Below are 57,228 nucleotides of genomic sequence, written 5' to 3'. Positions count from 1 at the left end.
TTCCTCGCCGAGCTCGAGGCGCAGGACATCGCGGCCGACACCCTGTCCAAGCGGCAGGCCCGCCCCGACGCCGTACGCCTGATGACGGCGCACCGCTCCAAGGGCCTCGAATGGAGCCTCGTCGTCGTCGCCGGCGTGCAGGAGGGGCTCTGGCCCGACCTGCGGCGGCGCGGCTCCCTCCTGGAGGCCGACCGGATCGGCCGCGACGGCCTCGCCGAACCGCTCACCCCCGGCGCCCTCCTCGCGGAGGAGCGCCGCCTCTTCTACGTCGCCGCCACCCGCGCGCGCGACCGGCTCGTCGTCACCGCCGTCAAGGCGCCCGCCGAGGACGGCGACCAGCCCTCCCGCTTCCTCGCCGAGCTCGGCGTCGAACCGAGGGACGTCACCGCCCGCCCGCGCCGCCCCCTCGCCGTGGCCGCGCTCGTCGCGGAGCTGCGGGCCACCACCGTCGACCCGGACGCCTCACCCGCCCTGCGCGACGCGGCCGCCCGCCGGCTGGCCCGGCTCGCCGCGCTCACCGACGACGAGGGCCAGCCCCTCGTCCCCGCCGCCCACCCCTACCGCTGGTGGGGCCTGTACGACCCCACGCAGGCGCCCGCCCCGCTCCGCGACCGCGACCGGCCCGTCGCGCTCTCCGGCAGCGCCCTGGACCAGCTGGTCAACACGTGCGCCCTCCAGTGGTTCCTGGGCCGCGAGGTGAAGGCGGACGCCCCCGCGACCGTCGCCCAGGGCTTCGGCAACGTCGTCCACGTCCTCGCCGACGAGGTCGCCTCCGGCCGCACCCCCGCCGACCTGGCGGTCCTCATGGAACGCCTCGACTCGGTGTGGGACGCGCTGGCATTCGACGCGCCGTGGAAGTCGGTCCAGGAGAAGGAGAACGCGCGCGCGGCGCTGGAGCGCTTCCTGCGCTGGCACGTGATGGACCGCGGCGGCCGGACCACCGCCGCCACCGAGCACGGCTTCGACGTGACGCTGGAGGCGGGGGAGTACCAGGTGCGGATCCGGGGATCCATGGACCGGGTCGAACGGGACGAGCAGGGCCGCGCCTACGTCGTCGACTTCAAGACCGGCAAGCAGGCCCCCACGAAGGACGAGGTCGCCCGCCACGCCCAGCTCGCCGTCTACCAGATCGCCGTCCGCGAGGGCGCCGTCGACGAGGTCTTCGACGGCCGGCGCCCCGAGCCCGGCGGCGCCGAGCTGGTCCACCTCCGCCAGCCGGCGCCCGTGAAGGAGGGCGGCGACGCCCTGCCGCGCGTCCAGTCCCAGGAGCCGCCCTCGCCGGAGTGGACCGCCGGGCTGCTCGCCACCGCCGCCGGCCGCGTCCTCGACGAGCGCTTCACGCCCACCACCGGGCAGCACTGCGCCACCTGCTCCTTCCGCGCCTCCTGCAGCGCCCGCCCCGAGGGCCGCCACATCGTGGAGTGAGCGGGGACCGCCGGGGAGGGCGCCCCCCACCGGCCGACCGGACCGCCGCCGCCCCCGGCTAGCCTTCTCCGGTGACTCCGCGCATCACCGACCCCGAGCAGCTCAAGGAGCTGCTCGGCATCCCGTTCACCCCGGAGCAGACGGCCTGCATCACCGCGCCGCCCGCCCCGCAGGTCATCGTGGCCGGAGCCGGCTCCGGGAAGACGACGGTGATGGCCGCCCGCGTGGTGTGGCTGGTCGGCACGGGGCAGGTCGCCCCCGAACAGGTCCTCGGCCTGACCTTCACCAACAAGGCCGCCGGCGAGCTGGCCGAGCGGGTCCGCACCGCCCTGGTCCGCGCCGGCGTCACCGACCCCGACGTGATCGACCCCGACGACCCGCCGGGCGAGCCCCGCATCTCCACGTACCACGCGTTCGCCGGGCAGCTCCTCACCGACCACGGCCTGCGCATCGGCCTGGAGCCCACCGCCCGCCTCCTCGCGGACGCCACGCGCTACCAGCTCGCCGCCCGCGTCCTGCGCGAGGCCCCCGGCCCGTATCCGGCGCTCACGCGGTCGTTCCCCACGCTGGTCAGCGACCTCCTCGCCCTCGACGCCGAGCTGGCCGAGCACCTCGTCCGCCCCGAGGACCTCCACGCGTACGACTCCGCGCTGCTCACCGCCCTCGCCCCGGTCCGCCTCGGCAACGCCGACCTCCGCAAGGTCCCCGAAGCCGCCGCCGCCCGCCGCGAGCTGCTCGACCTGGTCGTCCGCTACCGCGCCGCCAAGCGCGAGCGGGACCTGCTCGACTTCGGCGACCAGATCGCCCTCTCCGCCGAGCTGTCCCTCACCCGCCCCGAGGTCGGCGCGCAGCTGCGCGACGAGTTCCGGGTCGTCCTCCTCGACGAGTACCAGGACACGTCCGTCGCGCAGCGGCGGCTCCTGGCCGGCCTCTTCGGCGGAGGCACGGGCCACCCCGTCACCGCGGTGGGGGACCCCTGCCAGGCCATCTACGGCTGGCGCGGCGCGTCCGTCGCCAACCTCGACGACTTCCCCGAGCACTTCCCGTACGCGGACGGCCGCCCCGCCTCCCGGTACGCGCTCAGCGAGAACCGCCGCAGCGGCGGCCGGCTCCTCCAACTCGCCAACGGCCTCGCGGAGCCGCTGCGCGCCATGCACGCGGGCGTGGAGGCGCTGCGCCCCGCCCCCGGCGCCGAGCGCGACGGCGTCGTACGGGTCGCGCTGCTGCCCACGCAGGCCGAGGAGATCGCCTGGCTCGCGGACTCCGTCGCCCACCTGGTCCGCACGGGCAAGGAGCCCGGCCGGATCGCCGTCCTGTGCCGCACGGCGACCGACTTCCCGGAGATCCAGGCCGCCCTCGTCGCGCGCGACGTGCCCGTCGAGGTCGTCGGCCTGTCGGGGCTGCTGCACCTGCCGGAGGTCGCGGACCTGGTCGCCGTGTGCGAGGTCCTCCAGGACCCCGGCGCCAACGCGTCGCTGGTACGGCTCCTCACCGGGCCGCGCTGGCGGATCGGCGCCCGCGACCTCGCCCTGCTGGGCCGCCGCGCCCGCCTGCTGGTGCACCGCGCGGGCGACGGGGCCGCCGACGCGGACGAGCGCCTGGCGGCCGCGGTGGAGGGGGTGGACCCCGCCGAGGTGATCTCCCTCGCGGACGCGCTGGACACCTTCCTGGAGACGGGCGGGCACGACGACGGGCTGCCCTTCTCGGCGGAGGCCCGCGTCCGGTTCGCGCGCCTCGCCGCCGAGCTGCGCGACCTGCGGCGCTCGCTGGCCGACCCCCTGATGGACGTCCTGCACCGGATCCTCGCCACCACCGGCCTGGAGGTCGAGCTCTCCGCGTCCCCGCACGCCCTGGCCGCCCGCCGCCGCGAGACCCTGTCGAACTTCCTGGACGTCGCCGCCCGGTTCGCGTCCCTCGACGGGGAGGCGACGCTCCTGGCGTTCCTCGGCTTCCTGCGCATGGCCGCCCAGTACGAGAAGGGCCTCGACAACGCGCTCCCCGGCGGCGAGAACACCGTGAAGGTCCTCACGGCGCACAAGTCGAAGGGCCTGGAGTGGGACGTGGTCGCCGTCCCCGGGCTCGTGACCGGCCAGTTCCCCAGCACCAGGTCCCGCGAGGCGTGGACGGCCCAGCCGCAGGTGCTGCCGCACGCCCTGCGCGGCGACGCCGAGACCCTGCCCGGCATCGACACGTGGGACGCGAAGTCGCTGAAGGCGTTCAAGGAGGCCGTGCGGGAGCACCAGCACACCGAGGAGCTGCGCCTGGGGTACGTGACGTTCACCCGCCCCCGCTCGGTGCTGCTCGGCTCCGGCCACTGGTGGGGCCCCTCCCAGAAGCGCCGCCGCGGCCCCTCCGACTTCCTGCACGCCCTGTACGACCACTGCGCGGCCGGGTACGGGGAGATCGAGGCGTGGGCGGACGAGCCGGAGGAGGACGCCGAGAACCCGGCGCTCCGGGCGGCCGCCGGGGAGCAGGCGTGGCCGCTGCCCCTGGACGCCGACTCCCTGGCCCGCCGCCGCGCCGCCGCCGACACGGTCCTGGCGTACCTGGAGCACCCCCCCGCCGAGCCCCCGGCCGCCCCGGAGGCCCCCGGGTCCCCGGAGGCACCCGACGCCCCGGACGACCTCCTGTGGCCGGACGACCTGGACGCCCCCTGGCCGGACGACGCCCCGCCCGAGGACGCCTTCGACGACCCCGACGCCCCCCTGCCCGACGAGGCCCCCGGCCCCGTCCCGTACGAGCCCCACGACTCGCACGAGCCCCATGACTCGCACGAGCCGCACGAGCCCCACGACCCCGCCCCCACCCCCGGCGACGGCGTGGGCGACGGCGACGGCGCGGTCCCCGCGACCCCGGTGGCCCCGGCCGTCCCGCCCCCGCACGCCATCCCCCACCAGCGCGCCGCCGCGGACGACGACACGGACCCCGCCGGCCCGCTCGCACCCGAGGAGGCCCGCACCGTCGCCTCCTGGGACCGCGACCTCGACGCGCTCACCGGCGAGCTGCTGCGCGCCCGCAGCACCACGCGCGAGGTGCCCCTGCCGGCCTCCCTCTCCGCGTCGCAGCTGCTGCGCCTCGCCGCCGACCCCGACGGCTTCGCGGCGGAGCTGGCCCGCCCCATGCCGCGGCCCCCGCAGCCCGCCGCCCGGCGCGGCACCCGGTTCCACGCCTGGGTGGAGTCCCGGTTCGAGGAGCTGCCGCTGCCCATGCTCGGCCCCGACGAGCTGCCGGGCGGCGAGGTGTACGCCGACGAGCCGGAGATCGCCGACGAGCGGGACCTGGCCGCCCTGAAGGAGGCGTTCGAGGGCACCCCGTACGCCCACCGCACCCCGCACCGCGTGGAGGCCCCGTTCCAGCTCGTGCTCGCCGGCCGGGTCGTACGCGGCCGGATCGACGCCGTCTACCACGACCCCGCCTCCGGCACGTACGAGATCGTCGACTGGAAGACCAGCCGCCGCCGCACCGGCGACCCGCTCCAGCTGGCGGTCTACCGGCTCGCCTGGGCCGAGCTGCACGGCCTGCCCCTCGACGCGGTCACCGCCGCGTTCGTCTACGTGCGCACCGGCGAGGTCGTCCGCCCGGACGACCTGCCCGGCCGGGAGGGGATCGAACGGGTCCTCCTCGGTGAGACGGCCGACGGGACACCCTTCCGCGCCGGATAGGCTCAGGAGCATGAGCGACACCCCGGACAGCGCCGTCCAGACCGTACGGAAGTACATAGGGCAGCACCGCGCGGCCTTCCTCGACGACCTCACCGAGTGGCTGCGCATCCCCTCGGTCTCGGCCCGGCCCGAGAACGCCCCGGACGTACGGCGCAGCGCCGAGTGGCTCGCCGCGCAGCTCGCCCGGACCGGCTTCCCGATCGCGGAGGTCTGGGAGACGGACGGCGCCCCCGCCGTGTACGCGGAGTGGCCCTCCGCCGACCCCGACGCCCCCACGGTCCTCGTCTACGGCCACCACGACGTGCAGCCCGCCGCCCGCGAGGACGGCTGGCACACCGACCCGTTCGAGCCGGTCGTCCGCGACGGCCGGCTCTACGCGCGCGGGGCGGCCGACGACAAGGGCCAGGTGTTCTTCCACACCCTCGGCGTCCGCGCCCACCTGGACCTCACCGGCCGCACCACCCCGGCCGTCCACCTGAAGCTGCTCGTGGAGGGCGAGGAGGAGTCCGGCTCCACCCACTTCCGCGCCCTGGTCGAGGAGCGCGCGGACCGCCTGGCCGCCGACGCCGTGATCGTCTCCGACACCGGCATGTGGTCCGAGACGACCCCCACGGTCTGCACCGGCATGCGCGGCCTCGCGGACTGCGAGATCGAGCTGTACGGCCCCGACCAGGACATCCACTCCGGCTCCTTCGGCGGCGCCGTCCCCAACCCGGCCACGGTCGCCGCCCGCCTGGTCGCCGCGCTCCACGACGAGGACGAGCGGGTCACCGTCCCCGGCTTCTACGACGGCGTCGCGGAGCTCACCGACACGGAGCGGGCGCTCATCGCGGAGCTGCCGTTCGACGAGGCCGCGTGGCTCGCCACGGCCCGGTCGCACGGCACGCTCGGCGAGGCCGGCCACTCGACCCTGGAGCGCGTCTGGGCCCGGCCGACCGCCGAGGTCAACGGCATCGGCGGCGGCTACCAGGGCCCCGGCGGCAAGACGATCATCCCGTCGTCCGCGCGGCTGAAGCTCTCCTTCCGGCTCGTCGCGGGCCAGGACCCCGACCGGATCGAGCGGTCCGTACGCGACTGGGTCGCCGCCCGCGTCCCCGACGGCGTCCGCCACGAGATCACGTTCGGGGCGGCCACCCGGCCCTGCCTGACGCCGCTCGACCACCCGGCGCTGCGGGCCGTCGCCCGATCCATGAGCCGCGCCTTCGACGGCGCGAAGATCCGCTACACCCGCGAGGGCGGCTCCGGACCCGCCGCCGACCTCCAGGACGTGCTGGCCGCCCCGGTGCTGTTCCTCGGCATCTCCGTACCGTCCGACGGCTGGCACGCGCCGAACGAGAAGGTCGAGCTGGACCTGCTGCTGAAAGGCGTGGAGGCGACCGCCCACCTGTGGGGCGAGCTGGCCGCCGCGCTCCGCTGAACACGACGCTGAACAGACACCCAGACACCCGGGGGAGTTGGAAGCACCAGTGAGCACCATCAGCAACGAGGCCGGTCCCCGCCCGATCGGCTTCACCGCGCCGAGCGGCATCGACCGCGCCGCCCACCACCGTCTCGACGAGGCGTGGCTCGCGGCGGCGTGGAGCCACCCCACCACGCGCGTGTTCGTCGTGTCCGGGGGCCAGGCGCTGGTCGACGACACCCCCGACGGGCGCACCGAACTGGTCATGACGCCGTCCTTCGAAGCGCCCCTGACCGAGACGCACCGCTACTTCCTCGGCACGGACGCGGGCGGCGTCAGCTACTTCGCCCTCCAGAAGGACTCGCTGCCCGGCCGGATGGACCAGTCGGCGCGCCCCGCCGGGCTGCGGGAGGCCGGCCTGCTGCTGGACGCCCGCGACGCCGCCCTGATGGCCCACGCGGTCGCCCTGGAGAACTGGCAGCGCCTCCACCGCTTCTGCTCCCGCTGCGGGGAGCGCACGGTCATCGCGGCGGCGGGCCACGTCCGCCGCTGCCCGGCCTGCGGCGCGGAGCACTACCCGCGCACCGACCCGGCGGTGATCATGCTGGTGACGGACGAGCACGACCGGGCGCTGCTCGGCCGGCAGGTGCACTGGCCGGAGGGCCGCTTCTCGACCCTCGCCGGGTTCGTCGAGCCGGGCGAGTCCATCGAGCAGTCCGTGGTCCGCGAGGTGTACGAGGAGGCCGGCGTCACGGTCGGCGAGGTGCGCTACGTCGCCAGCCAGCCGTGGCCGTTCCCCTCCAGCCTGATGCTGGGCTTCACGGCCCGCGCCACGTCGTCGGAGATCGAGGTCGACGGGGACGAGATCGAGGAGGCCCGCTGGTTCTCCCGCGAGGAGCTGAGGGCCGCCTTCGAGTCCGGCGAGGTGCTCCCGCCGTACGGCATCTCGATCGCGACGCACCTGATCGAGACGTGGTACGGCAGGCCGCTGCCCAGACCGGGCGCCGCCGGCTGACACCGCCTCCGCACGCGAACGCCCCCGCCGGTCACCGGCGGGGGCGTTCGCGCGGGGGTCCGCCGTGGCGGACGGGGGTCAGCTGGCGAGGGCCTGCTGGACCTGCTTCAGGCTCGGGTTGGTCATCACGACGTCCTCGCCGCCGCCGTTCGGCGTGACGAGCACGGTCGGAACGGTCTGGTTGCCGTTGTTGACCTTCTCCACGAAGGCGGCGGACTCCGGGTCCTGCTCGATGTTGATCTCGGTGTACGCGATGCCCTCGCGGTCCATCTGGCTCTTGAGCCGACGGCAGTACCCGCACCAGGTCGTGCTGTACATCGTCACAGTTCCCTGCATCGTCTCTTCCGCTCCTCGGGTGACTGGAATGCGGCGTGGAACGCCTGATCGCACCGGGAGAACGTACGCGCACCTTCCCCGCATTCCCACCCGGGGTACGACCGGCGTCCCCTCCCTGTGGACGACCGGCGCGGCCCGCTCCGGCGACCTGGCAGCATGGCAGGGTGACACCAGCGACGCACTCCACCCTCTTCCCGCAGGTCCCCGAATCGGCGGACGCGGTGCTCGACGGGCTCGACCCGGAACAGCGCGAGGTGGCGACGGCCCTGCACGGCCCGGTGTGCGTCCTGGCGGGCGCGGGCACGGGCAAGACCCGGGCGATCACCCACCGCATCGCCTACGGGGTGCGCGCCGGGATCCTCCAGCCCGCGAGCGTGCTGGCCGTCACGTTCACCCAGCGCGCCGCCGGCGAGATGCGCGGCCGCCTGCGGCAGCTCGGCGCGGGCGGCGTCCAGGCCCGCACGTTCCACTCCGCCGCGCTCCGGCAGCTCCAGTACTTCTGGCCGAAAGCCGTCGGTGGCGACCTGCCCCGGCTGATCGACCGCAAGGCCCAGCTCGTCGCCGACGCGGCCACCCGCTGCCGGATCCGGCTCGACCGCACGGAGCTGCGGGACGTCACGTCGGAGATCGAGTGGGCGAAGGTCACGCAGACCGTCCCCGCCGACTACCCGGCCGCCGTCGCCAAGGCCCAGCGCGACGCCCCGCGCGACACGGCGGAGACCGGCCAGGTCTACGCCATGTACGAGCAGCTGAAGCGGGAGCGCGACCTCCTCGACTTCGAGGACGTGCTGCTCCTCACGGTCGGCATCCTCCAGGACCGCCACGACATCGCGGAACAGGTCCGCCGCCAGTACCAGCACTTCGTGGTGGACGAGTACCAGGACGTGTCCCCGCTCCAGCAGCGCCTCCTCGACCTGTGGCTCGGCGACCGCGACAGCCTGTGCGTCGTCGGGGACGCCAGCCAGACGATCTACTCCTTCACCGGCGCCACCCCCGACTACCTGCTGGACTTCCGCACGCGCCACCCGCACGCGGCCGTCGTCCGGCTGGTCCGCGACTACCGCTCCACGCCGCAGGTCGTCCACCTGGCCAACGGCCTCCTCGCCCAGGCCCGCGGCCGCGCCGCCGACCACCGGCTGGAACTGGTCTCCCAGCGCGACCCCGGACCCGAACCCGTCCTCACCGAGTACGGCGACGAGCCGACCGAGGCCGAGGGCACGGCCCGCCGCATCCGCGACCTGATCGCCTCCGGCGTCCCGGCGGGCGAGATCGCCGTGCTGTACCGCGTCAACGCCCAGTCCGAGATCTACGAGCAGGCCCTCGCGGACGCCGGCGTCCCGTACCAGCTGCGCGGAGCCGAGCGGTTCTTCGAGCGCCGGGAGGTGCGGGAGGCGGGCGCCGCCCTGCGCAGCGCCGCCCGCTTCGGCGCGAACGACCCGCTGCTCGACGACGTCGTCGACCTGCCCTCGCAGGTCCGCGCCGTGCTGTCCACCAAGGGCTGGACGACCGAGCCCCCCGCCGGCTCCGGCGCCGTGCGGGACCGCTGGGAGTCCCTCGCCGCGCTGGTCCGCCTCGCCGAGGACCTCGCCCGGGTCCGCCCCGAGGCCACCCTCGCGGACCTGGTCGCGGAGCTGGACGAGCGGGCCGCCGCCCAGCACGCCCCCACGGTCCAGGGCGTGACGCTCGCCTCCCTCCACGCGGCGAAGGGCCTCGAATGGGACGCCGTGTTCCTGGTCGGCCTCACCGAGGGCACCCTGCCCATCACGTACGCCAGGACCGACGAGCAGATCGAGGAGGAGCGGCGGCTGCTCTACGTCGGCATCACCCGCGCCCGCCGGCACCTGAGCCTGTCGTGGGCGCTGTCCCGCTCGCCCGGCGGCCGCGCCCACCGCGAGCCGTCCCGCTTCCTGAGGGCGCTGCGCCCCGGCGGCGCGGGCCCCGCGGCCCGCACCGTCCGCGCGGCCGGCGGCGCCGGGCGCGGCGCGGGCCCGGCCCGCGCCCGGCGCGCCCGGGGCCCGGTCCGCTGCCGGGTGTGCGGCACGACGCTCACGATCGCGGGCGAGATGAAGCTGATGCGCTGTGAGGACTGCCCCTCGGAGATGGACGAGGGACTGTACGGGCGGCTCCTCGAGTGGCGCGCCGGCCAGGCCCGCCGGCTGGGCCAGCCCGACTACTGCGTCTTCACCGAGAAGACCCTCATCGCCATCGCGGAGACCGTCCCGTCGACCGACGCCGAGCTGGCCGCGATCCCCGGTGTCGGCATCCGCAAGCTCAACCGCTTCGGAGCCGACGTCCTCGCCATCTGCGCTGGTGAGGAACGTGCGGACGAGGACGCCGGAGACTGATCCCAACTCGTCGGAAAAATAGTTTGCGCCCGCACTACGAAGCCCCATAGGTTCTTAACCACGCGGACAGCGGCTTCCATGAAGCCCTGTCGTCGTGCTGTACTTATCCGAATACGCGCGGGTCCGGCTCAGGCCGGTTCCCCCCCCGAGACGCCGAGAGGAGGCGATTCCAGTGATCAGCATCAACACCAGCTTCGTCAGCACCGCCAAAATGACCGATCGCTCGGTCGTCTCCGCCTGCACGCTCGGCCTCTCCGGTTCGGCGTTCCTCGGCAGCGGTCTGTCCGGTCTCCGGCCCGTCCGCCTGCCGTCCTCCCCGCTGACCCTCCCCGTCGTCGAGGGCTTCGAGGCCAACGAGCGACCGACCAAGGCACTGGAAGCAGGAGTAGCAGCGGCGCAGGCCCCGGCCTATGCCTTTGCGGCGACCGGTGCCGACCAGACGAAGCAGACGCAGCAGCACCTCACGATGTGGGCCTTCCGTGGGCTCGAACCCTGGAGTGATCCAGCCTGATCCAGGATCAGGCCGGCGCCTTCAGGGCCGCGGAACCCCACCCGGGATCCGCGGCCCTTCTGTTTTGCCCCAACGGGCGGAGCGGAGCGAAGGGGCCCCGGGACCAGCAGAACCCGGTACCAACCCACCGGCCGACCAGCCGGACCGACCAGACGAGGAAAACACCACCGTGCATCTCGAAGCGCACGCCCCGTCCGTACCGCCTTCCCAGACGCTCCCCCCGCCCGGCTCCACGGAGGACCACGAAGTGACCGCCCTCACCGCGCTCACCGCGCTCGACGACGCCATCGAGAACCTCGGCGTACCCGTTCCCTGCCGCTCCTACGACCCGGAGGTCTTCTTCGCCGAGTCGCCGGCGGACGTCGAGTACGCCAAGTCCCTCTGCCGCACCTGCCCCCTGATGGCCGCCTGTCTCGCCGGCGCCAAGGAGCGGCGCGAGCCGTGGGGCGTCTGGGGCGGTGAGCTCTTCGTCCAGGGCGTGGTCGTCGCCCGCAAGCGGCCGCGTGGCCGCCCGCGCAAGAACCCGGTCACGGCATGAACACCGCAGCCGGAACCATCGACCGCCCCCTCACGCACGACCCCCAGAAGCAGGCCCCGATGACCTCTTCCGCGAGCGAGCCCATGGGCTCCGCGACCCCTGACGTCACCACCCTCGGCGCGCACGCCTCGCGCCAGAACAGGACCCGAGAAATGCAACTCATCCCAGAAGCCCTGGCTCGCGCCCATATGCACGAGCGCCTCAGGCAAGCCGACGAGCAACGCACGGGCACGCGCCTGATCGTCGCCCGGCGCATGCAGCGCCGCGCCGAGCGCGCCTCGCTGCGCGCCCGCCGTGCTCTGGCCATGGCGGTCATGCAGTAACCGACCGCGGCGCACGTCGGCCACCACCGCTCTCCCCGCGGGGGCCGGTCCACCCGGACCGGCCCCCGCGGTGCGCTGCCAGGCATCCGCCCCGCGGCGGAGTTATCGTCACGTGGTGAACGAGCGGACTCCCGAACCCTCGGGGTCGCGCACGCGGAGCGTGGTGTGCTCACGCTGCGGTGCGACCGCCGACAGCCTCCCCTTGACCTGGACCTGCTCCGTGGAGAACGGCACCAGGCTCTACTTCTGCGAGAACTGCGCCCGCGACCACATCCGGTCCATCGAGAGCAGACTCGACTCCGCCTGGTGGTGACGTCCCGTCACCACCAGACCGGCTCCTCCGGCAGGAACCCCCCGGGGCGTCAGGCCGGCTCCTCCATCGGCTCCTCCGGCAGGAACCCCGGCAGCCACTCCTCCAGCTCCTCCCGCAGCCGAACCGACGCGTTCAGCTGGCACAGCACCCCGATCGTGCTCAGCGTCACCCGGTGGATCAGCAGGTACGCGGGCGGGAGGTTCATCTGCTTGCCCAACTGGTGGGCGGGGGACCGGGGATCGGCGATCCGTGCGGCCTGCGTACGGATCCACTCCCGTGTGAACAGGAACTCGTCCACCTCGGCCGGCTCGATGATCGGCAGCAGGTAGTCCAGCACCGCGTCCGGGTCGAGCTCGATCGACTCCTTCACGAACCCCTCGTCGCACAGCAGCTCGTAGACCGTCTCCGCCTCGCCCTCCAGGGCCATCCGCAGGCAGAGGCCGATCGTCTCCGGCAGCCCGCCGGGCAGCCGGTCCACCGTGCCGAAGTCCAGTACGCCGAGCCGCGTCTCGCCGCCGTCCTCACCCGGCAGCAGACGGAAGTTCCCCGGGTGCGGGTCGGCGTGCAGCAGCCCCGTCCGCGCCGGTCCCGAGAACAGGAACCGCGCCAGCAGCTGGCCCGCCCGGTCCCGCTCCTCCGGCGTGCCGTTCGCTATGACCTCCGACAGCGGCACCCCGTCGATCCACTCCGTCACCAGCACCTGGTCGGACCGGTGCACCACGCCGGGGACCACCACGTCGGGGTCGTCGGCGAACTCGGCGGCGTGCTCCTGCTGCGCCCGCGCCTCCAGCTCGTAGTCCAGCTCCTCCGACACCCGGTCGCGCATCTCGGCTATCAGCGGCTTGATGTCCATACCCGGCACCAGCGGTCCCAGCAGCCGGGCGAACCGGCTCAACTGCGTCAGGTCCGACAGCAGCGCCTCACCCGCTCCCGGGTACTGCACCTTCACCGCCACCCGGCGCCCGTCGTGCCACACCGCCCGGTGCACCTGCCCGATCGACGCCGCCGCGGCCGGCTTGTCGTCGAACTCCAGGAAGAGGTCCCGCCACTCGGCGCCCAGGCGCTCGGCGAGCACCCCGTGCACCGTGCGCGCCGGCAGCGGCGGCGCCGCCTCCTGGAGCTTCGTCAGGGCCGCCCGGTACGGCCCGGCGACCTCCTCCGGCAGCGCCGACTCGAAGACGGACAGCGCCTGCCCGAGCTTCATGGCGCCGCCCTTCAGCTCGCCCAGCACCTTGAACAGCTGGTCCGCCGTGCGCTGCTGCAGCTCACGCGCCACGATCTCGGCGGACTTGCCCCCGATCCGCTTGCCGAGCCCCCACGTGGCCCGCCCCGCGAAGCCCAGTGGCAGCGCGGCCAACTTGGCGGTACGGGTGACCGCCTTCCGGGGAAGATCAGACATACGCCCCTCCAAAACCCAGACTGCCGTGCCGCGTTGCCTGACACGCGCCGCCGACGGCGGTTACCCCGCCATTGTGTCCTGCCCGCCCCGGACCTCCGAGGCCCGCTCCCGCTCCTCCCACTCCGCCGCCCACTCCGCCGCCCGGTCCGCCGCCCCGCACGGGCACTCCCCGTGCGGCCGCACCCGCAGCGCGCGCCACTCCAGGAGCGGCGACGACGTCTCCCACCGGGTGTCCGCGCTCGCCGGCACGCCCCCGTCGAGGAACGCCAGCGCGTGCGCGGCGGCCAACCCCGCCACGGCAGCCGCCAGCCCCACGTCACCGACCGGCACGGCGCCGCTCCGGCGGGCCGACCGCCACTGCGCCATCAGCCGGGACCACGCGGGGTCGGCGTCCGTCCGGCCCAGCTCCACGCACCGCGCGCACGCCGAGTCCCCGGGCAGCACCAGCGGGCCCACCACACCGGTGGCCTCCAGCACCCCCGCGAACAGATGCGGTGTCCCCGTGCCCACCCACGTGTCGGCCGTCACCGGATCCGGAGCGTACGCCGCGAGGCCGTCCCGCGGCGCGACGACCACCAGCGACAGCCCCGGCTCCGGCCCGCCGCCCCCACCGGCCCCCACGGCTCCAGCCTCCCCACCGGCCCCCGAAACGCCCCCGGCCCCGCCGGTCGCACAGGCCGCGCGGCCACCCGGCGCCGACCGGGCGACCAACCGCCGGGCCGCCACGTCCCGCCGCTCCCCCACCGACTCGGGCGGCAGCCCGCCCGGAGCCACGTCCCACGGCCGCACCCGGCCCCCGTCCCGTACGTCCACACGGCCCACGCCCGCCGCCGACAGCAGCGCCGCGACCGCCGCCCCGACCCGGCCCGCTCCCCGGACCTGCACCCGCATGCCGCCCCGCGCGGCCAGCCGCCGCATCGGCTCGCCCGGCCCCCGGTGCACCACCGACAGCGACCCGAGATCGGCGCGCAGCCGGTCGAGCGCCCCCGCCTCCCGCCGCACCGCGTCCGCCGCCCGGCCGCCCGCCGCCGTGTCCTCCAGCAGTCCGGCCCGCGCCAGCCGGTTCAGCAGCGCCTCCAGCCAGCCGTCCGGCACCCCGAGCCTGCGGGCCTCCTCCCGCAGCAGCGGAACACCGCGCGTCCCGTCCAGCAGCTCCAGCAGGCTCCCGGTCGTCGTGTCCACCGGCCCCACCACGACCGCGTGCGCGGGCGCCACCCCGAACTGCACGTACTGAAGATCACGCCAGGCGCGCCGCAGCGCCGGCCTCACCATCGGATGCATGCCCGTCCCCCCTCACTGGTCACGGGGACAGCATCCCGCCGGCGCCGCCACCCCGCGGGGCGTCGTCCACAGAGCCGGGCATCTCGTCATACGAAGTGGCGCGGCCTGTGGACGGCCCGGGGCACGCATCGTCCCGGTGGGGGACACTCCCCGGGCGGGCGGGTACGGTCGGGGCGTGTCCGTCGACCCTGAGCGCAGTCCGACCAGCGACCCGTCCCGCGCCGAGCGGGCATCCGCCGTCGAGGTGCGCAGGAGCGCCCGGCGCCGCCGCACCGTCTCCGCCCACCGGGAGGGCGACCGGACCGTCGTCCTGATCCCTGCCCGGATGTCGGAGGCGGAGGAGCGGCGCTGGGTCGGTGTCATGCTCGACAAGCTCGCCGCCCAGGAGAGCAGGCGCCGCCCCGGCGACGCCGAGCTGGCCGAGCGCGCCGAGCGGCTGTCCGGCCAGTACCTCGCGGGCCGGGCGCGGCCGGCGTCCGTGCGCTGGGTCACCAACCAGAACACCCGCTGGGGCTCCTGCACCCCCGCCGAGGGCAGCATCCGCCTGTCCCACCGGCTCCAGGGCATGCCCGAGTACGTCGTCGACTACGTCCTGCTGCACGAGCTCGCGCACCTGCTCGTCCCCGGGCACGGGCCCCGGTTCTGGCGGCTCCTGGAGCCGTACCCCCGGACGGAGCGCGCGCGGGGGTACCTGGAGGGCGTCGCCGCCGGCCGGCTGCCGGACCCCCCGCGCGGGCCCGGCGACTGAGGTTCACCGATCCTGTACCGAGTCCGTACCGAGCAGGTCGCCGACGTGGTCCCCTGTCGCACCCAGCCGTTAGCCTGGCGCGACGCACACCAATCCGGGATGGGGGACGGTCGTAACGCATGGCCAGGGAATTCCAACGGGGCCACAAGGCCCGGATCAGCGACCTGACGGCCGGGACCGATCTGTACGTCGGCGTGCAGATCGCGGGTCCCGGGCTGACCTTCGACATCAGCTGCTTCGGCCTCGACGCCGACGAGCGCCTCTCCGACGACCGGTACTTCGTCTTCTTCAACCAGCCGAAGTCCCCCGAGGAGTCCGTCCAGCTGCTCGGCGCGCAGGCCGGCGACACCGAGTCGTTCCGCGTCACCCTCGACCGCGTCCCCGAGGCGATCCACAAGCTGTCCTTCACGGCGACGATCGACGGCGCCGGACAGATGTCGCAGGTCGGCCCCGGGTACGTCCGGATCGTCGCGGGCGGTGAGGAGGTCGCGCGCTACACGTTCAGCGGCGCCGAGTTCAGCACCGAGCGCGCGGTGATGCTGGGCGACTTCTACCGCAAGGACGGCTGGCGCTTCGCCGCGGTCGGCCAGGGCTTCGACGGCGGCCTGGAGGCGCTGCTGAAGAACTTCGGCGGCGAGGTGCTGGAGGAGGAGCCCCCGCAGCAGGCGGCCCCCGGCTTCGCGGCCCCGGGCTTCGCGCCCCCGACCGGCGGCCCCGCCCCGGTCCGGCCCGCGCCCGCCTTCGCCGCCCCGCCGGCCCCGGCCCCCGTACCGGCTCCCGCCCCCGTACCGGCTCCGCAGGCGCCCGCGCCGTCCCCGGCGCCCGCGCCCGCACCGCCGCAGCAGCCGCTGCACGGCGCGCCCACCATGGCGGCCCCGATGGCCCCGCCGGCCCCGGTCCCGGCCCCGCACGCCCCTGCCCCGCAGGCGCCCACGCCGCCCCCGGCCGCATACGGCCACCCGCAGCAGCACCCGCAGCAGCCGGCGCCCTACGGGCACGTGCCGGGCCAGACCCCGCCGCACGGTGCGCCCGCCGGGTACGGCCAGCCGGCGCCCGCCCCGTACGGCCAGCCCGCCCCGTACGGCCAGCCGGCCCCGTACGGCCAGCAGCCGCCGACGGGCACCCCGCCGATGGGCATGCCGCCCGGTGTCCCGCAGGGGGCCCCGCACGGCGCGCCGCAGGGCGCCGGCCTCGGGGCCGCGCTCCAGAAGTACCGCGAGACGCCCACCGGACAGCGCTGGACCCCGCAGAACGCGCAGCTCATGCGGGTCGACCTGGCCATGGGGCAGACCCCCGTGCTCGCCCGCCAGGGCAGCATGGTCATGTACCAGGGCAAGGTCGACTTCAGCTACAAGGGCGCCGGGTTCGCCGGCCGCATCGTCGGCAACGCCACCGGCCAGGAGATGCAGCTGATGCGCTGCACCGGCCGCGGCCAGCTGTTCCTCGCCGAGAACAACGCCCAGCTGCACCCCATCGAACTCCAGGGCGACGGGATCTGCGTCTCCGCGGAGAACGTCCTCGCGTTCGACGAGTCGCTGCACCACGAGGTCCGCCGCATCGAGGGCCACGGCATCCCCGGCGGCGCGCTGTTCACGATGTTGTTCCAGGGCACCGGCACGGTCGTCGTGAAGACCCAGGGCACCCCGGTCGTCCTGCCGGTCACGCCGACCACGTTCGCCGACTGCAACGCCGTCGTGGCCTGGTCGGCCGCGTCCCAGGTGGTCCTCTCCAGCCAGGTCCGCCTGCGCCGCAACGCCTACCCGGGCCACAGCGGCGAGACCGTGAACCTCCAGTTCCGGGGCGCCCCCGGGAACTTCATCGTCGTCCAGCCGTACGAGGTCTGAGGGAGCCCGAGGAATGAACCAGCAGCTCGCGGGCTACGCCCCGACCGCGACCGTGGCCCGCATGGAGAACCACGGCAACGCCATGCTCAAGGTCGCCATGGCCACCGGCCAGGACCTGTTCGCCCGCACCGGGTCCGTCGTCGCGTACGAGGGCTTCATCCAGTACGAGCCGAACCCGCCCGCCGTGCGCCAGATCGCCTCCTCCTGGGTGACCGGCGAGGGCGCGCCCCTGATGAAGTGCTCCGGCGACGGCCTGCTGTACCTGGCCGACTACGGCGCCGACGTGGTCGTCGTCCACCTCGACAACGACGCCCTGTCCGTCAACGGCACCAACGTGCTGGCCTTCGACGCGCACCTCCAGTGGGGCGTCGAGCGGGTCAAGGGCATGGCCAAGTTCGCCGGCCAGGGCCTGTGGAACGTGCAGATCTCCGGCACCGGCTGGGTCGCGCTCACCTCGCGCGGCACGCCGATCGTCGTCGACTGCGGCCGCGGCGACGACGAGACGTACGTCGACCCGGACGCCCTCGTCGCCTGGTCGCCGGCCCTGAAGGTGAAGGGCAAGCGCAGCTTCAAGGCGTCCTCCCTGATCGGGCGGGGCAGCGGCGAGGCGTACCAGATGGCCTTCTCGGGCCAGGGCATCGTCGTCGTACAGCCGAGCGAGGACAGTACCGACCGCCTGCGGATCCGGAACTGAGCCGGGGGAGCGAAAGAGATCATGCAGAGTCCGCTTTTCAGCCACACCGAGCAGCAGAGCCAGGACCGGTACACCGTGCAGAACCCGCAGCTCCTGCGGGTCGCCCTGACCGGGCACGACGACGTCCTCGCCCGCAAGGGCGCCATGGTCGCGTACCAGGGCCTGATGGACTTCGACGGCGAGTACCAGAACCAGAGCCAGCGCACGGCCCGCGCCAACACCGGCGAGGGGCTCGACCTGATGCGCTGCTCCGGGCAGGGCACCGTCTACCTCGCCAACCTGGCGCAGTACGTCCACGTCGTGGACGTCGACCAGGACGGGCTGACGGTGGACAGCGCCTACGTGCTGGCGCTCGACTCGGCGCTGCACACCGAGGTCATCGCCGTGGACAGCCAGTACGGCATCTCCGGCTCCGGCAAGTACCAGCTGAACATCTCCGGCCGCGGCCAGGTCGCCCTCATGACGTCCGGCCGGCCGCTGATGCTCCCGGTCACCCCGGACCGGTACGTCAACGTCGACGCGGACGCGATCGTCGCCTGGTCGTCGTCGCTGCGCGTGCAGATGCAGGCCCAGACCCACGTGTCGAACATCCGGCGCCGTCGCGGCGGCACCGGCGAGGGCTGGGAGCTGAACTTCCTGGGCCAGGGCTTCGCCCTCGTCCAGCCCAGCGAGGTCATGCCGCCGCAGAGCGCCCAGATCGGGCAGGGCGTCGCCGCCCAGTTCGGCGTCGGCCAGCACGGCGCGCACGGGCAGAACCAGAACAACGCCTGGAACTGAACGCGCGGGGGGCGGCCGCGGTGGCCGCCCCCCGCCGTCCTGCCGCAGGCGGGCGCCTCGCGGCTACAGGCGCTCCAGGGTCCGCTCCACCAGCCGGACCACCGACCCGTCGGCGACCGAGGCCACCTCGTCGTACGGGAACCAGCGCAGGTCGAGCGACTCGTCGCTGATCGCCTCCACCGCGTCCGGCGGCGCCACCGCCGCGTACTGCACGTCCAGGTGCCAGGCGCAGGGCGTCGCGTGCCGGTCCAGCCGCACCGGGCCGCCCGGCAGCAGCACCAGCCCCGGGATGCCGGACTCCTCGGTCGCCTCGCGGAGCGCCGCCGCCGCCATCGTGCGGTCGCCGGGCTCGCAGTGGCCGCCCATCTGGAGCCACATGCGCAGCTTCCGGTGCAGGGTCAGCAGCACCCGGCCGCGCTCCGGGTCCACCACCAGCGCGCTGGCCGTGAGGTGGCCGGCCGCGCAGGCCTTCCACATCGCGTCCTCGTGCGCCGAGAGGTGGTCCAGGTAGGCGCGGCGCAGTTCTTCCTGGTCCTCGTACCCCTTCAGTACGAGGACCGCGTCGCCGCGCAGGCTCACCGGTCGGTGTCGTCCTTGCCGTCCTCGTCGGGGCGGTCGGCGGCCTCGCCGAGCATCTTGTCCAGCTCGGAGAAGTCCAGCTGCTCGCGGTGGACGAAACCGTCCGGGTCGTCCAGGTCCGTCGCCGTGGGCAGCATGTCCGGGTGCGCCCACAGGGCGTCCCGGCCGTCGACGCCGCGCGCGTCGGTGAGCGAGGCCCACAGCCGCGAGGCGTCCCGCAGGCGGCGCGGCCGCAGCTGCAGGCCGATCAGCGTCGCGAAGGTCTGCTCGGCGGGCCCGCCCGAGGCACGGCGCCGGCGCAGCGTCTCCCGCAGCGCGTCGGCCGAGGTCAGCCGGGAACCGGCCGCCGCGTGCACCACCGCGTCCACCCAGCCCTCGACCAGCGCGAGCGCCGTCTCCAGCCGGGCCAGGGCCGCCTTCTGCTCCGCCGTGTCCTCCGGCTGGAACATGCCCTGCTGCAGCGCCTCCTGGAGCTGCTCCGGGTTGGACGGGTCGAGCTGCGCGACCGCGTCCTCCAGCTTGGACGTGTCGACCTTGATCCCGCGCGCGTACCCCTCGACCGCGCCGAACAGGTGCGAGCGCAGCCACGGCACGTGCGCGAAGAGACGCTGGTGGGCCGCCTCGCGCAGGGCCAGGTACAGCCGCACCTCGTCCAGCGGGACGCTCAGGTCACGGCCGAACGCCGTCACGTTCAGCGGCAGCAGCGCGGCCTTCCCCGACGGGCCGAGCGGCAGGCCGACGTCCGTCGACCCGACCACCTCGCCGGCCAGCGCGCCCACGGCCTGGCCGATCTGCTGGCCGAACATGGCGCCGCCCATGGAGCGCATCATGCCGATCAGCGGGCCCGCCATGGCCTGCATCTCCTGCGGCAGCACGTCGCCCATGGCCGTGCCGACGCGCTCCGCGACCGGGTCGACGAGCTGCTGCCACGCGGGCAGCGTCGCCTCGACCCACTCCGCGCGCGACCAGGCGACCGCGGTGGCCGACCCGGACGGCAGGGACGTCGCGTCGTCCAGCCACAGGTCGGCCAGGCGCACGGCCTCCTCGACGGCCTTCCGCTCGGCGGGGCCCACGCTGGCGTCCTTCGTGCCGTCCGGGGTGCCCTGGGAGACGGCCTGGCGGGCGATCTGCTTGGCCATGTCCCAGTTCACGGGACCGCCCTCGTAGCTCAGCATCTGGCCGAGCTGCTGGAAGGCCGCGCCCAGGTCGGCCGGGTTGAACGACCCGAACATCGCGGCGAACGGGTTGTCCGCGCCGCCCTGGCCGCCGGGCAGCCCGCCGAACCCGAAGGGGTTGGCACCACCCTCGGGCTTCTTCTTGCCCTCGTCGCCGTCGTCCGGCTCCTCCGGCGGAACGCCGAATCCGAATGGGGTGTCGCTCACGGGTTTCCTCGGCTCGTTGGGCCGCCGGCCTTGTGCCGACGGCGGTGGCCCGACATCACACCCAGCGTAGACATCCCCGCCGGGTGTGGGGCTCGGTGCTCCGTCCGCGCACCGGCTGCGGCAGGATGGACGTCACCTGGTGCGCACGCGTCGTCCGCGTACGTACTGAAGACAACCGCTGGAGACGCCTGGTGAGTTCCCCAGATCCGCAGGTTCGCGCAGCGCGAAACCACTCAACCCCGTCCGCCGCCCGGGGCCCCGTCGTCGCGGTCACCGGCGCCGCGACCGGCGTCGGCGAGCTGCTGACCCGGCGCCTCGCCGCCTCCGAGGAGATCAAGCAGGTCATCGCGATCGACGAGCGCCGCGGCGAGGTGTCCGAGGCGCTGTGGCACATCCTGGACGTACGGGACCCGGCCATCGCCGAGAAGCTGCGCGGCGCGGACGTCGTGGTGCACCTGGCGCTCGACCTCGACCTGGAGACCGACTCCGCCGCCCGTACCGCGTACAACGTACGCGGCACGCAGACGGTGCTCACGGCCGCCGCGGCGGCGGGAGTCCGCCGCGTCGTGCTGTGCACCTCCGCCATGGTGTACGGCGCCCTCCCCGACAACGACGTCCCGCTCTCCGAGGACGCCGAGCTGCGGGCCACCGCCGAGGCGACCGGGGTGGGGGACCTGCTGGAGATCGAGCGCCTCGCGCGCCGGGCCCCCCGCGCGCACCCGGGGCTCAACGTCACCGTCGTACGCCCCGCCGTCCTCGTCGGGGGCACCGACACCGCCCTGACGCGCTACTTCGAGTCACCGCGGCTGCTCGTCGTCGCCGGGTCGCGGCCGGCCTGGCAGTTCTGCCACGTCGAGGACCTGGTGAGCGCGCTGGAGTACGCGGCGCTGGAGAAGGTCGACGGGGAGTTCGCCGTCGGCTGCGACGGGTGGCTGGAGCAGGAGGAGGTCGAGGAGCTCAGCGGCATCCGGCGGATGGAACTGCCGTCCGCCGTCGCCCTGGGCGCGGCGGCCCGGCTGCACCGCATCGGCCTCACCCCGTCACCGGCCGGCGACCTCGCGTACACGATGCACCCGTGGGTGGTGAGCGTCGGCCGGCTCCACGACGCCGGCTGGCGACCCGCCTGGACCAACGAGGAGGTGCTGGCCGCGCTCCTGGAGGAGGTCGCCGGCCGCCACACCGTCGCCGGCCGCCGCCTCGGCCGCAAGGACGCCACGGCCGCGGGCGCGGCGGGCGCCACGGTGGCCCTCCTCGGCACGGCCGCCCTCGTCCGCCGGGCCCGCCGCCGCCGGGGCCTGTGAGACGGGGCCTGTGAGGCGGGGACCGGGCCCGGGCCTGTAGGAGGCTCCAAGGCGGCGGGGCGTCCACCGGGCGAACGGGCAGTTCCGTGGAGCGGGGGCGTGCGGCACGATGGGGGCATGGCCCCCCTCCACGACCACCCGGGCGAGCGCGCCGCCGACGAGCCGATCCGGCTGCTGGCGATCCGCGACACGCCGCTCTCCCTCGACGAGGTGTTCCAGGCCGTCGGCGACGACGCCGCCGGCGGCACCGCCCTCTTCGTCGGGACCGTGCGCAACCACGACGGCGGCGCCGACGTGGACGCGCTCGGCTACTCCGGCCACCCCACCGCCGAGGCCGAGCTGCGGAGGGTGGCGGAGAAGGTGGTCGCGGACTTCCCGGTACGCGCCCTCGCCGCCGTCCACCGGGTGGGTGACCTGGTGGTCGGTGACCTCGCGGTGGTCGTCGCCGTGTCGTGCCCGCACCGCGCGGAGGCGTTCGCGGCGTGCCGGAGGCTGATCGACGACCTCAAGCACGAGGTCCCCATCTGGAAGCACCAGCGCTTCTCCGACGGCACCGAGGAGTGGGTGGGCTCCTGCTGAACCGCCTCCGCCGCCGCCCCACCGCCCGATTTGCGTAACCCCCTCCCCGGCAGCAGCGTTGAAAGGACAGCTGGTTAATCTGCTGATCAGCCAGTCGCTTTCACTCTGGGGAGGTCGTGATGGCAGCACTCGCCTGGTTGCTGATTCCGCTGTCGGCTGCCGTCGGCGCCGCGATATGGGGGGGCTGGGCCGCGCGGAGCCGTACCACCGAGGACATAGCCGAGCTGGACGGCTACGCGCGTTTCCGCGACGCGATGGACCGGGTCCACTCCCGCGGCCGATCCGTCTGACGATCACCCCGGACGGCGGCCCCGAGGGTGCACTGACGAACCGGTCCCGTACTGTCGTTCCATGCCACGCCGCACCGTGACGATGCTCGCCGCCACCCTCTCCCTCATCGCGCTGCTCTGCGCGGGAGTGCTCATCCCGGTGCCCTACTCCGAGATGAGCCCCGGGCCCACGGTCAACACGCTGGGCGACTCCGGAGGCGAGCCGGTGCTCCGGATCTCCGGCCACGAGACGTACCCCACATCCGGCCACCTGAACATGACCACCGTCAGGGTCACCGGTGCGGAGTACCGGATGAACCTCGTCGAGGCCGTCGCCGGATGGCTCGCCCACGACAGCGTCGTCGTCCCGCACGACACGCTCTACCCGGACGGCAAGACCGAGGAGCAGTCCACGCAGGAGAACGCCGAGGAGTTCAGCCAGTCCCAGGAGAGCGCCCGTGTCGCCGCGCTCCGGCAGCTGGACCTCCCCGTGGCGTCCCGCGTGATCGTCTCGTCCGTCCAGAAGGACAGCCCCGCCGAGGGCAGGCTGCACGCCGGCGACGTGATCAAGGAGGTCGACGGCACGCCCGTACGGGAGCCCAAGGACGTGGCGGCGATCGTCACCAAGCGGCGGCCCGGCAAGCCGGTCGACTTCACCATCGTCCCGGCCGAGGACGCCGCCGCGGCGGAGAAGGCCGGCCGTGAGCCGACCACCACCGAGGCGGTCACCGTCACCACCCGGCGGGCGGGCGACGCCGACCGGGCCGTCGTCGGCATCCAGGCCGGCACGGACCACACGTTCCCGTTCCGGATCGACATCAAGCTCGACGACGTGGGCGGGCCGAGCGCCGGCCTGATGTTCGCCCTCGGCATCGTCGACAAGCTGACCCCCGGCGCCCTGACGGGCGGCCGCTTCGTCGCCGGTACGGGCACCATCGACGAGACCGGCAAGGTCGGCCCGATCGGCGGCATCGAGATGAAGCTGGTGGGCGCGCGCGCCGCCGGGGCGAGGTACTTCCTGACCCCGGCCGCCAACTGCCGGGCCGCCGCGTCGGACGTCCCGGACGGGCTGACGCTGATCAAGGTCGACACGATCGCGGACGCGGTGACGTCGCTGGAGAAGGTCCGCAAGGGCGAGACCGCGGGCCTCCCCGGCTGCTCGCGGAGCTGACCGGGCGGGACGGGAGCCCCGACGGCTCCCCCCGGCCCACGGCCGCGCCGGCCCCGGGCCCCTGCGGCCCGGCGCAGGACCGCCGGCCAGGGACCCGGGGCCCCGGCCCGTCCGCTCCCGGCACGGGCCGGGCGGTCAGCCCTCGAACGTGGCGGACAGCGCCTCCGCCAGCCCCGGCACCAGGTCCGAGCCGGTCAGGACCTCCGTGGGGGAGTCCTTCGCGCGGAGCCGGATCGCCGACTCGCGCGCGCCGTTGCGCAGGACGGCCACGGTCATCCGCACCTCCTGCCGTTCCGGGTGGGCCGCGACCCACCGGGCCAGCCCCGCCTCGTCGAGGCCGTCCGGCACGGACCCCTCGGCGGACGGCGGGAGCATCAGCCGCTCCACGGTCAGGGCGCAGCCGGTGACCGCGTCGGGCCAGGCGACCGTCGCGAGGAACTCGTCGAGCGGGGCCCCGGTCGGCAGCTCGTCCTGCTCGATCGGGGTGAGGGGCGCGGCGGCCTCGTCGGTGTCGAGCCCGAGCTGGGCGGCCAGCTCCGGTTCGTCGGCGCGCAGCCGCGCCGTGTCGACGAGGGCGAACAGGCGGGCCGGCTGGTCCCAGCCGAGCCCCGAGGCGTACTCGTCGATCTCGAGGACCGCGCGTGTGAGCGGACCGGCGGCCATCGGAGGGCCGGAGGGGGAAACGTTGGACATGGTCAATATCCTGCCTCTTCTCGACCCGAAGACGGGAACCAGGTAAAGCTTCAGTAAGTTGCATCAGTAGGGCCCGCGAAGAACCGGGGCCGCAGCACCGAACAAGCAGCACACACGACCGCGAACTCGAGGGGCGCACGTTGGCTTTCCAGATGCCGGACCGCGGCGGAGGCCCGACCGGGCCACGGATCAGAGTCGGCCGGCCGTCCCGGCGGGCCCGCACCCTGCTCATGACGCTGGGGGTGCTGGCCGTCCTGGCCATGCTCTTCGTCATGTTCGCCGGGTTCTGGACGGACTGGCTCTGGTACCGGTCCGTCGAGTACTCCTCCGTCTTCACCACCACCCTGTGGACCAAGGTCGGCATGTTCGCCGTCTTCGGTCTCCTGATGGGCCTCGCCGTCGGGCTGAACATCTGGCTCGCGCACCGGCTGCGGCCTCCGCTGAGCGCGATGTCGCTGGAGCAGCAGAGCCTCGACCGGTACCGCATGGGCGTGGCCCCGTACAAGAAGTGGGTGCTCCTCTCGATCACGGCGCTCGTCGGCCTGATCGCCGGAGCGTCCGCCTCCGGCCAGTGGCGCACCTGGCTCATGTGGGTCAACGGCGTGCCCTTCGGTGAGAAGGACCCGCAGTTCCGGATGGACGTCGCGTTCTACGCGTTCGACCTGCCCTGGTACCGGTTCCTGCTCGGCTTCGGCTTCGCGGCCACGGTGCTGTCGCTGATCGCCGCGGCCCTCACGCACTACCTGTACGGCGGGCTGCGCGTCACCAGCCCGGGCGCGCGCGCCACCGCCGCGGCCACGGGCCACCTGTCGGTGCTGCTCGGCGTCTTCGTGTCGCTGAAGGCCGTCGCGTACTGGCTCGACCGGTACGGCCTGGCGGTGAAGTCCAGCGACTTCAAGGCGGCGGGCAACTGGACGGGCCTGCGGTACGTCGACGCCAACGCCTACCTGCCGGCGAAGACGATCCTCTTCTGCATCGCGGTCATCTGCGCCCTGCTGTTCTTCGCGACGCTGTGGCGCCGCACCTGGCAGCTGCCGGTCATCGGCTTCGGCCTGATGGTCCTGTCGGCGATCCTGATCGGCGGCCTCTACCCGGCGATCGTGCAGAAGTTCCAGGTCCAGCCGAACGAGCAGGCCAAGGAAGCGCCGTACATCAAGAAGAACATCGAGGCGACGCGCAAGGCGTACGCGATCGACGGGACGATCCCCGAGAACTACTCGGGCAAGGCGACCGTCAAGTCGAAGGAACAGCTGCGCCGGGACTCGGACAACGCGGCCAGCTACCGGCTCGTCGACCCGAACATCGTCTCGCCGACGTTCCAGCAGCTGGAGCAGAAGCGGAAGTACTACCAGTTCCCCGTCACGCTCGACGTCGACCGGTACGCGGGCAAGGACACCGTCATCGGCCTGCGCGAGCTGAACATCAAGGGCATCCCGAAGCGGAACTGGATCAACGACCACTTCACCTACACCCACGGCTACGGCGCGATCATGGCCACGGGCACGTCGGTGGACGCCACGGGCTCCCCGGTCTTCACGGTGAGCGGCCTGCCGACCACCGGCCAGACCCGCCCGTACGAGCAGCGGATCTACTACGGCGAGAAGACCGAGCAGTACTCGATCGTCGGCGGCCCGCAGAAGGAGCTCGACTACGAGGCGAACGGCGAGCGGACCACCAGCTACCGCGGCGACAGCGGCGTCAGCCTGTCCAACGCCTTCAACCGCGCCGCGTACGCCGTGGCCTTCAGCGAGCCGCAGATCCTCTACTCGGGGGCCATCGGCGAGGGCTCGCGCATCCTGTACAACCGCACGCCCAAGGAGCGCGTGGAGGCGGTCGCCCCGTGGCTGACCATCGACGGCGACGCCTACCCGGCGGTCGTCGAGGGCCGCATCCAGTGGATCGTCGACGCCTACACGACGACGAACGGCTACCCCTACGCGTCGCGCACGACCCTCGGTGACACCACCACGGACTCGCTGACCGCCGGCAACCAGACCCGCGCGGTCGTCGCCCAGCAGAACCAGGTCAACTACATCCGCAACTCCGTGAAGGCCACCGTCGACGCGTACGACGGCTCGGTGAAGCTGTACCAGTGGGACACCGAGGACCCGGTCCTGAAGACCTGGATGAAGGCGTTCCCCGGCACGGTGCAGCCCAAGAGCGCCATCGAGGGCGAGCTGAAGTCCCACCTGCGGTACCCGCAGGACATGTTCAAGGTCCAGCGCGAGCTGCTGACCCGGTACCACGTGCGCGACGCCGCCCAGTTCTACAGCGGCTCCGACGCCTGGCAGGTGCCGGCCGACCCGACGAAGAAGGACGGCAACGCGGTCCCGCCGTACTACCTGAGCCTGAAGATGCCCGGGGACACCGAGCAGCGGTTCTCGCTGACGACGACGTTCACCCCGAACGGGCGGCCCAACCTGGGCGGGTTCATGGCCGTCGACGCCGACGCGAACAGCAAGGACTACGGCCGCATAAGGCTGCTGAGGGTCACGTCCGAGGTGCCGGGCCCCGCCCAGGTGCAGAGCAAGCTCAACAGCCTCCCCGACGTGGCGACGTTCGTCCGCGACATGAAGGGCGCCGACTCGGAGATCGAGTACGGCAACCTGCTCACCGTGCCGCTGGACGGCGGGTTCCTGTACGTCGAGCCGGTCTACGCCCAGGGCCGCAGCGCGCTCTACCCGCTGCTGAAGAAGGTGGCGGTGTCGTACATCGACGCGAGCAAGCCAGAGGGCGACGCCACGAAGGACACCACGAGGTTCGAGGACAGCCTCGGGGCGGCGCTCAACGCGGTGTTCGGCGTGGAGGGCGAGTCGCCCACCACCCCGCCGCCGTCGACGACCCCGCAGCCGCCGAGGCCGCCGGCCACCGGCGAGGCCGCGCTCAAGCAGGCCATCGCGGACGCCCAGAAGGCGTTCACGGACGGTGAGGCGGCGCTCAAGAAGGGCGACTGGGAGGCGTACGGCAAGGCGCAGCAGGCGCTCGCGGAGGCGCTCCGGCAGGCCGCCGAGGCCGACGCCCAGCGCAAGGCCACCGACCAGAAGCCGCCCCAGGACCCGGCCGCCCGGAGCGGCCCCGCCCGGGGCACGGCCCCGAGCGCCACTCCGAGCGCCGCCCCGAGCGCCAGTCCGGGGACCGCCCGGGGCGGTACCGGCTGACCGGGCGCGGCCCCCGCCGAGGGGGCCGCGGAACGCCCCTCCCGCGCCGTGGTACGGTGGACACACAACGGCGCGGGGTGGAGCAGCTCGGTAGCTCGCTGGGCTCATAACCCAGAGGTCGCAGGTTCAAATCCTGTCCCCGCTACTGAAAGCCAGGGCCCGGATCCTTCGAGGATCCGGGCCCTGGTCATGTGTACGGCCCGAAAGCCGTGTCCCATGGGGGGAGTTGGCGCGTGACGTGTTTGACTTATCTCTCTGTGGGCATGTCGACAAAACGCTGAAGTGACCTCACTGGCTGCGATATACCAGGTGTAGGCAGGCCGCGGGTGGTGCGACGATGAAATGCATGGGGGACAGGGCGACGCTGTTGGAGACTGGGCGGTTCGAGCGACAGCACGCCGAAGGGGCCGCGGAGGCGATCGACCACGCCGACGCCGCACCGGAGACCACGGGGGGATGGAACGCCGCCGCGATGGACGCCGCGATGGACTTCGCGGAGGCCACCGCCGACACCGTCGAGACCGAGGCGCGGCACCGCAGTGCCGCCGACGGCGGGGACACCGCGTCGATGAGCGTCCTCGGGGCCATGCTGCTGCGCCGCGGCGACCTGGACGGCGCCGAGCCCTACCTGCGCGCCGCCACCGCGGCCGGCGACCGCGCCGCCGCCAACAACCTGGGCGTCCTCCTGCACCAGCGCGGCTACCCCGACGAGGCCGCCGGCTGGTGGCGCGTCGCCGCCGTCGCCGGCTCCGCCGCCGCGGCCCACGCCCTCGGCCGCCACCACCGGGAGCGCGGCGACGAGCCCGCCGCCGAGTACTGGCTGCGCCAGTCCGCCGAGCAGGGCCACGCCCTCGGCGCGTACGCCCTCGCCGACCTCATGGAGCACCGCGGCGACGCCGGCGCCGAGCGCTGGCTGCGCGTCGCCGCCGAGCAGGGCCACCGCGAGGCCGCGTACCGGCTCGCCCGCGCCCTGGAGCGGCGGGCCGACCAGAGCGGGGCCGACACCCGTACGGGTGAGGCGCAGCCGGCCGGCGACACCGACGACAGCGTCGAGCAGTGGTACCGGCAGGCCGCCGCGCGCGGCCACCGCAGGGCCGCGCTGCACCTGGGCGCGATCCTGGAGAAGCGCGGGGAGGTGAAGGAGGCCGGCCGCTGGTACCTGACGGCGGCGAAGGACGGCGAGCCGCGCGCCGCCTGCGCCCTCGGCTTCCTCCTGCGCGACGCGGGCGACGAGGAGAGCGCCGCCGTGTGGTGGCTGCGCGCGGCCCAGGACGGCGACGGCAACGCCGCCAACGCGCTGGGCGCCCTGCACGCCGCCCGCGGCGAGTACCAGACCGCCGAGCGCTGGTACCGCGCCGCCACGGACGCGGGCGACGTGAACGGCTCCTACAACCTCGGCCTGCTGTTCGCCGCCCAGGGCCGCACCGCCCAGGCCGAGCAGTGGTACCGGCGCGCCGCCTACGCCGGCCACCGCGAGGCGGCGAACGCCCTGGCGATCCTCCTGCTCCAGGCGGGCGACCCGCACGGGGCGGAGCCGTGGTTCTCCAAGGCCGCCGAGGCGGGCAGCGTCGACGCCGCGTTCAACCTCGGCATCCTCTACGCGGGCCGCGACGACGACCGTACGGCGCTCGACTGGTACGAGCGGGCCGCGGCGGCCGGGCACACCGAGGCCGCCCTCCAGGTCGGCATGGCCCGGCTCCGCGACGGCGACGAGCAGGAGGCCGAGCGGCACCTGCGGTGCGCTGCCGGCAGCGGCAGCGCCGAGGCGGCGTTCCGGCTGGCCACCGTCCTCGACGCGCGGCAGCCGGCGCCCGAGCCGCACACGCTCGGCCAGCCGCAGACGCCGAAGAGCGAGTGCGAGGAGTGGTACGAGCGGGCCGCCGAGCAGGGCCACCGCCGCGCCCAGGTGCGGGTCGGGATGCTCGCCGCCGCGCGCGGCGACGTGGCGGAGGCGGCCCGCTGGTACCGGGAGGCCGCCGAGGCCGGCAGCCGCAACGGCGCGTTCAACCTGGGGCTGCTGCTCGCCCGCGAGGGGAACGAGCGGGAGGCCGCCCTGTGGTGGAGCCGTGCCGCCCGGGCCGGCCACGGGCGGGCCGCCCTGCGCCTGGCGCTGCTCGCTGCCCGGCGCGGCGAGCTGGCCGAGGGGCGGCGGTGGTGCGCCCGCGCCGAGGAGCTCGGCCCGACCGAGGTCGCCGAGCGGGCGGCCCGGCTGAGCGAGGCCCTGCACCACGAGCTGACGGCGTAGTGACGAATTTGCGCTGGTCCGCGGGGTCCCGTAAGGTGGTGTTCACCGACGCGGGGTGGAGCAGCTCGGTAGCTCGCTGGGCTCATAACCCAGAGGTCGCAGGTTCAAATCCTGTCCCCGCTACTGAAACCGAAGGCCGGATCCCAGGATCCGGCCTTCGGCGTTTTCCGGCTCCCCGCACGCGGGCCGCGGGCGCGGAGCACGCGGAGGCGGCGGCCCGCGATGACGGAGAGCCCCCGGCGCGTCACGCGCCGGGGGCTCTCCGGGGTCTTCCGCGGGTCAGGCGCCCGCGCAGTTCGGGCAGACGCCGCGGTAGGTGACCTCCACGTCGGAGATCGCGAAGCCGAAGCGCTCCGAGTCCGGGAGGTCCGACAGGGGGTTGCCCGTCGGATGGACGTCGCGGATCGCGCCGCAGCGCGCGCAGACCAGGTGGTGGTGCGGGCGGTGCGCGTTCGGGTCGTACCGCTTGGCGCGGCGGTCCGTGGACACCTCGAGGATCTCGCCCAGACTGACCAGCTCGCCCAGTGTGTTGTACACGGTCGCGCGGGAGATCTCGGGCAGTCGCTCGGCCGCGCGGGCGTGGACCTCGTCGGCGGTCAGATGGACATGATCTCCGTCGAGGACCTCGGCCACGACGCGGCGCTGCGCGGTCATCCGCCAGCCGCGGCCGCGCAGGCGTTCCAACAGGTCACTCATGCAGTTCAGCCTAACAGGCGGGGGACTCAGTCCCGAACGGGTGTGGCTTTGGATGCGGGCTTGACTTAGACAATGTCCATTGTAAGATCGGGAACGGCTTTGGCCAAGGGACAGGACTTGTTGCTGACACGCAGGAGGCGCACGTGACGCAGGGACCGCTCACCACGGAGGCCGGCGCGCCGGTCGCCGACAACCAGAACAGCGAGACTGCGGGCATCGGCGGCCCGGTTCTGGTCCAGGACCAGCTCCTGCTGGAGAAGCTCGCGCACTTCAACCGGGAGCGCATCCCGGAGCGCGTGGTCCACGCGCGCGGTGCGGGCGCCTACGGCACGTTCACCGTGACCGCCGACGTGACGCCGTACACGCGGGCGCACTTCCTCTCCGAGATCGGCAAGGAGACCGAGGTCTTCCTGCGCTTCTCGACCGTCGCGGGCAACCTCGGCGCGGCGGACGCGGTGCGCGACCCGCGCGGCTTCGCGCTGAAGTTCTACACCGAGGAGGGCAACTACGACCTCGTCGGCAACAACACCCCGGTGTTCTTCATCAGGGACGCCATCAAGTTCCCCGACTTCATCCACACCCAGAAGCGCGACCCGTACACGGGCTCGCAGGAGGCGGACAACGTCTGGGACTTCTGGAGCCTGTCCCCGGAGTCCACGCACCAGGTGACGTGGCTGTTCGGCGACCGCGGCATCCCGGCCAGCTACCGCCACATGGACGGCTTCGGCTCGCACACGTTCCAGTGGAACAACGAGGCCGGCGAGGTCTTCTGGGTCAAGTACCACTTCAAGACCGACCAGGGCATCAAGAACCTCACCCAGGCCGAGGCCAACAAGCTCGCCGGTGAGGACCCCGACTCCCACCAGCGCGACCTGCGCCAGTCGATCGAGCGCGGCGAGTACCCGACGTGGACGGTGGGCGTGCAGATCATGCCGGCCGCCGACGCCGCGACGTACCGCTTCAACCCGTTCGACCTGACCAAGGTGTGGCCGCACGCCGACTACCCGGTCATCGAGTTCGGCAAGCTGGAGCTGAACCGCAACCCGGAGAACATCTTCGCCGAGGTCGAGCAGTCGATCTTCTCCCCGGCGCACTTCGTGCCCGGCATCGGCCCGTCCCCCGACAAGATGCTCCAGGGCCGCCTCTTCGGGTACGGCGACGCCCACCGCTACCGCGTCGGCATCAACGCCGACCACCTGCCGGTGAACCGCCCGCACGCCACCGAGGCGCGCACCAACAGCCGTGACGGCTACCTGTACGACGGCCGCCACAAGGGCGCCAAGAACTACGAGCCGAACAGCTTCGGCGGCCCGCAGCAGACCGGCCGTCCGCTGTGGCAGCCGCTCCCGGTGACCGGCGCGACCGGCGACCACCCGGCGCCCCTCCACGCCGAGGACAACGACTTCGTCCAGGCGGGCAACCTCTACCGGCTGATGACGGAGGAGGAGAAGAACCGCCTGATCGAGAACCTGGCCGGCTCGATATCCCAGGTGTCGCGCGAGGACATCGCCGAGCGCGCGATCAACAACTTCCGTCAGGCCGACGGAGACTTCGGCAAGCGGCTGGAGGCCGCGGTCCAGGCCCTGCGCGGCTGACAGCACTGGACCGCTTGTCGTAGGCGGAGGGCCGGCTTCCCGTGGGGGAGCCGGCCCTCCGGCGCGTCCGGCCGCGTGCGGGCCCCCCGTCAGCCCGCGGCCAGCGCCACCGCGGCCCGGCGCGCCGGGGCCCAGCAGCGGAGGATGTCGCGGACGGAGACGACCCCGACCGGCCCCCGCCCGTCGAGGACGACCAGGTGCCGGAAGCCGCCGTGGGCCATGGCCTCGGCCGCCTCCTCCAGCGTCCAGCCCGGGGCCGCGAACACCACGTCGGTGGTCGTGTGCGCCCCGGCGGTCTCCCGGTCGGGGTCCTGCCCGGCGCCCAGGGAGTTGAGGACGTCGCGCTCGGTGAGGATGCCGAGGTGGTGGGTGTCGTGGTCGAGGACGACGGCCGAGCCGACGCGGCGCGCCGACATCAGCGTCGCCGCCTGGCGCAGCGTGTGGGCGGGGCCGATGGTGAGGACCAGGGAGCTCATGGCGTCACGGACGAGCATGGGGGAGCCACCTCCTTGGGGAACCCTTCCGCGAGAAAGGATTCACAAGTGCACAAGCGGGGGCTCCAGAGTGGCAGCGCGAGGAGGTCCCGACAAGGGGCCCGGCGAGCACACGACAAGGGGCCCGCCGGGCACGCGGCAGGGCCCCGCCGATCCGGGGCGAAGGGCCCTCAGTCCCGCGTGCCCAGGTACGCCAGCAGCTCGTCGTGCAGCAGGCCGTTCGACGCCGCCGCGTCGCCGCCGTGCGGGCCCTCCCGGCCGTCCAGCCCGGTGAACGTCCCGCCGGCCTCCTGGACCACGATCGCGTTCGCCGCCATGTCCCACAGCGACAGCTCCGGCTCGGCGCAGACGTCCACCGCGCCCTCCGCGACCAGCATGTACGGCCAGAAGTCACCGTACGCGCGGGTGCGCCAGCACGCCCGGGACAGGTCCAGGAAACCGTCCAGGCGGCCCCGCTCCTCCCAGCCGGTCAGCGACGAGTACGCGAACGAGGCGTCCGCCATCCGCGCCACCTTCGACACCCGGATGCGCGTCGCCGACGCGAGGTCGCGGCCCGTGTACGCGCCCAGGCCCTTCGCCGCCCACCAGCGGCGCCCCAGCGCCGGGGCCGACACGACCCCGACCACCGGCTGGTAGCCCCCCTCGTCGTCGGCCTCCATCAGCGCGATCAGCGTCGCCCAGACCGGTACGCCGCGCACGTAGTTCTTGGTGCCGTCGATCGGGTCGATCACCCAGCGGCGCGGACCGGTGCCCTCCACGCCGTACTCCTCGCCCAGGACCGCGTCATCCGGCCGCGCCCGCCGGAGGTGGCCGCGGATCAGCTCCTCGGCGGCCCGGTCCGCCTCGCTGACCGGAGTCATGTCCGGCTTCGTCTCCACCTTGAGGTCCAGGGCCTGGAACCGGCCCATCGTGGCGGTGTCCGCGGCGTCCGCCAGCGCGTGGGCGAGGCGCAGGTCATCGTGGTAGTCGGCCATGCGCCCGACTCTATCCCGAGCCCCCGCGGCGGCACTTGACCGCACCGGGCCCCGTGCGGCCGCCCCGGCGGCCCGACCCGAAGCCGCCCGGCGCGGACACCGCGAACACCGCGGGCGTCGGCCGCGTGGAGCCGTGCGGCGGCCTCGGACCGGCCCGGGACGGGCGGATCAGTCGCCCTCGTGCCGCTCCCGCGTCGCCAGCAGGCGCCGCAGCGAGTAGAGCCGCGCCGTGTCCGCGCGCCCCTCCTCGACCCACGCGTCCAGCGCGCAGTCCGGCTCGTCGTGGCTGCACGCGCGCGGACAGCCCTCCGTGCCCGGCTCCAGGTCCGGGAACGCGTGGATCACGCGCGACGGGTCGACGTGGTTCAGCCCGAACGACCGCACGCCGGGCGTGTCGATCACCCAGCCCCCGGCGCCCGCCAGCGGCAGCGCCAGCGCCGACGTCGTGGTGTGCCGGCCGCGGCCCGTCACCGCGTTGACGTGGCCCGTCGACCGGCGCCGCTCCTCCGGCACCAGCGCGTTCACCAGCGTCGTCTTGCCCACGCCCGAATGCCCCACGAACGCCGTGGTGCGGCCCGTCAGGTGCTCCCGCACCCGGTCGGCCGCGCCCCCGTCGTACAGCTCCTCGCGGTTCGTCACGACGTACGGGATGTCCAGCGCGCCGTACAGCTCCAGCAGCTTCTCGGGCGGGGCCAGGTCCGACTTGGTCATCACCAGCAGCGGCTCCAGGCCGCCGTCGAACGCCGCGACCAGGCACCGGTCGACCAGCCGCGGCCGGGGCTCCGGGTCCGCGAGGGCCGTCACGATGGCCAGCTGGTCGGCGTTGGCCACCACCACCCGCTCGTACGGGTCGTCGTCGTCCGCCGTGCGGCGCAGCACCGACGAGCGCTCCCCGATCCGCACGATCCGGGCCAGCGTGTCCTTGTTCCCCGACAGGTCGCCGACGAGCGAGACCCGGTCACCGACCACCGCCGCCTTGCGGCCCAGCTCCCGCGCCTTCATGGCCGTGATCGTGCGGTCCCCCACGAGGCAGGTGATCCGGCCGCGGTCCACGGTGAGGACCATGCCCTCCGCGGCGTCCTCGTGCTTGGGGCGGATGCTGGTGCGGGGGCGGTTCCCCTTGCGGTTGGGGCGGACGCGGATGTCGTCCTCGTCGGCGTTCCTGCCGTAGCGGCGCATGTCGTTCAGGCCTCGATCGCGAGCATCTCGGTCCACATCTGGGGGAAGTCGGGCAGGGTCTTGGCGGTCGTCGCCACGTTCTCCACGCGTACCCCCTCGACCGCGAGGCCGATCAGGGCGCCGGCCGTCGCCATCCGGTGGTCGTGGTACGTGTGGAACACGCCGCCGCGCAGCGGGCGGGGCCGGATGCGCAGACCGTCCTCGGTCTCCGTGACGTCGCCGCCCAGCGCGTTGATCTCCCGGGTGAGCGCCGCCAGCCGGTCCGTCTCGTGGAGCCGCAGGTGCGCCACGCCGCGCAGCGTCGAGGGGGAGTCCGCCAGCGCCGCGACGGCCGCGATGCCCGGGGTCAGCTCGCCGACCTCGCCGAGGTCCACGTCGATGCCGTGGATCCGACCCGAACCGGTGAAGGTGAGACCGGCGTCCGTCAGCTCGCAGGAACCACCCATCTCGGTGAAGATCTCCCGCAGCGCGTCGCCGGGCTGCGTCGTCCGCGCGGGCCAGTCGGGGATCGTGACCCGGCCGCCCGTCACCAGCGCGGCCGCCAGGAACGGCTGCGCGTTCGACAGGTCGGGCTCGATCACCAGGTCGCGGCCGAGCAGCGCCGACGGGGAGACCCGCCACACGTTCGGCTCGCCGCCCGTCTCCGGCTCGTCGACCTGCGCGCCCACCGCGCGCAGCATGTCGACGGTCATCCGGATGTGCGGCATCGACGGCAGCCGCGGCCCCGTGTGCCGCACCTCCACGCCCTGGTTGAAGCGGGGCGCCGACAGCAGCAGCGCGCTGACGAACTGCGACGACGACGAGGCGTCGATGTCGACCTTCCCGCCGTCCAGGGCGCCCCCGCCGTGCACCGTCATCGGCAGCGCGCCCCGCCCGCCGTCGTCGATCCGGGCGCCCAGCAGGCGCAGGGCGTCGATCACGCCGTGCAGCGGCCGCTCGTGGGAGCGGGCGTCGCCGTCGAAGTGGACCGGGCCGTCCGCCAGCGCCGCCACCGGCGGCAGGAACCGCATGACCGTGCCCGCGTTGCCCACGTCGACGGAGGCCGGGCCGTGCAGCCCCGCCGGGATCACGCGCCAGGCCTCACCGCGCCCGTCCGGGGTGCCCGGGGCGGTCGAGCTGGACGACACCGTCTCCTCGATGCCGACGCCCAGCGCGCGCAGCGCCTCCGCCATCAGCAGCGTGTCCCGCGACCGCAGCGGGCGGCGCAGCCAGCCCGGCTCGGAGGCGAGGGCGGCCAGTACCAGGGCGCGGTTCGTGACCGACTTGGAGCCGGGCACGGAAACGGTCGCGTCGACCGCGCCGCTCGCGTGCGGGGCGGGCCAGAGGTCGAGGTGCGCGGGGGTATCGGTCATGCCCCTCACTTTAGTGGGCCGGGCAGGTCACAGACCGAGCAGCCAGCGGCCTCCGCCGATCAGCGAGGACAGCGAGACGGTGTGGAAGAAGAACATCCACACCGCCGCCGGAGCGTGCGTGAGCCGGGCGAGCTGGTCGGCGTCGGAGTCCCGCGCCTCCCCCCGCCGCCGCTTCGCCCCCAGCTCGAACACCGGCCGCACCCCGCCCAGCAGCAGGAACCACACCGCGCCGTACGCGAACGCCGCCTGCACCTGCGGCTCCGTCAGCCACGACACCAGCAGGAACGCCCCGCCCGCCACCACGACGCTCAGCACCCCGTAGGCGTTGCGGACCATCACCAGCATCGCGATCAGCAGCGCCGTCGCCCCCCACAGCAGCAACGTGATCCGGTGGTCCGCCAGCAGCCACGCCCCGCCCAGCCCCAGCAGCGACGGCGCCGTGTACCCGGCGGCCGCCGTGAGGATCATCCCGAGGCCGGTCGGCCTGCCCCGGCTCACGGTCAGCCCGCTGGTGTCCGAGTGCAGCCGGATCGCCTCCAGCCGCCGCCCGGTGACCAGCGCCACCAGGCCGTGGCCGCCCTCGTGGGCGATCGTCACCGCGCCCCGCGCCGTCCGCCACAGCACCCCCACCGCGGTCACCAGCAGCGCGGCCGCGGCGGTCACGAGGACCAGCCACAGAGCGGGCGCGGGCTGGGTGCCCAGGACGTCGTCAAGGATCTTCGTGGTGGCCATGGGGCGAACGGCTCCTCGGGGGACACGGGGACGTGGCAGGCTTGACGGTATGTGCGGACGTTACGCGGCCAGCCGGAAGCCCGAGGACCTCGCCGGGATCTTCGGAGTGGAGAAGTGGGAGCCCGAGGAGGCCCTGGAGCCCGACTGGAACGTCGCCCCGACCAAAGAGGTGTACGCGGTACTCGACCGCCCCCTGAAGGACGCCGCCACGCCCCGTCCGGTTCGCCAGCTGCGCACCCTGAAGTGGGGACTCGTGCCCTCCTGGGCGAAGACCCCCGAGGGCGCGGCCCGGATGATCAACGCCCGGGCCGAGACCGTCCACGAGAAGCCCTCCTACCGCCGCGCCTTCGCCTCGCGCCGCTGCATCATCCCCGCCGACGGCTACTACGAGTGGGTCACCGGCGGTGACGAGCGGCGGCTGGAGGTCGAGGGCGGGAAGAAGCGGCCCCGCAAGCAGCCCTACTTCGTCACGCCCGCCGACGGCTCCGTCCTCGCGATGGCCGGCCTGTACGAGTTCTGGCGCGACCCGACGCTGCCCCCCGACCACCCGGGCGCCTGGTGGGCGACCTGCTCGGTGATCACCACCGAGGCCGAGAAGGACCCCCTCGGCGTCGCCCCCGCCGAGGGCCCTCGCAGCCTCGCCGACATCCACCCGCGGATGCCGCTCGCGCTCACCGAGGACCGCTGGGACGCCTGGCTGGACCCGGCCCGCACCGACACCGACGACCTGCGCGCCCTCCTCGCCCCGCCGCCCGGCGGGCTGATGCGGGCGTACCCGGTCGCCACCGCCGTCAGCAACGTCCGCAACAACGGGCCCGAGCTCGTGACGGAACTCGACGCGCCCGAGGAGAGCACCCTCTTCTGACCGCTGCCCGCCCCGGCCGCGCGAGGATGGCCCCGTGACACAGACCGAGACCATCCCCACGGGCGCCGGCGACGCCCGGATCACCTGGTACCCCGCCGGGCCCGGCGCCCGGTTCGTCGTCGCCCTCGGCCACGGGGCCGGGGGCGGGATCGAGGCCCGCGACCTCCAGGCCCTCGCCGCGCACCTGCCGCGCGCCGCCGCGGCCACCGTCGCCCTCGTCGAGCAGCCCTGGCGCGTCGCCGGCAGGAAGCTCGCGCCCGCCCCGAAGACCCTGGACGCCGCCTGGCGCGACCTGTGGCCCGCCCTGCGCGCGCCCGGCCTGCCCGTCGTCGCCGGAGGGCGCAGCGCCGGGGCCCGCGTCGCCTGCCGCACCGCCCGCGACCTGGACGCCCACGCCGTGCTCGCCCTGGCGTTCCCGCTGCACCCGCCGGGCCGGCCCGAGAAGTCCCGCGCCGACGAGCTGCCGGGCGGCGGCCTGCCCACGCTCGTCGTCCAGGGCGGCAACGACTCCTTCGGGAAGCCCGCCGAGTTCCCCCGCGGCGGCCACCGGGTCGTGGAGGTCCCGTGGGCCGACCACTCCTTCGCCGTACCGAAGCGGGCCGCCACCACCCAGGAGGACGCCCTCAGGACGGTCGCCGACGGGGTCGCGGCATGGCTCGGGGGCCTTCGGACCGACCGGGAATGAGGAATGGGGACCCGCTGTTGTCCTGACCGTCGGTGAACGACATCAGGCCAGGAGAGGGAGTCCGTCGCATGGGTTCGACCATCTGCCCGAACCGGTCGCGCGCCACTGAGCTGGACTGGACGGTGCTGTCCGGGCCGAGGACCGGCTCCGTGCGGGTGACGGGCGAGGGAAATCGACAAGGACGGTCGGCGGGTGGTCGACTATTCTCCGATTCGAGCGGGTCCGCACTCGGTCTCGCCGCGGCGCTGGAGGAGGTGGGTCCGGTCACTGGGACCGACAGGGGGTCCGTCGAAGGCCCCGAGGAGACGGACGGCGAGCGCAACGCGCGCTTCGAGCGGGACGCCCTCGGCTACCTCGACCAGATGTACTCGGCCGCCCTGCGGATGACGCGGAACCCGGCGGACGCCGAGGACCTGGTGCAGGAGACGTTCGCCAAGGCGTACGGCTCGTTCCACCAGTTCCGCGAGGGCACCAACCTGAAGGCGTGGCTGTACCGCATCCTCACCAACACCTTCATCAACTCGTACCGCAAGAAGCAGCGCGAGCCCCAGCGCAGCGCGGCCGAGGAGATCGAGGACTGGCAGCTCGCCCGCGCCGAGTCGCACATGTCGACCGGTCTGCGCTCGGCCGAGTCCCAGGCGCTGGACCACCTTCCCGACTCCGATGTGAAGGCCGCCCTCCAGGCGATCCCGGAGGAGTTCCGCATCGCCGTGTACCTGGCCGATGTCGAGGGCTTTGCCTACAAGGAGATCGCGGACATCATGGGTACACCCATCGGCACGGTGATGTCCCGGCTCCACCGTGGGCGCCGCCAGCTGCGCGGCATGCTCGAGGACTACGCCCGCGAACGCGGGCTGGTTCCCGCGGGCGCCGGGGAGTCGACGAACGACCGGAAAGGCTCGGGCTCATGAGCTGCGGAGAGCCGCACGAGACGGACTGCTCGGAGGTCCTGGACCACCTCTACGAGTTCCTCGACCGCGAGATGCCCGACAGTGACTGCACCAAGTTCGAGACGCACTTCGAGGAGTGCTCCCCGTGCCTGGAGAAGTACGGGCTCGAACAGGCCGTGAAGAAGCTCGTCAAGCGGTGCTGCGGGCACGACGACGTACCGAGCGACCTGCGCGCGAAGGTCATGGGGCGGATCGAGATGATCCGGTCCGGGGACACCGTCCCCGACCAGGACGTCTCCGCCGCCACCCAGGAGTAACGGCACGGCATCCGAAGGACGGGGCGCCGCCGCGGGACACACCGCGGCGGCGCCCCGTTCCGCGTGTGCTTCACCCGAAGGTGCTAATCGGTTCCGTCCCGCCGCCCCCGGCGCACCCGCTCGTTAGCCTGCCAGCCAGTCGCTCGGTCCGAGCGAACGGAGGGCGAACGGAAGACGGAGGAGTCGTGGCGGGCATTCCGGGAGCCGCGCACGCGTACATCGCCTGCGCGGTGCTGGGCGCCGCCGCCTGCACGCTCCCGGCGCTCGCCGCCGGGTCCGCGACCCCGTGGGGCGCCGTGGCGCTCCTGGCGGGGCTCTACGCGTTCTGCGAGTCCCCGGCCCGCTGCCGGCTCACCGCCGGGGCGGCGGGGCGCGTCACCGGCCGGCCCGCCGACGGCCGTCCGGGCCGGGCCGCCGACGGCGCGCCGCCCGTCCCCGCCGGGTGCTACTTCCCCGTCCTCCTCGCCGCCGCGCTCCTGCTGCCACCCGCCGCCGCCGCCCTCGCCGCCGTACCCGGGGCGCTGCTCGGCCCCACCGGGGACCGGCCCCCCGCCCGCCCCCGGCGCGTCTGGCGGGCCGCGCGGCTCGCCCTCGCCGTCTGGGCCGCCGCCCGGACCGCCGCCCTCCTCGGCGGGCCCGCCGCCGTCGGCCCGTCCCCCGACCTGCCCTACGCGCTGCTCCCCGCGGCCGCGGCCGTCCTGGTGTTCTGCGCGGTCCTGACCCTCCTCGACGGCGGCATCCTCGCCACCGCCGAACGCGTGCCGCCGCGCGACGCCTGGCGGGGCCTGCTGGGCCGGTCCCTCGCCGTGCACGCCGCGCACGGGCTGGTCGGGCTGATGACGGCCCTGCTGTGGCGCAGCCCGTACGGCTGGCCCGCCGCGCTGTTCGCCCTGCTGCCGATGTACGTCACCTGCTGGGCGCACACCCAGTACCACCGCGAGCGCGCCGCCCACCAGGCGACGATCCGGGCCCTCGTCCAGGCCGTCGACCTGAAGGACACGTACACGCGCGGGCACAGCGAACGCGTCGGCCGCGCCTCCGTCATGATCGGCCGCGAGCTCGGCATGGACGAGGACCGGCTGGAGGTCCTGCGCTTCGCCGGCACGCTCCACGACGTGGGCAAGATCGGCGTCCCCACACGGGTGCTGCGCAAGGACGGCCCGCTGACCCGGGAGGAGCGGCGGATCATCGAGCTGCACCCGGAGTACGGGCACGAGATGGTGCGCGGCATCGGCTTCCTCGGCGAGGCGCGCGCCGCGATCCTCCACCACCACGAGCGCCTCGACGGCAAGGGCTACCCGTACGGCCTCCAGGGCGCCGAGATCCCGGAGCTGGCGCGGGTGGTCGCGGTGGCCGACGCGTTCGACGCGATGACCTCCACCCGCTCCTACAGCCGCGCCCGCCCCGTCCCCACCGCCCTGGCCGAACTGGCCCGCTGCGCCGGCACCCAGTTCGACCCGGCCATGGTCGACGCCCTCACCCGGGCCCTCGCCCGGCACGGCTGGCAGACGGCCGTGACCTCCGACGAACCCCTCCCGCCCCCCGCCCCGGCGGCGCCCCCGGCGCCCGGGCCCGCCCGCGAAGGGCCGCCGGAGTCCGGCGCCGCCGGTGACGGGGTGGGCTCGGGGCCGGCGCGCGGACCGTCCCGGAGGAGCGGGCGGTGAGCGTGCCGTGCGCGGTGGCGTGGGTGTGGGGGTGCGCCCTCGGGGTGGTGGCCGGGGGAGTGGCCTGGACCCTCCGGGACGGCGTCCACCAGCCCGGGGCGGCCCTCGCCTTCGGGACGCTGATCGCCTTCGGCGGGCTCGCCCGGTGGCACACCGGGCCCGGCGAACGAGAACCCGCCCCGCTCGGCGCCGCCGGGGCGCTCGCCTACGCCCTCGTCCCCGCCGGGCACGGCGTCCCGCAGGTCGTCGCCGTCGCCGTGACGGGCGCGCTGGCCGGGGCCGTCCCGCACGTCGCGCGCGGCCGCGGCCCCGACCCGGACTACATGGCCCGCCGGGTGCTCACCCTCGCCTTCGTCGCCGTCTGCGCCGGCCCCCTGCACACCGTCCCGGACCCCGGCCGTATACCGCTCCTGCTGCTCCTCCTCGTCCTGACCGCGCTGTGCGACGCCGTCCTGGCGGCCCTCCTCCTGCACGCCCGCACCGGCCACCCCTACACGCCCCTCCTCCACGACGAGCTGCGGGCCCTGCCCGGCATCGGGTCCGCCGTCCGCGCCACCGGCGCCGTGATGGCCCTCGCGGTGACCGTCGCCGGGCTGTGGGCGCTCCCCGTGGTGTGCGTACCGCTGCTCCTCACCCAACTGGCCTTCCGCCGCTACGCCGCCGTCCGCCGCACCTACCGGCAGACCATCGCGTCCCTGGCCCGGGCTACCGAGGTCGCCGGCTACACCCCGCCCGGCCACGCCCACCGGGTCGCCGCCCTCAGCCGGGCCGTCGGGCGGGAACTGGGCCTGTCGGGGGAGGAGCTGACCGTCCTGGAGTACGCGGCGCTCATGCACGACATCGGCCAGCTGTCCCTCGTCGACCCGGTGCCCGAGGGCGCCACCGCCCCGCTGCCCGCCGCGGAGCAGCGCCGCATCGCCCTGCTCGGCGGCGCCGTGGCCCGCCAGACCGGCGTCCCCGCGGCCGTCGCCGTCGTCGTGGAGCGGCAGGCCGACCCGTACCGGGAGCAGCCCCTCGCCGCCCGGATCGTCCGTGCCGTCAACGCGTACGACGACCTGTCCGGGGAAACCGCCCAGGGGGCGCTCCGGGCGCTGGAGCACCTCCGCCTCGGGACCGCGCGGGACTACCACCCCGCGGTGGTGGAATCCCTCGTCAGGGTCGTCGCCCGCGGCGGCGTCGAGGGGCCGGTGCCGGGGTAACCCATGGGTAATGAGCGGGCGTGCGACCGGGCATGGTTGGATGCCAACGAGAGGGTGTCCGGGGGCAGTGACCTTCAGCGACCGGCAGGCGGGAATCGTGAGGATCTTCGGGAAGGTACGGCATCGGCCCTCCGCCTCGTGGCGGCAGGCCACCGACCGCGCGTTCACGCTGATCGGGGACGGGCGGTACGAGGACGCGGGCGCGCTGCTGACGCGCGCCGCCGATCTGGAGCCCTGGCTCTCCGAGTCCTGGTTCAACCTGGCGCTGCTGCACAAGTTCCGGCACGACTGGGAACAGGCCCGCGCCGCCGGACTGCGGGCGGTCGCCCTGCTGGACCGGGAGACCGGGACGCCCGACTGGTGGAACGTCGGCATCGCCGCCACCGCCCTCCAGGACTGGCCCCTCGCCCGGCGGGCCTGGCAGGCGTACGGGCTGAAGGTGCCCGCGGGGGACACCCCCGGCGGGGAGCCGACCGGCATGGAGCTGGGCAGCGCCGCCGTACGGCTGTCGCCGGAGGGCGAGGCCGAGGTGGTGTGGGGCCGCAGGCTCGACCCGGCCCGGATCGAGGTCCTGTCGATCCCGCTGCCGTCGTCCGGACGCCGCTGGGGCGAGGTCGTCCTCCACGACGGGGTGCCCAACGGCGAGCGGACCACCGTGTCCGGCCACAGCTTCCCCGTCTTCGACGAGATCGAGCTGTGGGCGCCGTCGCCCGTACCGACCTGGGTGGTGCTCCTGGAGGCCGCGACCGAGGCCGACCGGGACGACCTGGAGCGGCTCGCGGCCGACGCCGGGTTCGCCGCCGAGGACTGGTCGTCGTCCGTACGGCTGCTGTGCCGCTCCTGCTCCGAGTCGCGGATGCCCAGCGCCGAGGGCGACGGCGAACACCTCGACCCGCACGACCACAGCGAACCCGGCCACCCGGGCCCGCTCGGCCACCGCACCGCCGGCGACCTGTGGGTGCCGGAACGGGAGTGCGGCATCGCCGCGCCGGCCGGGCTGGTGCGCGGACTGCTGGACGGCTGGGTCGCCGACAGCCCCGACAGCCGGGAATGGCGGGATCTGGAGGAAGTCTGCTGATCCCCCTCATCCCGGGCCCGTAGGCTGTACGGGCACATCGCAACGGGTACTTCAGGGAAGGCGCGAAACCGGACATGGCGCAGCAGGAGACGGACCAGCAGGGCTTCGACGCCCTCCCCGTGGACGACGAGGGCTTCGTCGTCGACACGGAGAACTGCGAGGAGCGCGAGCAGGCGTACCGCGCGCGCGGCACGTCGCGCCCCATCACGGTCGTCGGCAACCCGGTGCTGCACAAGGAGTGCAAGGACGTCACCGCGTTCGACGACGAGCTGGCCCGACTGGTCGACGACATGTTCGCCAGCCAGCGCACCGCCGAGGGCGTGGGCCTCGCGGCCAACCAGATCGGCGTCGACCTGAAGGTCTTCGTCTACGACTGCCCCGACGACGAGGGCGTGCGCCACGTCGGCGTCGTCTGCAACCCGGTCCTGGAGGAGCTGCCGCCCGAGCGTCGCGCCCTGGACGACTCCAACGAGGGCTGCCTGTCCGTCCCCACCGCCTACGCCTCGCTGGCCCGCCCCGACTACACGGTCGTGCGCGGCCAGGACGTGAAGGGCAACCCCATCGCGGTCCGCGGAACGGGCTACTTCGCCCGCTGCCTCCAGCACGAGACGGACCACCTGTACGGCTACCTGTACATCGACCGCCTGTCGAAGCGGGACCGCAAGGACGCCCTGCGCCAGATGGCGGAGGGGACGCCGCGTTACCCGGTCGTCCCGAACGAGTAGGTCCTCGGCGCCGGCCTCCGGACACGGGCGCGCCCCGTGGGCGGGGGCCGTCGGCGTCTCTTCACCGTTCCGTCATCGGGCGGACAAATGGCGGTGGCGCGGGGGCTGTTGACGCGCGTTGAACGTCCCGCCAGTCTCTCCCGTACACCGTTCTCACGGCAGGGAGACGCAATGCTGAGACGCACGGCACGCCTTCTGTTGTCCATGGTCATGGCCGCCGTCGCCGGCCTCGCCGGGGTCGTGGCCACGGCCGGGCCCGCCCAGGCCGACGACTGCTACACCTGGTCCCGCACCCTGTCGCAGGGTGCGACCGGATCCGACGTCACCCAGCTCCAGATCCGGGTCTCCGGATACCCGGGCTACGGCGGGGTCCTCGCCGTCGACGGCTCGTACGGGCCGGCGACCACCGCCGCCGTCAAGCGCTTCCAGGCCGCCTACGGACTCACCGCCGACGGCGTCGCCGGACCCGCGACCTTCAGCAAGATCTACGCGCTCCAGGACAGCGACTGCACCCCGGTGCACTTCGAATACGCCGAGCTCAACCGCTGCAACTCCACCTGGTCCGGCGGCGCCGTGAGCGCGACCACCGCCAAGGCCAACGCGCTGCGCACCATGTGGAAGCTGGAGGCCCTGCGGCACGCCCTGGGCGACCAGCCGGTCACGGTGACCAGCGGCTTCCGCTCGGTGAGCTGCAACGACGCGGTCGGCGGCGCGTCCGACAGCCGCCACCTGTACGGCGACGCGGCCGACCTCGGCGCCGGCCCGCACTCGCTGTGCAAGCTGGCCCAGCAGGCCCGCAACCACGGCTTCAACGGCATCCTCGGCCCCGGCTACCCGGGCCACAACGACCACACGCACCTCGACCACCGGTCCAGCCGGTACTGGTCGGCGCCCAGCTGCGGCATCTGACCGACGCGGCGGCGGCCCGCACCACCTCCACGCGGGAGGGGTGCGGGCCGCCGCACGCCGGGAACGGACCGGTCAGAAGTCCTCGTCCAGGTCCACCGAACCCTCGACGGCGACCTGGTACGCCGACGGGCGCCGCTCGAAGAAGTTCGTCAGCTCCTGGACGCCCTGCAGCTCCATGAACGCGAACGGGTTCTCCGAGCCGTACACCGGGGCGAAGCCCAGCCGCGTCAGGCGCTGGTCGGCGACGCACTCCAGGTAGGCGCGCATCGACTCGGTGTTCATGCCCGGCAGGCCCTCGCCGCACAGGTCGCGGGCGAACTGCAGCTCGGCCTCCACGGCCTCCGCCAACATGTCCGCGACCTGCCGGCCCAGCTCGTCGTCGAACAGGTCCGGCTCCTCCTTGCGGACCGTGTCGACGACGTCGAAGGCGAAGCTCATGTGCATCGTCTCGTCGCGGAACACCCAGTTGGTGCCGGTCGCCAGGCCGTGCAGCAGACCGCGCGAGCGGAACCAGTAGACGTACGCGAAGGCGCCGTAGAAGAACAGGCCCTCGATGCACGCGGCGAAGCAGATCAGGTTCAGCAGGAAGCGGCGCCGGTCGGCCTTCGTCTCCAGCCGCTCCAGCTTCTCCACCGAGTCCATCCACCGGAAGCAGAACGCGGCCTTCTCGCGGATGGACGGGATGTTCTCGACGGCGGCGAACGCGGCGGCGCGGTCGTCCGGGTCGGGCAGGTAGGTGTCGAGCAGCGTCAGGTAGAACTGGACGTGCACGGCCTCCTCGAACAGCTGGCGCGACAGGTACAGGCGCGCCTCCGGCGAGTTGATGTGCCGGTACAGCGTCAGGACCAGGTTGTTCGCGACGATCGAGTCGCCCGTCGCGAAGAACGCCACGAGCCGCCCGATCAGGTGCTGCTCACCGGGCGTCAGCTTCGCCAGGTCCGCGACGTCCGAGTGGAGGTCGACCTCCTCGACGGTCCAGGTGTTCTTGATGGCGTCCCGGTAGCGCTCGTAGAAGTCCGGGTAGCGCATGGGGCGCAGGGTCAGCTCGAAGCCGGGGTCCAGGAGGTTGGTGTTACGGGTGGTGCTCATTACTGGCAGGCCTCGCAGGACTCGGGGTTCTCAAGGGAGCAGGCGACGGCGTCGGGCTCGGACACCTGCTGGACGGGCACGGGGGTCGCGGACGCGGCGCGGGCGATCCGCGTCGCGGGGCGGGAGCGCAGGTAGTACGTGGTCTTCAGGCCCTGCTTCCAGGCGTACGCGTACATCGACGACAGCTTGCCGATGGTCGGCGTCTCCAGGAACAGGTTCAGCGACTGCGACTGGTCCAGGAACGGCGTCCGGGCGGCGGCCATGTCGATCAGGCCGCGCTGCGGGATCTCCCACGCGGTCCGGTACAGCGCGCGCACCTCGGCCGGCACCCAGGTGAAGCCCTGCACCGAGCCGTTCGACTCGCGCAGCGCCTCGCGGGTCTGCGCGTCCCACACGCCGAGCTTCTTCAGGTCGTCCACCAGGTACGAGTTGACCTGGAGGAACTCGCCGGACAGCGTCTCGCGCTTGAACAGGTTGGAGACCTGCGGCTCGATGCACTCGTAGACGCCCGCGATGGACGCGATCGTCGCGGTCGGGGCGATCGCCAGGAGCAGCGAGTTGCGCAGGCCGACGGAGGCGACGCGCTCGCGCAGCGCCGCCCACCGCTCCGGCCAGGTCAGCTCCACGTCGTAGTGGTCCGGGTGCAGCACGCCGCGCGCGGTGCGGGTCTTGTCCCAGGCGGGCAGCGGGCCGCTGCGCTCGGCCAGGTCGGCGGACGCCTCGTACGCGGCGAGCATGATCCGCTCGGCGATCCGCGTCGACAGGGCGCGCGCCTCGGGCGAGTCGAACGGCAGCCGCAGCTTGAAGAAGACGTCCTGGAGGCCCATCGCGCCCAGGCCCACCGGCCGCCAGCGGGCGTTGGACCGGCCGGCCTGCTCGGTCGGGTAGAAGTTGATGTCGACGACCCGGTCGAGGAACGTCACCGCGGTGCGGACCGTCTCGTCCAGCCGCTCCCAGTCGATGCCGTCGCCGACCACGAACGCGCCCAGGTTCACCGAGCCCAGGTTGCAGACCGCGGTCTCCCCGTCGTCCGTGACCTCCAGGATCTCGGTGCACAGGTTCGAGGAGTGGACCGTGTGGCCCGGCTCGGCGGTCTGGTTGGCGGTGCGGTTCGCGGCGTCCTTGAACGTCATCCAGCCGTTGCCGGTCTGTGCGAGGGTCCGCATCATCCGGCCGTACAGGTCGCGGGCCGGCATCGTCTTGCGGGCCAGGCCCCGCGCCTCGGCGGCGCGGTACGCGGCGTCGAACTCCTCGCCCCACAGGTCGACCAGCTCGGGCACGTCCGACGGGGAGAACAGCGACCACTCGGCGTCGGCGTTGACGCGGCGCATGAACTCGTCCGGGACCCAGTGCGCCAGGTTCAGGTTGTGGGTGCGGCGGGCGTCCTCGCCGGTGTTGTCGCGGAGCTCCAGGAACTCCTCGATGTCGGCGTGCCAGGTCTCCAGGTAGACCGCGGCGGCGCCCTTGCGGCGGCCGCCCTGGTTGACGGCGGCGACCGACGCGTCGAGCGTCTTCAGGAACGGGACGATGCCGTTGGAGTGGCCGTTGGTGCCGCGGATCAGCGAACCGCGGGCGCGGATCCGGGAGTACGACAGGCCGATGCCGCCCGCGTGCTTCGACAGCCGCGCCACCTGGTGGTAGCGGTCGTAGATGGAGTCCAGCTCGTCCTGCGGGGAGTCCAGCAGGTAGCAGGAGGACATCTGCGGGTGGCGGGTGCCGGAGTTGAACAGGGTGGGGGAGGAGGGCAGGTAGTCGAGCCGGCTCATCAGCCCGTACAGCGCCTCGACCTCGCCGAGGGCGCGCGTGGTGTCGTCCTCCGCCAGGCCGCAGGCGACGCGGAGCAGGAACTGCTGCGGGGTCTCGACCACCTTGCGGGTGATCGGGTGGCGCAGCAGGTAGCGGGAGTAGAGGGTGCGCAGGCCGAAGTAGCCGAAGCGGTCGTCGGCCGCCGGGTCGGTCACCGCGTCCAGCCGGTCGGCGTGGCGGGCGACGAAGTCGGCGGTCCGGTCGGCGATGAGCCCCTCGCGGTGGCCGACGGCGACCGACGCCGAGAACGACACCGCGCCCTGGCCGGCGGCCTCGACGGTGATCGTGCGGGCCAGCAGCCGGGCGGCGAGCCGGGAGTACGCCGGGTCCTCGGCGATCAGACCGGCCGCGGCCTCGGTGGCGAGCTCCTGGAGTTCGGCCTCGTCCGACCCGGCGTGCCGGCCGCGCAGGGCGGCGGCGGCGACCCGGCCGGGGTCGGCGTCGGGAAGGTCCGCGGTGAGGTCGGTCAGGGTCCGCAGCAACGCGGTCCCGGGAGCGTCGGCTTCGGTGGCTGAGGCCGGATCCGCTGGCGCGATGGTCACGTGGGGGCTCTCCCTCGCTCGGCTCGGGGCCACGCGCGCGGCGGCGGGGAGCGGACGCACCTCACCCCTGGGCACGGGGCGTGCGTGACCGCGTCCACCGGCCCACTCCGCGAGGCCCGGACGTCTGGGCACCCGGGCCGGACGGTCCGGGCGCGCCGTCGGCAGGTCGTCGGACTTTCGGGGTACGCGAAGGGCACACCGGTACACCGTTGCGGGACAGTTCCGGACTCGCACCGGATTCCCCTGCTGCGACAGCGAGGACGAGCATACATGTGGGGGGCGCGGGATGAGGCACCCCCCACATGTTGTGTCAGAGTGTCAGCTCGTACGCGAGGAGGCGCACGCCCGGGACGGGCTCCCAGTCCCGCTGCGGGGCCCTGGCGAAGCCCATCCGGTCGTACAGCCGCCGGGCGGCGACGGCCTGGGGGATGACCGACAGGACGAGCCGGACGCAGCCGCCGGCGGCGCGCGCCCGGTCGGCGCACGCCTGTACGAGCGCTTCGCCCACGCCCCGTCCGCGCGCCGCGCCGGACACGGTGAGCACCCGGAACTCGGCCTCGTCCGGTCCCGCGATGTCCGCCCACGGGCTGTCGCCGGACGGGACGAACGTCACGCCGCCGAGGAGGGTGCCGTCCGGGTCGACGGCGACGAGCACCTTGGCCTCCGTGGCCCGCCGCGCCACGTCGCGCAGCACGTCGAGGTAGGGGTCGTCGGCCCCGCGCGTGAGCAGCCCCCCGTCGAGGTAGGCGCGGGCGCTGAGCTCGCCCAGGGCGTGGTGCTCGGCGGGGCGTACGGGGCGGATGGCGAAGCCGGTGGCGTCCGATGCGACTGGTGGGGTCCAAGTGGCGTTCATGGAGACCAGTGTGGCGGGATCAGCCGCTCGCGCCCACGTCGTTTCGGGGCGCCCCGTCGCCCGCGGGCGGCAGGTCGCCGCGCTCGACGGGCTCGCCCGCGCCGGGCCCGCGCTCGGGCAGGACCGCGTCCAACTCCGCGTCGGAGGCGCGGTGCGCCCGCTCGGCGGCGCCCCGCAGGGTGGCGCGGTCGACGGCGCCGGTGTCGGCGCTGACCCGGATGCGCAGCCCGTCCTCGGCGCGCACGTACTCGTGGGAGCCGCCCGCGGCGCGGTACCAGCCCCCGCCGTCCTTCTCGCAGGGCGCCTCGGCGGGGCCGCCGGCGCCGGTGGCGGAGGTGAGGGGGAGGGCGGGGCAGCTCGCCGGGTCGACCCGGCCGCGCTCGACGGAGAGGGTGATCGTGCCGCCGCCCCCGGAGACGTACGCGGCGGAGAAGCCGTCGTCGCCGAGGACCCCCACGGACTGCTCGGCCAGGTCGAAGCCGTCCGCCTCCGTCACGTACACGTGCTCGGGCCGGGTCTGCAGGGCGGCGGCGCGGGCCTCCAGTTCGGCCCGGTCGGGCACCTCGGCGCCGGCTGTCCGGGTGCCGCAGGCGGCGAGGAGGAACGGCAGGGACAGGGCGACCGACGGCAGGGCGAGGCGACGTCTCATGCGCCCCATCCTCGCCCACCCGCCCCGGGGCGCGGGAAGGGCCCCCGCACCGCCCCTGCCGGGGTGGTGCGGGGGCCCTCGTGGAGCGGGGCGCGGGTGCCGGAAGGGCGCCCGGGCTCAGTGACCGGTTCCCACCTTGGGGAGTTCGGGGCTGACACCGGGGTCGCCGACGTCGGCGGTGTAGTCGGACTCCGCCGTCTCGTCGACGCCCTCGGGCGCCTTGACCGCCCGCAGGACGAAGGTGAGGACGACCGTGACCAGCAGGTTCAGGGCGAACGCGGTGAGACCGATGTAGCCGATCTCGCCGATGCCGGGGATCTCCGCCGACGAGCCGCCGAAGTGCCGCTGCGTGGGGCTCGCCACGTTGTACGCGGTCCACGTGCCGTACACCATGCCGACCGCCCAGCCGCCCAGCAGCGCCCAGCGGTGGAACCAGCGGGTGAACAGGCCGCCGACCAGCGCGGGGAAGGTCTGCAGGATCCAGATGCCGCCCAGCAGCTGGAAGTTGATGGCGACCGTCTTGTCCATCGTCAGGACGAAGGCGAGCGCGCCCACCTTCACCAGCAGCGACACGATCTTGGACACCTTGGTCTCCTGCGCCGGGGTGGCGTCCGGCTTCAGGAAGTCCTTGTAGATGTTGCGGGTGAAGAGGTTCGCCGCGGCGATGGACATGATGGCGGCCGGGACGAGCGCGCCGATGCCGATCGCGGCGAAGGCCACGCCCGTGAACCAGTCCGGGAACATGTCCTCGAACAGCTGCGGGATGGCCAGCTGGCCGTTCTGCACCTTGATGCCGGCGGCGATCGCCATGAACCCGAGGAGCGCGAGCAGGCCCAGCATCAGCGAGTACAGCGGCAGGATCGTGGTGTTGCGGCGGATCACGTCGCGGCTGCCGGACGACAGGGTCGCCGTGATCGAGTGCGGGTACATGAACAGCGCCAGCGCCGAGCCGAGCGCCAGCGTGGCGTACGTCCACTGGCCCGCGTCGCCCGGCACGAGCGCGCCGCGCGGCTTGTCGGTCACCGGGTTGACCTGGTCGAAGGCCTTGCCCGCGGTGTCGAAGATGACGTCGAACCCGCCCAGTTTGATGGGGATGTAGACGATGGCGACCGCGATGACCAGGTAGATCAGCGTGTCCTTGACGAACGCGATCAGCGCGGGGGCGCGCAGTCCGGAGGAGTACGTGTACGCCGCGAGCACGCCGAAGGCGATGAGCAGCGGCAGGTCCTTGACGAACCAGTGCGTCGACTCGCCGCCGCCGACGCCCATCACGTCCAGCACGGCCTGGATGCCGACCAGCTGGAGCGCGATGTACGGCATCGTGGCGAGGATGCCGGTGACGGCGACGGCCAGCGACAGGCCCTTGGAGCCGAAGCGGCCGCGCACGAAGTCGGAGGTGGTGACGTAGCCGTGCTTGTGCGACACCGACCACAGGCGGGGCAGGAAGGTGAAGATCAGCGGGTAGACGAGGATCGTGTACGGCACGGCGAAGAAGCCGGCCGCGCCCGCCGCGTAGATGGCCGCGGGGACGGCGACGAAGGTGTACGCCGTGTAGAGGTCGCCGCCGAGCAGGAACCAGGTGACCCAGGTGCCGAACGAGCGGCCGCCCAGGCCCCATTCGTCCAGGCTGTTCTCGTTCTCCGCCCTGCGCCAGCGGGCGGCCATGAAGCCGAGGACCGTGACGACGAGGAAGAAGAAGACGAAGACGGCGAGCGCGACGCCGTTGACACCGTCGTTCATCGCTCCGCACCCCCGTCCCGGGAGGCGCGGGCGCGCTGCTCACGGTGCCACAGCCGGTACGCGACCATCGTCAGCACGGTCGACAGCACGACCCACAGCATCTGGTACCAGTAGAAGAACGGGATCCCGATGAGCGCGGGGTCCCTCCGGGCGTAGGAGCTCACCCAGAGCATCGCGACGAACGGGGCGATCAGGCAGAGCGCGATCACCACCCGGACCGGAGTGACCACCGGTTGTTTCTCTTGTGCCGCCTCGGACATGGCGAACCGTCCCCTCATGATCAGCCGTAGATGCGGTGAATCTAGGGGACGTCCCGGCCCCAGGGAACCCGTCACTTGATAACGGTGTGACTGCGTGACCACGGGGACCGCGGTGAGGGGGGTTTGTCGCGACCGCGGGTCCCGGCGCCGGCCCGCCGCCCGTCTCCCGCGGCGGCGGGCGGCGGCGGGGGCGCCGCGGACGACGGGGCGGCCGCGCCCGGGTGCCGGGCGCGGCCGCCGTACGTCCGCGCGGGGACGGGTCCGCTACTCGGAGGCGGGCCGCTTCAGGCGCGCCACGAACTTGTAGCGGTCGCCCCGGTACACCGACCGGACCCACTCCACGGGGGCGCCGTTCTCGTCGATCGAGTGGCGGGAGAGCAGCAGCATGGGCAGGCCCACGTCGGTGCCGAGCAGCCCCGCCTCGCGGGGGGTGGCCAGGGAGGTCTCGATGGTCTCCTCGGCCTGGGCCAGCCGCACGTCGTACACCTCGGAGAGCGCCGTGTAGAGGGAGGTGTACTTCACCAGGGAGCGGCGCAGCGCCGGGAAGCGCTTGGCCGACAGGTGCGTCGTCTCGATGGCCATCGGCTCCCCGCTGGCGAGGCGGAGCCGCTCGATGCGCAGGACGCGCCCGCCGGGCTCTATGTCGAGCAGCCCCGCGAGGGTGTCGTCGGCGGTGACGTACCCGATGTCCAGCAGCTGGGAGGTCGGCTCCAGGCCCTGGGCGCGCATGTCCTCGGTGTACGAGGTGAGCTGGAGCGCCTGGGAGACCTTGGGCTTCGCCACGAAGGTGCCCTTGCCCTGGATCCGCTCCAGGCGGCCCTCGACGACCAGCTCCTGGAGGGCCTGGCGCACGGTGGTGCGGGAGGTGTCGAACTCGGCGGCGAGGGTGCGCTCCGGCGGTACGGGCGTGCCGGGGGGCAGCGTCTCGGTCATCTCCAGCAAGTGCCGCTTGAGCCGGTAGTACTTCGGCACGCGAGCCGTGCGGGTCGCCGTCCCGTTCTCGGACGGGAGTCCGCCCGCGGTCTCCGTACCGCCGCTGTCCGGGGCCATGGCCTGCCTCTCCGACTCCTGTACTGCTGCCGTCACCGGCTCCTCCGTCTGTCGCGGCTCACATGGTGGCACGGACCGGTCACGGGTCGTCGCCCTTCCTCAGGTGTCGGTCCGATAACGGACGCAACAGCCCCTCTTATACACCCTTGACACCCCCAAAGGTCTAGGCCAAGCTCCGGGTTACTGGTCTAAACCATTAAAGATCAGGTCCCAGCCCCACGAGCAATGATCGTCGTTCGTCGTACGTATGTCTTCGCGGTGGGCGGGGTTGCAGGCATCCCTGAGGAGGGTGGCGTGAAGCGCAAGCTCATCGCGGCGATCGGCGTCGCGGGCATGATGGTCGGCATCACCGCGTGCGGCGGTTCGGACAACGGCGGCGGCAAGGCGGGCGGGGCCAAGGAGCTCACCGTCTGGCTGACCGTCGACGCGCAGAACAACTGGCCCGAGCTGGTCAAGGCCGCCGACGACGCGATCGTCAAGAAGTACCCGGGCATCAAGATCAAGCACGAGTACTACGGCTGGCCCGACAAGAACACCAAGCTCGACGCCGTCCTGGCCACGGACAAGGCCCCCGACGTGGTCGAGATGGGCAACTCCGAGATGATCGGCTACATGGCGAAGGGCGCCTTCGCCGAGGTCGACCCGAAGAAGTTCGACAACTCGGACAAGTGGCTGGACGCGCTCAAGGCGTCCGTCACCTACAACGGCAAGACCTACGGCGTCCCCTACTACGCCGGCGGCCGCGTGGGCACCTGGCGCAAGGACATCGCCGCCGAGGTCGGCGTCACGTCCACCCCGAAGACCTGGGCGGAGCTGACCGCGGCCCTGGACAAGATCCAGGCCAAGAAGGGCGACAAGTTCAGCGCCTGGTACCAGCCTTCGCCCGACTGGTACGGCGCGATGGCCTTCGTCTACGAGGCCGGCGGCTCCATCGCCAAGCAGGAGGGCGACTCCTGGAAGGCGAACCTCTCCTCGCCGGAGTCGGTCAAGGGCCTCACCGCGTACAAGAGCGTCCTCGACAAGTACATGCACGGCGACAAGACGAAGGACGAGTCCGACCGCCCCGTCGTCTTCGGCCAGGGCAACGCCGCCACCATCTTCGGTGCCGGCTGGGAGGGCGCCACCGCCGCCGACCCGAAGAACGACAAGGTCGGCGGACTGAAGGACAAGCTCGCGGACTTCGTCATGCCCGGCCCGTCCGGCAAGAACCTCCCCGTCTTCCTCGGCGGCTCCGACCTGGCCATCCCGGTCAAGTCCACGTCCCAGGACGTCGCGGCCGAGTGGATCGCCGTCTTCACCGGCGCCCAGGGCCAGAAGGGCCTCGCCGCCAAGGGCAACCTGCCCAACAACAAGGCCGACCTCGCCCCGCTGAAGAACGACCCGAAGACCGCCGTCCCGGCCACCGCCGCCGAGTCCAGCTGGTTCGTCCCGACCGCGCCCGGCTGGGGCCAGGTCGAGAAGAGCCAGATCCTCAAGACGATGCTCATCGAGATCGCCAACGGCAAGAAGCCGGTCGAGGCCGCCGCGAAGGACGCGGACGCCGCGATCGACAAGGTCATCAACAACAAGTGACCTGTGGGCGGGGCCCCGTCGCACGACGGGGCCCCGCCGCCCGTATCACGAGAGGGATCGCTGAGGAGCACGGGATGAGTGCCGCTGAGACAACCACCGCGAAGGCGCCGGCGGTGCGCCACGCGCCACCGCCCGGCCCGAGCGCCGGACCCACCGCCGGGAAGCCGGACGACAAGCGGACCAGGGGCGGCACGGGCCCCGGGGCCGGAGTGCCGTGGCTTCTCCTCGCGCCCTGCCTCACCGTCCTGGTGCTGGTGCTCGGCTATCCGCTGGTGCGCCTGGTCGCCCTCTCCTTCCAGAAGTTCGGCCAGCCCCAGCTGTGGGGCTTCCAGGAGGCCGAGAACGTCGGCCTGGAGAACTTCACCAGGATCCTCGGCGACGGCGAGTTCTGGGCCGTCGTCGTGCGCACGGTGATCTTCGCCGGCGGCGCCGTCATCCTCACCATGGTCCTCGGCATGCTGATCGCGCTGCTGCTCCAGCGGGTCTCGCCCTGGGTGAAGGCGCTCGTCAGCATCGTCCTGGTGGCCAGCTGGGGCATGCCCATCATCGTCGCCACCGCCATCTTCAAGTGGCTGTTCGACGCGGACTACGGTGTCCTCAACTGGCTCATCGACAAGCTGCCCGGCGTCGACATGATCGGCCACAACTGGTTCGCCAGCGGCCCCCAGGGCCTCGCCGTGATCATGCTGCTGGTCGTCTGGGGCGCCGTGCCCTTCGTCGTCATCACGCTCAGCGCGGGCCTCACCCAGGTCCCCAAGGAGCTGGAGGAGGCCGCCCGCCTCGACGGCGCCGGCGCCTGGGGCGTCTTCCGCTACGTCACCCTGCCGATCCTCAAGCCCATCATCGTCATGCTGACGACCCTCTCCGTCATCTGGGACATGGGCGTCTTCCCGCAGGTCTACGTGATGCGCAACGGCCACCCCGAGCCCGAGTTCCAGGTGCTCACCACCTACTCGTTCGACAAGGCGTTCGTCGTCAACGACTACGGCACCGGCTCGGCCATCGCCCTCGTCACGGTCTTCCTGCTGCTCGGCGCGGTCGCCGTCTACATGCGTCAGATGCTCAAGATCGGAGAGGTGGAGTGAGCGCCAACGCCACGGCCGCCCCGGCCAACCCCGTGATCCCGACGGCCCCCGCCGCCAAGGCCCCCCAGGTCGCCACCCGCCGCCGGCGCCCCGCGAAGCTCGGCTGGAACCTGCTGGGACTCCTCGTCTTCACCGTCCTCGGCTTCCCCGTCTACTGGATGGTGAACACGGCCTTCAAGCCGGCCAAGGACGCGATCGACCCCGACCCGCACTTCTTCCCCTCCACCTTCACGCTGGAGAACTTCGAGCGCGCCCTGCAGATCGCGGACTTCTGGGGTCCCGTCGGCCGCAGCTTCGTCGTCTCCCTGGTCGTCGTCGTCATCGGCATCGCGGTCGGCATGCTCGCGGCGCTCGCCATCTCGCGGTTCGCCTTCCGCGGTCGCAAGATCGTCATCGTCGGCATCCTCGCCGTCCAGATGGTCCCGCTCGTCGCCATGATCATCCCGGTCTTCCTGCTCCTCAACGACCTGGGCCAGTACGACAAGCTCACCGGCCTGATCATCACGTACCTGACCTTCGTCCTGCCGTTCACCGTCTGGACCCTGCGCGGCTTCATCGTGAACATCCCCAAGGAGCTGGAGGAGGCGGCCATGGTCGACGGCTGCACCCGCACCGGCGCCTTCGTCCGCGTCGTCTTCCCGCTGCTCGCCCCGGGCATGGTCGCCACGTCCGTCTACGGCTTCATCCAGGCCTGGAACGAGTACCTGTACGCGCTGATGCTGATGAGCCAGCAGAACCAGACGGCCACCGTCTGGCTCGGCAACTTCATCACGAAGAACGGCACCGAGTACGCCCCGATGATGGCGGGCTCCACCATGATGGCCGTCCCGATCGTGATCCTCTTCCTCCTCGTCCAGCGCAAGATGGCCGCGGGCCTCACGGCCGGCGCAGTGAAGGGATGACCGGTCCCATGACCACAGTCGTACGCGGCACCTCCGACACGCTGACCCGCGACGCCCTCACCGTCCTCCAGCCCGGCTTCGTGGGCACCACCCCGCCGGACTGGCTGCTGCGCCGCATCGGCGAAGGGCTCTCCTCGGTCGGCCTGTTCGGCCGCAACATCACCACCCCCGAGCAGCTGACCGCGCTCACCGCGCGGCTGCGCGCCGAGCGCGACGACGTCCTCGTCGCCATCGACGAGGAGGGCGGCGACGTCACCCGCCTGGAGGTCCGCACCGGTTCCTCCTTCCCCGGCAACCTGGCGCTCGGCGTCGTCGACGACCCCGACCTGACCCGCGCCG

The 57,228-nt window shown here is 73.4% G+C and carries 52 protein-coding genes, 2 tRNA genes and 1 riboswitch (2 of these 55 only partly in view); of the genes, 35 read left to right on the top strand and 19 right to left on the bottom strand.

The window, feature by feature from the left end; all coding sequences use genetic code 11:
* The 4 genes from IE106_RS01260 to nudC form a co-directional block, all read left to right on the top strand.
* Window positions 1-1,425 carry the 3' portion of an ATP-dependent helicase gene (locus IE106_RS01260; protein WP_189529343.1) on the top strand. 2,121 nt of this gene lie to the left of the window's left edge, so 1,425 of the gene's 3,546 nt are visible here — the last part of the coding sequence; the start codon falls outside the window, past its left edge; the stop codon is at window positions 1,423-1,425.
* Between the two features lie 71 nt (window positions 1,426-1,496).
* Entirely contained in the window at window positions 1,497-5,087 is a 3,591-nt protein-coding gene (locus IE106_RS01255) for an ATP-dependent helicase (RefSeq protein ID WP_189529342.1), read from the top strand.
* Window positions 5,088-5,097: 10 nt separating this feature from the next.
* On the top strand, window positions 5,098-6,504 hold the full coding sequence (locus IE106_RS01250; protein WP_189529341.1) for a dipeptidase: 1,407 nt from the start codon (window positions 5,098-5,100) through the stop codon (window positions 6,502-6,504).
* A 49-nt stretch (window positions 6,505-6,553) separates the two neighbouring features.
* A complete protein-coding gene (gene nudC, locus IE106_RS01245; RefSeq protein ID WP_189529340.1) occupies window positions 6,554-7,501 on the top strand; it encodes an NAD(+) diphosphatase in 948 nt (315 codons plus the stop codon).
* Between the two features lie 78 nt (window positions 7,502-7,579).
* Here nudC and IE106_RS01240 read toward each other — a convergent pair whose 3' ends face one another.
* Window positions 7,580-7,837, bottom strand: coding sequence for a mycoredoxin (locus IE106_RS01240; protein ID WP_189529339.1), 258 nt, complete (start codon window positions 7,835-7,837; stop codon window positions 7,580-7,582).
* A gap of 164 nt (window positions 7,838-8,001) precedes the next feature.
* Between IE106_RS01240 and IE106_RS01235 the strand changes: the two genes are divergently transcribed.
* The 5 genes from IE106_RS01235 to IE106_RS01215 all read left to right on the top strand — a co-directional run bounded on the left by IE106_RS01235 (window position 8,002) and on the right by IE106_RS01215 (window position 11,867).
* On the top strand, window positions 8,002-10,182 hold the full coding sequence (locus tag IE106_RS01235) for an ATP-dependent DNA helicase UvrD2 (protein WP_189529338.1): 2,181 nt from the start codon (window positions 8,002-8,004) through the stop codon (window positions 10,180-10,182).
* A gap of 172 nt (window positions 10,183-10,354) precedes the next feature.
* A complete protein-coding gene (locus IE106_RS01230; RefSeq protein WP_189529337.1) occupies window positions 10,355-10,693 on the top strand; it encodes a hypothetical protein in 339 nt (112 codons plus the stop codon).
* Window positions 10,694-10,862: 169 nt separating this feature from the next.
* Entirely contained in the window at window positions 10,863-11,231 is a 369-nt protein-coding gene (locus tag IE106_RS01225) for a WhiB family transcriptional regulator (RefSeq protein ID WP_189529336.1), read from the top strand.
* Entirely contained in the window at window positions 11,228-11,554 is a 327-nt protein-coding gene (locus IE106_RS01220) for a putative WhiB-interacting protein (protein ID WP_189529335.1), read from the top strand. The genes IE106_RS01225 and IE106_RS01220 overlap by 4 nt, the downstream gene beginning before the upstream one ends.
* A 112-nt stretch (window positions 11,555-11,666) precedes the next feature.
* Entirely contained in the window at window positions 11,667-11,867 is a 201-nt protein-coding gene (locus tag IE106_RS01215) for a hypothetical protein (protein ID WP_189529334.1), read from the top strand.
* Window positions 11,868-11,916: 49 nt separating this feature from the next.
* Here IE106_RS01215 and IE106_RS01210 read toward each other — a convergent pair whose 3' ends face one another.
* Both IE106_RS01210 and IE106_RS01205 read right to left on the bottom strand, forming a co-directional pair.
* Window positions 11,917-13,266: an ABC1 kinase family protein gene (locus IE106_RS01210; RefSeq protein ID WP_189529333.1), complete on the bottom strand. Its 1,350-nt coding sequence runs from the start codon at window positions 13,264-13,266 to the stop codon at window positions 11,917-11,919.
* A gap of 60 nt (window positions 13,267-13,326) precedes the next feature.
* Entirely contained in the window at window positions 13,327-14,547 is a 1,221-nt protein-coding gene (locus tag IE106_RS01205) for a TOMM precursor leader peptide-binding protein (protein ID WP_229839914.1), read from the bottom strand.
* Between the two features lie 175 nt (window positions 14,548-14,722).
* Here IE106_RS01205 and IE106_RS01200 point away from each other — a divergent pair, with 175 nt between their 5' ends.
* The 4 genes from IE106_RS01200 (at window position 14,723) to IE106_RS01185 (ending at window position 18,610) form a co-directional block, all read left to right on the top strand.
* Window positions 14,723-15,295, top strand: a complete 573-nt coding sequence (locus tag IE106_RS01200; protein ID WP_189529332.1) for a M48 metallopeptidase family protein — start codon at window positions 14,723-14,725, stop codon at window positions 15,293-15,295.
* Window positions 15,296-15,414: 119 nt separating this feature from the next.
* Complete coding sequence (locus IE106_RS01195) at window positions 15,415-17,139, top strand: TerD family protein (protein WP_189529331.1); 1,725 nt, start codon at window positions 15,415-15,417, stop codon at window positions 17,137-17,139.
* Between the two features lie 13 nt (window positions 17,140-17,152).
* Window positions 17,153-17,833: an AIM24 family protein gene (locus tag IE106_RS01190; RefSeq protein ID WP_189529330.1), complete on the top strand. Its 681-nt coding sequence runs from the start codon at window positions 17,153-17,155 to the stop codon at window positions 17,831-17,833.
* A gap of 21 nt (window positions 17,834-17,854) precedes the next feature.
* Window positions 17,855-18,610, top strand: coding sequence for an AIM24 family protein (locus IE106_RS01185; RefSeq protein ID WP_189529329.1), 756 nt, complete (start codon window positions 17,855-17,857; stop codon window positions 18,608-18,610).
* A 63-nt stretch (window positions 18,611-18,673) separates the two neighbouring features.
* Here the strand turns inward: IE106_RS01185 and IE106_RS01180 are convergent, their stop codons facing one another.
* Together IE106_RS01180 and IE106_RS01175 are read right to left on the bottom strand one after the other, a co-directional pair.
* Window positions 18,674-19,189 (bottom strand): NUDIX hydrolase, encoded by a 516-nt coding sequence (locus IE106_RS01180; protein WP_189529328.1) that lies wholly within the window; start codon window positions 19,187-19,189, stop codon window positions 18,674-18,676.
* Complete coding sequence (locus IE106_RS01175) at window positions 19,186-20,571, bottom strand: zinc-dependent metalloprotease (RefSeq protein ID WP_189529327.1); 1,386 nt, start codon at window positions 20,569-20,571, stop codon at window positions 19,186-19,188. The genes IE106_RS01180 and IE106_RS01175 overlap by 4 nt, the downstream gene beginning before the upstream one ends.
* A 191-nt stretch (window positions 20,572-20,762) precedes the next feature.
* Between IE106_RS01175 and IE106_RS01170 the strand changes: the two genes are divergently transcribed.
* The 4 genes from IE106_RS01170 to IE106_RS01155 all read left to right on the top strand — a co-directional run bounded on the left by IE106_RS01170 (window position 20,763) and on the right by IE106_RS01155 (window position 23,891).
* On the top strand, window positions 20,763-21,872 hold the full coding sequence (locus IE106_RS01170) for an SDR family oxidoreductase (protein WP_189529326.1): 1,110 nt from the start codon (window positions 20,763-20,765) through the stop codon (window positions 21,870-21,872).
* 117 nt (window positions 21,873-21,989) lie between these two features.
* Window positions 21,990-22,451: a molybdenum cofactor biosynthesis protein MoaE gene (locus IE106_RS01165; protein WP_189529325.1), complete on the top strand. Its 462-nt coding sequence runs from the start codon at window positions 21,990-21,992 to the stop codon at window positions 22,449-22,451.
* Window positions 22,452-22,570: 119 nt separating this feature from the next.
* On the top strand, window positions 22,571-22,741 hold the full coding sequence (locus IE106_RS01160; RefSeq protein WP_189529324.1) for a hypothetical protein: 171 nt from the start codon (window positions 22,571-22,573) through the stop codon (window positions 22,739-22,741).
* A 61-nt stretch (window positions 22,742-22,802) separates the two neighbouring features.
* Complete coding sequence (locus IE106_RS01155) at window positions 22,803-23,891, top strand: YlbL family protein (protein WP_189529323.1); 1,089 nt, start codon at window positions 22,803-22,805, stop codon at window positions 23,889-23,891.
* A 135-nt stretch (window positions 23,892-24,026) separates the two neighbouring features.
* On the opposite strand, the gene IE106_RS01150 is transcribed toward IE106_RS01155, so the two are convergent.
* Window positions 24,027-24,584, bottom strand: a complete 558-nt coding sequence (locus tag IE106_RS01150) for a PPA1309 family protein (protein ID WP_189529322.1) — start codon at window positions 24,582-24,584, stop codon at window positions 24,027-24,029.
* A 152-nt stretch (window positions 24,585-24,736) separates the two neighbouring features.
* Between IE106_RS01150 and IE106_RS01145 the strand changes: the two genes are divergently transcribed.
* The 4 genes from IE106_RS01145 to IE106_RS01130 all read left to right on the top strand — a co-directional run bounded on the left by IE106_RS01145 (window position 24,737) and on the right by IE106_RS01130 (window position 30,110).
* Entirely contained in the window at window positions 24,737-27,742 is a 3,006-nt protein-coding gene (locus IE106_RS01145; protein ID WP_189529911.1) for a UPF0182 family membrane protein, read from the top strand.
* Between the two features lie 71 nt (window positions 27,743-27,813).
* A tRNA-Met gene (locus IE106_RS01140) sits at window positions 27,814-27,887 on the top strand.
* A 192-nt stretch (window positions 27,888-28,079) separates the two neighbouring features.
* The gene (locus IE106_RS01135; RefSeq protein WP_189529321.1) at window positions 28,080-29,987 is read left to right on the top strand and encodes a tetratricopeptide repeat protein; all 1,908 of its coding nucleotides are present in this window, start codon (window positions 28,080-28,082) and stop codon (window positions 29,985-29,987) included.
* 49 nt (window positions 29,988-30,036) lie between these two features.
* Window positions 30,037-30,110: transfer RNA gene (locus tag IE106_RS01130), tRNA-Met, on the top strand.
* 156 nt (window positions 30,111-30,266) lie between these two features.
* On the opposite strand, the gene IE106_RS01125 is transcribed toward IE106_RS01130, so the two are convergent.
* On the bottom strand, window positions 30,267-30,683 hold the full coding sequence (locus tag IE106_RS01125; RefSeq protein WP_189529320.1) for a Fur family transcriptional regulator: 417 nt from the start codon (window positions 30,681-30,683) through the stop codon (window positions 30,267-30,269).
* A 143-nt stretch (window positions 30,684-30,826) separates the two neighbouring features.
* Here IE106_RS01125 and IE106_RS01120 point away from each other — a divergent pair, with 143 nt between their 5' ends.
* Window positions 30,827-32,278: a catalase gene (locus tag IE106_RS01120; protein ID WP_189529319.1), complete on the top strand. Its 1,452-nt coding sequence runs from the start codon at window positions 30,827-30,829 to the stop codon at window positions 32,276-32,278.
* Window positions 32,279-32,367: 89 nt separating this feature from the next.
* On the opposite strand, the gene IE106_RS01115 is transcribed toward IE106_RS01120, so the two are convergent.
* The 5 genes from IE106_RS01115 to IE106_RS01095 form a co-directional block, all read right to left on the bottom strand.
* A complete protein-coding gene (locus IE106_RS01115; RefSeq protein ID WP_189529318.1) occupies window positions 32,368-32,772 on the bottom strand; it encodes a CBS domain-containing protein in 405 nt (134 codons plus the stop codon).
* Between the two features lie 170 nt (window positions 32,773-32,942).
* Window positions 32,943-33,746 carry a histidinol-phosphatase gene (gene hisN / locus IE106_RS01110; protein ID WP_189529317.1) on the bottom strand — a complete coding sequence of 268 codons (804 nt, stop codon included), beginning with the start codon at window positions 33,744-33,746 and terminating at the stop codon, window positions 32,943-32,945.
* Between the two features lie 168 nt (window positions 33,747-33,914).
* Window positions 33,915-34,925 (bottom strand): ribosome small subunit-dependent GTPase A, encoded by a 1,011-nt coding sequence (rsgA, locus tag IE106_RS01105; RefSeq protein ID WP_189529316.1) that lies wholly within the window; start codon window positions 34,923-34,925, stop codon window positions 33,915-33,917.
* A gap of 5 nt (window positions 34,926-34,930) precedes the next feature.
* Window positions 34,931-36,277, bottom strand: a complete 1,347-nt coding sequence (gene aroA, locus IE106_RS01100) for a 3-phosphoshikimate 1-carboxyvinyltransferase (protein ID WP_189529315.1) — start codon at window positions 36,275-36,277, stop codon at window positions 34,931-34,933.
* Between the two features lie 27 nt (window positions 36,278-36,304).
* Window positions 36,305-37,009 carry a M50 family metallopeptidase gene (locus tag IE106_RS01095; RefSeq protein ID WP_189529314.1) on the bottom strand — a complete coding sequence of 235 codons (705 nt, stop codon included), beginning with the start codon at window positions 37,007-37,009 and terminating at the stop codon, window positions 36,305-36,307.
* A gap of 49 nt (window positions 37,010-37,058) precedes the next feature.
* Here IE106_RS01095 and IE106_RS01090 point away from each other — a divergent pair, with 49 nt between their 5' ends.
* The 9 genes from IE106_RS01090 (at window position 37,059) to IE106_RS01050 (ending at window position 45,341) form a co-directional block, all read left to right on the top strand.
* Complete coding sequence (locus tag IE106_RS01090) at window positions 37,059-37,874, top strand: SOS response-associated peptidase (RefSeq protein ID WP_189529313.1); 816 nt, start codon at window positions 37,059-37,061, stop codon at window positions 37,872-37,874.
* Window positions 37,875-37,908: 34 nt separating this feature from the next.
* Window positions 37,909-38,559: an alpha/beta hydrolase family protein gene (locus IE106_RS01085; RefSeq protein ID WP_189529312.1), complete on the top strand. Its 651-nt coding sequence runs from the start codon at window positions 37,909-37,911 to the stop codon at window positions 38,557-38,559.
* 254 nt (window positions 38,560-38,813) lie between these two features.
* A complete protein-coding gene (locus tag IE106_RS01080) occupies window positions 38,814-39,470 on the top strand; it encodes a sigma-70 family RNA polymerase sigma factor (RefSeq protein WP_189529910.1) in 657 nt (218 codons plus the stop codon).
* A complete protein-coding gene (rsrA, locus tag IE106_RS01075; RefSeq protein WP_189529311.1) occupies window positions 39,467-39,766 on the top strand; it encodes a mycothiol system anti-sigma-R factor in 300 nt (99 codons plus the stop codon). Before IE106_RS01080 ends, rsrA begins: the two co-directional genes overlap by 4 nt.
* A gap of 185 nt (window positions 39,767-39,951) precedes the next feature.
* Entirely contained in the window at window positions 39,952-41,430 is a 1,479-nt protein-coding gene (locus IE106_RS01070) for an HD-GYP domain-containing protein (protein WP_189529310.1), read from the top strand.
* On the top strand, window positions 41,427-42,629 hold the full coding sequence (locus IE106_RS01065; protein ID WP_229839911.1) for an HD-GYP domain-containing protein: 1,203 nt from the start codon (window positions 41,427-41,429) through the stop codon (window positions 42,627-42,629). Before IE106_RS01070 ends, IE106_RS01065 begins: the two co-directional genes overlap by 4 nt.
* 97 nt (window positions 42,630-42,726) lie before the next feature.
* Complete coding sequence (locus tag IE106_RS01060) at window positions 42,727-43,707, top strand: tetratricopeptide repeat protein (protein ID WP_189529907.1); 981 nt, start codon at window positions 42,727-42,729, stop codon at window positions 43,705-43,707.
* 74 nt (window positions 43,708-43,781) lie between these two features.
* On the top strand, window positions 43,782-44,432 hold the full coding sequence (gene def / locus IE106_RS01055) for a peptide deformylase (RefSeq protein WP_189529309.1): 651 nt from the start codon (window positions 43,782-43,784) through the stop codon (window positions 44,430-44,432).
* Window positions 44,433-44,603: 171 nt separating this feature from the next.
* Window positions 44,604-45,341, top strand: coding sequence for a D-Ala-D-Ala carboxypeptidase family metallohydrolase (locus IE106_RS01050; protein ID WP_189529308.1), 738 nt, complete (start codon window positions 44,604-44,606; stop codon window positions 45,339-45,341).
* A 72-nt stretch (window positions 45,342-45,413) separates the two neighbouring features.
* On the opposite strand, the gene IE106_RS01045 is transcribed toward IE106_RS01050, so the two are convergent.
* The 7 genes from IE106_RS01045 to IE106_RS01015 form a co-directional block, all read right to left on the bottom strand.
* On the bottom strand, window positions 45,414-46,430 hold the full coding sequence (locus IE106_RS01045; RefSeq protein ID WP_189529307.1) for a ribonucleotide-diphosphate reductase subunit beta: 1,017 nt from the start codon (window positions 46,428-46,430) through the stop codon (window positions 45,414-45,416).
* A complete protein-coding gene (locus IE106_RS01040) occupies window positions 46,430-48,778 on the bottom strand; it encodes a ribonucleoside-diphosphate reductase subunit alpha (RefSeq protein WP_189529306.1) in 2,349 nt (782 codons plus the stop codon). The genes IE106_RS01045 and IE106_RS01040 overlap by 1 nt, the downstream gene beginning before the upstream one ends.
* 143 nt (window positions 48,779-48,921) lie before the next feature.
* A riboswitch (cobalamin riboswitch) is annotated at window positions 48,922-49,052 on the bottom strand.
* 36 nt (window positions 49,053-49,088) lie between these two features.
* The gene (locus IE106_RS01035; RefSeq protein WP_189529305.1) at window positions 49,089-49,631 is read right to left on the bottom strand and encodes a GNAT family N-acetyltransferase; all 543 of its coding nucleotides are present in this window, start codon (window positions 49,629-49,631) and stop codon (window positions 49,089-49,091) included.
* 19 nt (window positions 49,632-49,650) lie between these two features.
* Window positions 49,651-50,280, bottom strand: a complete 630-nt coding sequence (locus tag IE106_RS01030; protein ID WP_189529304.1) for a hypothetical protein — start codon at window positions 50,278-50,280, stop codon at window positions 49,651-49,653.
* Between the two features lie 117 nt (window positions 50,281-50,397).
* Complete coding sequence (gene mctP, locus IE106_RS01025) at window positions 50,398-52,020, bottom strand: monocarboxylate uptake permease MctP (RefSeq protein WP_189529303.1); 1,623 nt, start codon at window positions 52,018-52,020, stop codon at window positions 50,398-50,400.
* Window positions 52,017-52,280: a DUF3311 domain-containing protein gene (locus IE106_RS01020; protein ID WP_189529302.1), complete on the bottom strand. Its 264-nt coding sequence runs from the start codon at window positions 52,278-52,280 to the stop codon at window positions 52,017-52,019. Before IE106_RS01020 ends, mctP begins: the two co-directional genes overlap by 4 nt.
* 264 nt (window positions 52,281-52,544) lie before the next feature.
* Window positions 52,545-53,330 (bottom strand): GntR family transcriptional regulator, encoded by a 786-nt coding sequence (locus IE106_RS01015; protein WP_189529906.1) that lies wholly within the window; start codon window positions 53,328-53,330, stop codon window positions 52,545-52,547.
* Window positions 53,331-53,624: 294 nt separating this feature from the next.
* On the opposite strand from IE106_RS01015, the gene IE106_RS01010 reads away from it, so the two are divergent.
* The 4 genes from IE106_RS01010 to IE106_RS00995 all read left to right on the top strand — a co-directional run.
* Window positions 53,625-54,902, top strand: a complete 1,278-nt coding sequence (locus IE106_RS01010; protein ID WP_189529301.1) for an extracellular solute-binding protein — start codon at window positions 53,625-53,627, stop codon at window positions 54,900-54,902.
* Between the two features lie 74 nt (window positions 54,903-54,976).
* Entirely contained in the window at window positions 54,977-55,987 is a 1,011-nt protein-coding gene (locus IE106_RS01005; RefSeq protein ID WP_189529300.1) for a carbohydrate ABC transporter permease, read from the top strand.
* 35 nt (window positions 55,988-56,022) lie between these two features.
* Window positions 56,023-56,889: a carbohydrate ABC transporter permease gene (locus IE106_RS01000; RefSeq protein ID WP_189529905.1), complete on the top strand. Its 867-nt coding sequence runs from the start codon at window positions 56,023-56,025 to the stop codon at window positions 56,887-56,889.
* A gap of 8 nt (window positions 56,890-56,897) precedes the next feature.
* Window positions 56,898-57,228, top strand: partial view of a glycoside hydrolase family 3 protein gene (locus IE106_RS00995; RefSeq protein WP_189529299.1) — the beginning only. The gene runs 1,193 nt beyond the window's last position; 331 of the gene's 1,524 nt are visible here — the first part of the coding sequence; its start codon is at window positions 56,898-56,900; its stop codon lies off the right edge, out of view.

Source organism: Streptomyces roseolilacinus, assembly GCF_014649335.1.
Lineage (GTDB): Bacteria > Actinomycetota > Actinomycetes > Streptomycetales > Streptomycetaceae > Streptomyces > Streptomyces roseolilacinus.
Note: the sequence above shows the minus strand (reverse complement) of the source record. Positions and strands in the feature narration are given on the sequence as shown.

Excerpts from the sequence above, each read along its gene's own strand:
- IE106_RS01185 (WP_189529329.1), top strand. The coding sequence starts at position 17,855 with ATGCAGAGTCCGCTTTTCAGCCACACCGAGCAGCAGAGCCAGGACCGG.
- IE106_RS01165 (WP_189529325.1), top strand. The coding sequence starts at position 21,990 with ATGGCCCCCCTCCACGACCACCCGGGCGAGCGCGCCGCCGACGAGCCG.
- IE106_RS01135 (WP_189529321.1), top strand. The coding sequence starts at position 28,080 with ATGAAATGCATGGGGGACAGGGCGACGCTGTTGGAGACTGGGCGGTTC.
- IE106_RS01015 (WP_189529906.1), bottom strand. The coding sequence starts at position 53,330 with ATGGCCCCGGACAGCGGCGGTACGGAGACCGCGGGCGGACTCCCGTCC.
- IE106_RS01125 (WP_189529320.1), bottom strand. The coding sequence starts at position 30,683 with ATGAGTGACCTGTTGGAACGCCTGCGCGGCCGCGGCTGGCGGATGACC.
- IE106_RS01050 (WP_189529308.1), top strand. The coding sequence starts at position 44,604 with ATGCTGAGACGCACGGCACGCCTTCTGTTGTCCATGGTCATGGCCGCC.
- IE106_RS01160 (WP_189529324.1), top strand. The coding sequence starts at position 22,571 with ATGGCAGCACTCGCCTGGTTGCTGATTCCGCTGTCGGCTGCCGTCGGC.
- mctP (WP_189529303.1), bottom strand. The coding sequence starts at position 52,020 with ATGAACGACGGTGTCAACGGCGTCGCGCTCGCCGTCTTCGTCTTCTTC.
- def (WP_189529309.1), top strand. The coding sequence starts at position 43,782 with ATGGCGCAGCAGGAGACGGACCAGCAGGGCTTCGACGCCCTCCCCGTG.
- IE106_RS01205 (WP_229839914.1), bottom strand. The coding sequence starts at position 14,547 with ATGCATCCGATGGTGAGGCCGGCGCTGCGGCGCGCCTGGCGTGATCTT.
- IE106_RS01210 (WP_189529333.1), bottom strand. The coding sequence starts at position 13,266 with ATGTCTGATCTTCCCCGGAAGGCGGTCACCCGTACCGCCAAGTTGGCC.
- IE106_RS01195 (WP_189529331.1), top strand. The coding sequence starts at position 15,415 with ATGGCCAGGGAATTCCAACGGGGCCACAAGGCCCGGATCAGCGACCTG.
- rsrA (WP_189529311.1), top strand. The coding sequence starts at position 39,467 with ATGAGCTGCGGAGAGCCGCACGAGACGGACTGCTCGGAGGTCCTGGAC.
- IE106_RS01095 (WP_189529314.1), bottom strand. The coding sequence starts at position 37,009 with ATGGCCACCACGAAGATCCTTGACGACGTCCTGGGCACCCAGCCCGCG.
- aroA (WP_189529315.1), bottom strand. The coding sequence starts at position 36,277 with ATGACCGATACCCCCGCGCACCTCGACCTCTGGCCCGCCCCGCACGCG.
- IE106_RS01250 (WP_189529341.1), top strand. The coding sequence starts at position 5,098 with ATGAGCGACACCCCGGACAGCGCCGTCCAGACCGTACGGAAGTACATA.
- IE106_RS01145 (WP_189529911.1), top strand. The coding sequence starts at position 24,737 with ATGCCGGACCGCGGCGGAGGCCCGACCGGGCCACGGATCAGAGTCGGC.
- IE106_RS01005 (WP_189529300.1), top strand. The coding sequence starts at position 54,977 with ATGAGTGCCGCTGAGACAACCACCGCGAAGGCGCCGGCGGTGCGCCAC.
- IE106_RS01030 (WP_189529304.1), bottom strand. The coding sequence starts at position 50,280 with ATGAGACGTCGCCTCGCCCTGCCGTCGGTCGCCCTGTCCCTGCCGTTC.
- IE106_RS01240 (WP_189529339.1), bottom strand. The coding sequence starts at position 7,837 with ATGCAGGGAACTGTGACGATGTACAGCACGACCTGGTGCGGGTACTGC.
- rsgA (WP_189529316.1), bottom strand. The coding sequence starts at position 34,925 with ATGCGCCGCTACGGCAGGAACGCCGACGAGGACGACATCCGCGTCCGC.
- IE106_RS01190 (WP_189529330.1), top strand. The coding sequence starts at position 17,153 with ATGAACCAGCAGCTCGCGGGCTACGCCCCGACCGCGACCGTGGCCCGC.
- IE106_RS01150 (WP_189529322.1), bottom strand. The coding sequence starts at position 24,584 with ATGTCCAACGTTTCCCCCTCCGGCCCTCCGATGGCCGCCGGTCCGCTC.
- IE106_RS01220 (WP_189529335.1), top strand. The coding sequence starts at position 11,228 with ATGAACACCGCAGCCGGAACCATCGACCGCCCCCTCACGCACGACCCC.
- IE106_RS01035 (WP_189529305.1), bottom strand. The coding sequence starts at position 49,631 with ATGAACGCCACTTGGACCCCACCAGTCGCATCGGACGCCACCGGCTTC.
- IE106_RS01090 (WP_189529313.1), top strand. The coding sequence starts at position 37,059 with ATGTGCGGACGTTACGCGGCCAGCCGGAAGCCCGAGGACCTCGCCGGG.
- IE106_RS01155 (WP_189529323.1), top strand. The coding sequence starts at position 22,803 with ATGCCACGCCGCACCGTGACGATGCTCGCCGCCACCCTCTCCCTCATC.
- IE106_RS01045 (WP_189529307.1), bottom strand. The coding sequence starts at position 46,430 with ATGAGCACCACCCGTAACACCAACCTCCTGGACCCCGGCTTCGAGCTG.
- IE106_RS01115 (WP_189529318.1), bottom strand. The coding sequence starts at position 32,772 with ATGCTCGTCCGTGACGCCATGAGCTCCCTGGTCCTCACCATCGGCCCC.
- hisN (WP_189529317.1), bottom strand. The coding sequence starts at position 33,746 with ATGGCCGACTACCACGATGACCTGCGCCTCGCCCACGCGCTGGCGGAC.
- IE106_RS01020 (WP_189529302.1), bottom strand. The coding sequence starts at position 52,280 with ATGTCCGAGGCGGCACAAGAGAAACAACCGGTGGTCACTCCGGTCCGG.